Consider the following 57534-nt stretch of genomic DNA (forward strand, 5'->3'; position numbering starts at 1 on the left):
AGCTGTCCCAGCTGTACGTCGATGTGAAGGAATACACCGACCTGCCGCCACTGCTGATCCAGCAGATCGAGCACTTCTTCGCGAACTACAAGGATCTCGAAAAAGGCAAATGGGTGAAAATCGAAGGCTGGGCCGGTGCAGACGCCGCCCGCGAAGCGATCACCAAGTCAGTCGCTGCCTACAAAGGCTAAGCGCTCAGACCCGCTGTTTGCTTGATGAAACCCCGGTTAGCCGGGGTTTTTTATTGCCTGGAATTTATTTTTTAAACACAAAGTTGAAGAAGCGCGGTTTGCGAATTAGCGACCGTTTAGGTTTCACAAAGACCGTCTTACATCCCGTCTCAAATTTCCATTCCGATTTGAACACCCGGTTTATTCAAACCGCTCTGGCACGCCCGTAGACTCCGTGTTTATGAGAAAGAACACTAGCGGTCCACGGTTCAGGGCTCTCCTGGACGAAGCGAAGATCAGCACCACCGGTTTCGCCAAGTTCTGGGGCACGGAAGCCCAAAACGTTCATAACTGGTACACCCGAGGTGTGCCCGCCTATCGTATGGAGGAAGTCGCGCGCCTCCTGTCGGTCAACAGCGAGTGGCTCAAAACCGGAGAAGGCCAGAAAGAAGCCGTGCGCATGGTCGCCGTCGACGAATTCGGCAACCCCATCGACGCCCATGCCATGCGCGGCAACTACACCGTCATCGACCCGGCCGACATCGACCTGCCCTTCTTCAAGGAAACCTCTGTCGGCGCCGGCCCCAACAAAACCCACGTCGTCCTTGACCCCGACAAAACACTGCGCATGGCGCGCAAACACCTCGACGCCCTGGACATCAAACACGGCGACGCCATTTGCTTGCACATGATCGGCAACAGCATGGCCGAACGCATCGAAGACGGCTCCATCCTCGCCATCGACCGCGGCCTGACCCAAGTCATCGACGGCGAAATATACGCCATCGAACACGACGGCATGCTGCGCATCAAATACCTCCACCGCATGCCTGGCAACGCCCTGCGCCTGCGCAGCCACAACCGAAACGAATACCCGGACGAAATCTTCCGCGCCGCACAGATTGATGAGCAAAGGATTCACATATTGGGCTGGGTCTTCTTTTGTTCGACGCTGAGCAAGCGACGGCCCGTGGTGCCGTTTCTCTAAGACACGGCCGTATTCCGAGACCAACATAAATCCCTGTGGGAGCTGGCTTGCCAGCGAAGAGGCCCGAATGACCACCGCAAATCACTAACCTGAGTCACCCGGATCGCTCTAATCCGCACTCCGGGCTGTAAATCCCGACCAAAAATCAGTATCCTGCGCCCCACATTTGCGCATCGACCCGCCCCGCGGCCCAGATGACGCCTGACGCGGCAGACCACTGTCTGAACAAGTCCCACAGCCGGACGCAAGATCCGGATGTACATTTTGAAGGCTGAAGCGGTTCGTCAAAAACGAACCAAAGCAGTCCCCGAGAAGCCGGCCACAAGCCGGCTTTTTAATGCCTGCTGGAAAACTGGCCACATCTCACGCACCCAACACGACAGCTTCTGCATATCAGGCAATAGGCTTACATACATGCATCGATGGGACACGAGAGTTGTGCTAAAGACGCTTGTCCGATTACCTTGCGTCCAGAGATAAGCCTTTTGGACGTGGACTGAGCATTATCGAAATCGTTATCAGAGGCAGCTCTGAATGACATCCGACAAGATCAGCACGAATGACGAAAAGAAGTGTTTCCGATCTCGGTAACTCCGTATCCGAAGACGCAACCCCCAGCGAACCAGACGAAGCACTCATTTCAGTAGCCATCGAACGACTCACTGCTCCTCAACGAGTAAAGCTCACTCTGAACGATCTTTAGCTTGAGTCCCCTCACGGATAACTAAACCCCTTAACCAACGTCAACTCCCCCGCCGTTCGCATCGGCACCACAAACGTTTCCATCTTCTCGCTCGGCGTGCCTTCCTCGGTAATCACCGTAATCTGCGCCGTCGTCAGCGCCTGCCCCGCTTCATCCCCGCCCTCGTCATCACTGCGATACCCGCCGCCGTAGTAATTCACATAGACCAGATACTGCCCCTTCATCGGTGCCGGCATGGCGAAGATTTCCGGGCCGTAGCCGGTGGTGACATCGACATCGAGGGCGCCGCCGTTTTGAGCGATGCGGTTGCCGTACCAGATGTGGCCGCCGTCGGGGGTGACGACGTGCAGGTCGAGGTCAGTCCCGTCGCTGTCCCAGGCGAGGAGGACGCGCAGTTTGGGTGGGGTGGCGCCGCCGCTGGTGTTGAGGAATTGGGTGCGGTGGCGCTGTTGGCCGTCGGGGCTGCGGACTTCGACGCTGTTGCTGCCGTTGGGGAAGGAGAACGGGCGGTCGAAGTGGCCGGCGGGGTCGATTTTGAGGGGCATGCTGACGCCGTTGATGATCAGTCGGCCGGGTTCGTTGTTTTTGGGGGCGGCGCTGATCTGGCCGCGAATGCGGGCGGTGTTGGCCTGGCCGACCGGGGTGTTGACCGAGCTGGCCGGGTAGTTGACGGTCTGGCGAAAGCTTTCGCCTTCGCCCTGGGCCGCGCCGGTTCGCCAGCCGCCGACCGGGGTGTCGATTTTGACCGCGTCGGCGGCGAATGTCGGCGACAGGGCGGTGATGGCGCACAGCAACAGCAAGACCTGTGGATAACGGCGTGTCATGGTCTATTCCAGCAAGAGGTGGCGGGCGAGCCCTTCGATGTAGGTTTCATCCTGGCCGTTGGGATGTGCTTCGAAGGCCAGGTGCAAGTATTCGTGTGTCAGGTCGAGGCGATCCTGCAATGTCAGCACGCCGCGCACGTAGATGCGCTGGCGTTCGCGGTCGACGAATGGCCGGCCGAAGGCGAGTTTGCAGACGGCGAAGGTGCTGACTTCGTTGTAGCCGGTTTCGCTTTCAAGGCGAGGACGCCAGCCGCGACGTTGTCTTTGCAGCCATTCTTGCGCGGCGGGCAGGGCCTCGCACGAGGCAACCGGGTTGTCCCAACGGCTGAGACTCGCGCGCGGATAGGCGTGCAGCAGAATCGCGTCGTAGCGCTGGCCGGCGTTGGCCTGTTCGACCGCTTGCTGCCAGGCGAGTTTGTCCGGGCCCGGAAGATCGGAGTGATAGGTGACGTTGCTGCCGGCCAGCACCAGATCCGCCGTCCATGCCGCGATGTCCCGCGACGCCGCCGAGGCCGGGCGCGGCGCGACTCGCTGGCGGGTGCTGCTGTCCTCGATGCTCAGGCAGTCGCCGTTGCGCGTGGCGTTTTGCAGCAGATACGTGCGGATCGCCACGGCCAGGGCTTTGGCGGCTTCGGCCGGTTCGGGCCTGGCTTCGCGCTCGAGGACACGGGCGACGTATTCTTCGCGATCGACCCGGGCGACAAGTTTGTCGTCGAGCAGAAACAGTTCGCCGTCGCTGTGGATGTCGAGGCCGTTGCCATTGGTGAATTCGACGCGGTAGTCGCCGCGCAACGGGCCGGATTTCACCACCTGATCGCCGGACAACACCCGCGCCAGCGGATAGCGTGAGAACAGTCCCACCTCGACGCAACGCCCCGCCTCCGCCGGCCAGGTCACCGGCAGCACCGTCGCCAGTGCCTGCCCGTAATGGCGCAAAACCGTTTGACTGGTGCCGCGCCCACCGGCCCATAAAGGCGTGCCGTCGGTTGTCCATCCGGCGAATCCGCCCTGTCGCGATTGCGCATCCTGGTCCGCCAGCCAGCTCCAGGTTTTCACCCGCAGCCGTCCGCCCAATTCACCGACCACGTTGCCATCCGCCGCACTCAGCACGACATCGAGCAATACGCGGCGCGCCTGATCCTGCGCCGGTAACGTCGCCAATACGTTGAGCAACTCAGCGATTGAAACGCGAGTGGCTGGTTGCATCGCCGGCAAATCCAGCAGCCATGACGGTGCTTGCCGCGCCTGCCAGTACGTGCGCCAATCGGTAGCGGCAATGCCCAGTCGCACAGGCTCGAAGTACAAACCGCAGGATTTCACCAACGCCTGATCGCGCTCGATCTTGCCGCCCGTTGTGCAGCAATACACTTCTTCCTTCGACTGCCCACGACAGGCATACGCCGGTTCCCGCGCGCCGGTATCGACCAGCCAGGCGTAGACAAACAACTTCCACAAACTGCCCAGCGGCGCCTGAAAACTGTTCTGCAACGGCTCGCGGGCGATCAGTTGCGAGTGGTTCAGCGACAGCAATTCGCCCTTGTAAGCCAGGCGCAGCGGCTCGTCCTGCGCCGTCGCCAGCGCAGGGGTCAAGCACAACAGCCACGCCAGCAGCCGCTTCATGTCAGTTGACCGTGACCTGGCCGAGAGCGGCTTTCGCTTCCCGGGCCTGATGTTGTGGCGCGTAGACCTGAGTGAAACGCACCGGCGGCAAGTTGAACTGGCCTTTCTGCGAGAAACGCACCAGATGACGCAAGCGTAACTCGCCGCTCAACGCATCCACTGGCACCGCGTAGGCAAGTTGCCCCGGCTCGAATCGTGCCTTCTCAAGCGACGTCGGTTCGGTGCCGGGCTTGCCCTGCAACTTGATGCCCCACGTCGTGCGCTCGACATCGGCGCCCGGCGGCAGCGGCACTTCGAGCATGCCGTAACGCAGGGGGGTCGGCGCTTTGCTGGTGAGGATCACTTCGTCCAGATACAGGCTGTCGCTGGACAGCGGCTGAGTGCCGACCGGCTCCAGTTTGAAGGTGAACGCTTCGTCACCCGGCACCAGCCGCGACAGGCGACGGGTGATGGTCACGGCCATCGGATCGACTGCCGGTTGCTGGCTCTGGAAGCTCAACGACGCGCGCAACGGACGCTCTTGGGTGCCCGCCAACGACAACACACTTGGCACGGGCGTCGGGCCCTGCCACGTCCAATACATCTCGCCGGTTGCACCGTACTGTTTTTTCCAGCCGTCACCCGGCGCCAGCGCAATCGTCGGCGAGGCCTGTTCGATGCTGCGTTGCAGCCAGGTCAGGGCCAGTGCGCGTTCGAGGGTCGATTGCTGCGGCAACAGGCGTTGCAACAACGTTTGCGCATGAGCTTGATCGAACGGTTGCAGCGACAGGTTCAAGGCTTCGGCGAACGGCTGCGAACTGACGGCCAGACGTTGTTGCGCGGCATCCACCTGACGACTGAACGCGTCCGGCAGCGGCACCTTCACTTGCTTGGCCAGCGGGGCGGTCAGCGCCCGCGCCGCCGCCAGACCCAGTGCCGAATCCGGCGCGCTCATCACCAGACTGTCTTCGCCGTCGTCCATCAGGGTGTCGGCATTGCCCTCACCGGCCCGAGCGAGGTCGTCCATCAGACCGCTGAGCAGCGTGTTGACCGGCAGGTGCATGTGTTTGGCGAACGACAAAATCAGTGCCCGTTGGAGCAGCGGCGTGGTTTTCGCCTGTTTGGCATAGACCTCCAGCACGCGTTGCCAATGCTCCGGCGGCAGCGTCAGTTCCAGCACTTGGCTGGCGTTCCAGTCAGCGTAATAGGCGTAAGCGGTGAGGAATGCATCCGGCTCGCCGTCGTAGCCCCACCAGGTGAAGCTCGCCGATGGCCCGGCCATTTGCACAAGGCGCAGGCGACTGTTCTGCATGATCAGACGCAAGCGATCGCGGATCTGCAGGTTCGACGCCAGCGACGGATAGGCGATGCTCAGCGGCAGCAAACGACTCGCGGTTTGCTCGACGCCGCCGTACGGATAGCTGAGCAAATCGTCGAGCGCCGAGCGGAACAGCGCTTGCGGGCTGTCATCCAGACGCAGGCGAATGTCAGTGGCGTCCGCCGGCAGATTCAGCGCGGTGTCGCCGCTGGCCGCATCGAGACTTTGAGTCTGGGTGACTTGCCAGCCTTCACCGGTGCTGGTCAGGCGCACCGCAAGGGCATCAGCGGTCTTGCCGTCCTGTACCAGTTCGGCTGTCCAATCGCCAGTCGCGAGTGCAAACGCCGGCAATGCCACGTAGTTGATGCCGCTGTTCAGCGTCACCGGCAGGCGTTGTTCGGTGCCGGCGTAATGGGTCACCAATTCGGCCTTGACCGGTTTGTCGGCCTGACTGAAGGCAAACACGCCGAGTTGCGGCTGATCGCCCTTGCGGAATTTGCTCGGGCCGCTCCACTTCAGGTACAGCGGTTTCTCCGAGCGAACAAACTGCTTCTTCTGCCCGACCTGACCGTCATCGGCGATGGCGCGAGCGGTGATGCGCCAGCGGGTCAGCGAGTCGGGCATCTTGAAGGTGAAGCGGGTTTTGCCGTCGGCACCGGTCAGCAATTCCGGTTGCCACGCGGCGGTGTCGACGTCTTCGCGACGCGGCCGCTCCAGCACTTTCACCCCGCGTTCGCTGCGGTTGGCCTTGCCCGGCGCGCCGGGGCTGCCCGGCAACGCGACGTCATAACTGATGAACGACAGGCTGGCGCTGGTGCGCACGTTATTGCGGCGCGGATGGTAGAAAAACTGGTCAATGGTCGGCGCGACTTCCGCTTGCAGCGCGTAGACCATTTCGTCTACGACACTGACGGTCAGGTGCGCCGGCATCGCTTTGCCGGCGAACTGGGTGGTCAGATCGACCGTCACCGTTTCGCCCGGCTGGTACGTCTCTTTGTCGGTGCTGATTGTCACGTCGATTTGCGGCGCGACCACTTTGATCCCGGCGTTTTGAAAGCTGTACTGGCCACCCTTGGTGTACAGCACCGAGAAGGTCAGGTTGGGCGCGAAGCTGTCTTTTACCGCAATGCGCGCGCGGTATTGGGTGTCGCTGAGTTTTTCCAGCTTCAGCCAGTCGCCACCCTTCGCCAGCAGGGCCGTGGCTTCGACCTTGTCGCGCTCAAGCGACAGCAGCGCATCGCTGACCGGCTCCGGAAAGGTGATCAGCGCCAGCGCTTCATCGCCGGCCTTGTACTCGGGTTTATCGAGGACGATTTCCACGGTGCCCGGTACGGCTTTGACGCCGTCGCCCGTCACAGAATGCCCGGTAGCGCCGAGGACGCGACCGTGCTGATCCTTAAGCGTCAGGTTGTAAGTGCCCGGGCGTTCGAAGACCAGGCTGAAACCCTGGTCGGTCGCCGCGAGTCTGCCTTCGCCGATGCTCTGATCTTCCAGACGCACCCAGCTATAACTGCTCGGCGTGACCGCTTTGTTCTGCTCGCTGCCGCCTTCGTTCGCGTAGCTGAACGCGACTTTTTCACCGCTGGCACTGAAACGCTGCGGCGCGCTCAAGCGGAAACTCGCGGCGCCCCGGTCGATGAGGATTTCCTTGGTGGTCTTGACCCGGTACGCCGCGCCGTCGCTGGCAAACACGGTGAGCATGTAGCGGCTCGGTTTGTCGGCGGCGGGCAGGTCGAGCGTGGCGTTGCCCTTGCTGTCAGTGGTCAGTTGGGTGCTGGTCAGTTCTACCGGGAATTGCCCGAGGTATTGCAGTTCGTTGTCGACCATCGACAATTGCTGGGCACGCAGGCTCAACGTCAGTTTGGCGTTGGCCACCGGTTTGCCGTCCGGGTACAGCAGCACGAGACTGCCCTTGACCGGCTCGCCCGTGCGGTACTCCTGCTTGGCCAGGTTCAGCGAAATTTCGAAGTGCGGCTTGATGTACTCAGCCACCCGAAACGCGCTGCTGTAAGCCTGATTCTTGTAGCTGAAACGCAGCTCGTAACCCCCGGCCACAGCGTTGTCCGGCAACTGGAACCGGCCCTGGCTGCCGGCCTTCGAATCGAGCTTCAGGTCGAGGGTTTGCAGTTCGGTGCCGGTCGCATCGAGCACGCTGACATTCACGTCGGCGGCGCCGGGTTGCACCGAATCCCGGGCATTTTTGAACTCGCGGCCGATGATTTTCAGCGACACCCAGTCGCCCGGACGGTACAGCGGCCGGTCAGTGAAGGCATAGAGTTTGGTGTCGTAGATTTCGCTGTCGTAATAGAAGTTTTCCGAGACGAACACCCCACCCTCTTCGTCCTCGCCGATCACGAACGAACGCTCCGGGCTGACGTGTTTGAGCCGCAGCAAGCCATCGGCATCCGTGGCGCCGCTGCTCATCACGCCGAGGCCATCCGTCCACAGCACATTGACCTTCGGCACCGAACTGCCTTCGTGTTTGCGCGCGGCCCACACCAGCAATTCGTCACCGGCAATCTTGCTCACCGCCACGGTGTTCGACACGAAAACCATGGTGGTCGCGCGGTACTTGCCGATCAGCGCTTCGACCAGGTACAGACCTGGCCTCATCTGACCCAACGGAATGTAAACGTTACCCGGCGCGACGCTGATGAAGTCGCTGGAAGACCCGGCCAGATTCACCCCGGCTGGTGGCTGGATGGGTTTGGCCTGCCACAGCGGATAACGGAACTGGCTGACCACCGGCAAACCCGGGATCAACGCGAATTGTGGCTGTGCATCGTAAGGTGTCGGCGCGACCATGGCGTCGCCCATCTTCAGTTCCGGGACTTCTTCGGTGACTTGTTTGCGCGATTCATAGGAGAACGCACGCTGCATCACTCGACGGGATTTGCGGTACCAGTTGTCCCACAGGTACGCGAGGGTGTTCGACAGGCCTTCGCCCTTGAACTGGCCGTCACTGACCACGCGGTGCAGGTTTTTCTGGCGCTTGAGGAAATCCAGCGGCTTGTCGATGCGGTACACGCGGATGTCGGCGCCGCCGTAAGGCTCCATACGGAAACGGCGGTAATCGCGGCCCGGCGCTTCGAGGCGCACCATTGCCTGCTCATCGGCGGCGAAGCTGCTGTCAGCCAGCAGGAAAAAACTTTCACCGGCCACCGGCGCGTAGTTGCTCGGCTCGACCGAGTCGTCGGCGTTAACCGGCGCCAGCGGCAACAGCAAGGCCAGCAGCAATGGAATTCGGGAGCAGATACGCAACATGCGGGCACCGGTCATTGGGAGAGAAAGTTCAGTCGATAGACGCCGATGAAGTTGGGGTTGGCTGCGTCGGGTATCCATCGGGTGTCCTTCCATGTCATGAGTTGTTGCAGGCTTGCGGAGCGCATGCCGTTGTCGGTGGGGGTGGTGGTGCCGGTGTGATAGGCGATGTAGCGGCCCATCCAGATCATCAGGTGCTGGTCGTCGCCCTGATCGAAAAACATCAGATCGCCGGGGCGTGCCTGGGACACGTCGCGCCCAACCAGACGACTGTTAAACTGGATCAATTTGATTGCGTTGACGTACGGCCCGACCTTGCCGCCGCCCTGCTGCCATTGCTGGGCAAGGCGACGTTGCTCGGTGGTCAATGACGATTCCGGCGGCAGATAGCGATTGGACAAGCCATTGCTGCGCAGCCATTTATCGTCGTGGACTTTCAGCGCTTCGTTGGCGGCAAAGCGCACCAGCCCCGCGCAATCCTGCTGATACCAACGCGGACTCGGGCCTTTGCTCAGCTGCTCTTCGGCGATGCGCACAAACCAGGCGCGGAACACCTGGGATTGCTGCGGATCGAGCGCCGGTGCTTCAACTGCGCGCGCCATAGTGCTGAGCAGCAACGCGAGCACGCCAAGGCAGCGGATCAGTGCGCTCACAGCGCTTTCCACTCCAGTGGCAGCCATTGCCAGTGGCCGTCGGGCTCGCTGCCTTCGGGCAAGGTCAGGGCGTATTTGCCGTAGCCGCCGAGGGTACGCAATTTTGGGATCAGGTAGGTTTGCGCAGCGTTGTAGAACACCGGTTCCATGTCTTGCGGCAGGCTGTCGAGGGTTTCCTGCTGCATCAGCTTCGCCATCGAATCCGGGCCGAAATAGATTGGCATCAGCACGTCTTTGGGCAGTACGTCAGCCATTGGCGGGAAGCGTTTGTCGAGGGTGCCGAGGGCTTTGTCGACCAGTTTGTCGTCGAGGGAAAACAGCAGCGTCGAGCCGTGGCGCGCGAGGCTGACCTTCATGAAAGCCTTGCCGGTGACCGCATCCGGATTCTCGGCGTCCTTGGCCGCGTAGGGGCCGAAGTTCGAACTGATCTGACGCTGCCACAAGTGACTTTGACCTTCCTGCTTCTCGACCATCGGGAATACGTTGCCTTCCACGTTCCTTTCGAACGCACCGACCATCGAACCGAAGAGTTTGCCGATATCGGCGTCGAGCTTGTCGCTGTCGTCGTCATTCAGGCTGGCGACCAGCAACGGCGTGTACAGCCGCGAATCGGCGTACCAGCACAGGCCCGCCGCGCCCGCGACGTGTTCGGTCAAGGCCTGGGCGACGGCTTCGTCGGCACCGAGTTTCACCAGCAACGGTTTCTGCGGCTCGGCGGCCACGGGCAGCGTTACACACGCACTGGCGCCTGACGGCATGGCTTGCCACACCGGTTTAAAGTCGAAATCCGGCTGGTTGTCCAGCTCGTCCATGGCCAGGAAGCTGTGCCAGCCCTTGTCGTCCATGTCGAAACGCAGCCCGGCGAAGTTCGGGATGAAACGCTGATAACCCATGGCAAGTACGCTGGCGTTCACCGACAGGCGCTGTTTGATTTCAGGTTTCTTGTCAGCCAGGCCGAAGGCTTCCGGGAACAGTTTCTGTCCGCCCAACAAGGCTTCCAGCGACTGGGTGGAAACCATGCCGTGCTCATCGGTCGGGCCGTGGCCGGTGTCGTAGAGCTTCGCCGGATTGGACAGCACCACCAGTTTGTCGCCGTGGGAAGCGAATACCAGGGATTTGCTGGCGTTGAAGTTCAGTTGATACAACGGCACGGTGTCACCACCGACTTTGATCTCGCCGGTCTGGTTCAACTGGGTATCGTCCAGTGCGACTTTTGCCAACGGTTCCAGTAGTTTCGCGAGTCCGCCGCGATCCATCACCAAGAGGAAATCCTTGAGGCGACCATCCACTCCGCGCCACAGCGCCACGTCTGCCGGCTGATCGAAAAGCTGCTCGATCAGGGTGTCCTGCAGCTTCAGGTCATGCTCGTAAATGATCCGGCGCAAGCTGCCGATCAGCCCGAGACGGTCAGCATGGGTTTCGTAATAAAAGACGAAATCTTCGGTGAGGGTGGCCTTGAGGAACGGCACCGTCAGCAGGTCTTTGGGCAACTGGCTCAGGGAGCGGGTTTCCAGCAACGCGTCCGGCCGGCTCATGCCCAGTTTGTCACTGGCCAGCGCCGCCTCCGGCACCTTGGGTTTGCAGCCCACGCCCGCCGCGATGCCGACGATCAGGCACAACCCGACCAGCAGCGCCGGCCAGCGCCGGGAAGGATTGCCGGCAGGCGTTTCGCAGGCCGGAGAAACGGCAGGTGCCACAACGTTATCGCTCATCTTCACAAAACCCGATGTTCATCCGTGGAGCGGGATGCTTAATAGTTGAAAGTCTTGACCAGCAGCAGATCACCGATGGCCCGCAGGGGCACGATGAACGTCTCGCGTTTTTCGTCGACGGTGTTTTCGTTGAGCACCAGCGTGATTTGCGAAGTGATGACCTCGTTCTGGTTGCTGGTCTCCTCGAAGTTATAGCCGCCGCTGCCGTAATTGCCCCAGTAGTTGACGTAAACCAGATAGGTGCCATGCAGCGGCGCGGTCATTGTGAACATTTCGGGGCCGGGGCCATCGACGCCGTCCGGGTCGAGCCCGCCGCCATTGCTCAGCGCCGGGTGTGCCCAGAACGCATGCTGGCCGTCGGGCGTAACGATATGCAGGTCAAGTTCGGCTTTAGGATCGTCCCAACCCAAGACAAGACGAATCCGCGCCGGGGTGCGCAAATCATTGGCTTCATAAAATTGCACACGCTTGAGCGACTGACCGTCGGCGCTACGCACTTCGACACTGTTTGAGCCGGCACCGAACGCATAGGGCCGGGCGAAACGGCCCTGGTCGTCGGTGTACAGGTTCAGAGGATTGCCGTTCACCGCGAGGCTGTGCGGCGGACGCAAATGGCCGATGGCCTTGAGCTGGCCCAGGATCATCGTGCGATTGCGCTGGACGCCGCGATCGATCGGCGGCGTCGGATAGGCGACCTGCGGGTTTTCGCTGCGGTCGAGCAAGCCGTGATAACGCCAGCCACCCACCGGTTCCGACAGCTCAGCCGTCGGCGCCGCCCATAGCGCTGGCGCGCAGGCGAGTCCGATCAGCAGCAACAGAAATGAACGCATGCAATGCCTCCTGCCATGCCTGACGAAACCTTGCACCCGATCCTCGGTGCTTCACAGCGGTGAAGTGCTGCGTTCGTCTGAATGACCCGTGACTGTCGGGCCGTAGAGATGGCGCGAAGGGTAGCGATTTGGCGGTTTTTTAACAATCGGATACATCTATATTTTCGGTAGGAATCATGCGTCTGCAACGGCGTGAGCCGAATATCGACATCATTCGGCTCACCCGATGAGCCGAATAGGAGGTTTATTCGGCTCACGGCTCAGAATCGATGCCTGATGATCGATCTGGCGGCTGCTCCTACATTGGGCGCGATGTGGCTTGGATTCGGGTGCTCATTTGCCCATAACCCCCCTATCTGCTAGTGTCGCGCCGGTTTAACGTCTACCGGAATTGCCACCATGGCCCGCAAAAAAGCTGCACTGGATTTCGAACAGTCCCTCGCTGACCTGCAAACGCTGGTGGAGCGTCTGGAGAACGGTGAATTGTCGCTGGAAGATTCGCTGACCGCTTTCGAGCAGGGCATCGGCCTGACCCGTGACTGCCAGGCGGCGCTGGCTCAGGCCGAGCAGAAGGTTCAGGTGTTGCTGGAGCGCGATGGCGAGCTGGCCGAGGAACCTTTCGACGCGGAACAGCCGGAATGATTGCAGCGTATTCCGCCACCAGCCAGGCCCGTGTCAACGCGGCTCTGGAAACCCTGTTCACTGCCCCGCTCCCCGAATTGACCCGCCTCTACGACGCCATGCGCTACAGCGTAATGAATGGCGGCAAACGCGTGCGTCCGCTGCTGGCCTATGCCGCGTGCGAAGCGTTGGGCGGCAAGGTCGAGCAGGCAAACGGTGCGGCGTGCGCGGTGGAGTTGATCCACGCCTATTCGCTGGTGCATGACGATCTGCCGGCGATGGACGACGACGATTTGCGTCGCGGCCAGCCGACCACGCACAAGAAATTCGATGAAGCCTGCGCGATCCTTGCCGGTGACGGCTTGCAGAGCCTGGCGTTCAGCGCTTTGCTCGACCCGCGCTTGAGCAATCCTGAAACCGAAATTCGCTTGCAGATGGTCAGCGCTCTCGCGTTGGCGGCAGGTTCGGCGGGCATGGTCGGTGGCCAGGCCATTGACCTCGGTTCGGTCGGACTCAAGCTCGATCAACAGGCGCTCGAACTGATGCACCGGCACAAAACCGGCGCGTTGATCGAGGTCAGCGTCAAGCTTGGCGCCCTGGCCAGCGGCCGTGCCGAGAAAGATGAACTGAAGTCTCTGCAAACTTATGCACGGGCCATCGGTCTGGCGTTTCAGGTACAGGACGACATTCTCGACGTCGAAAGCGACACCGAAACCCTCGGCAAACGCCAGGGCGCCGACATCGCCCGGGACAAGCCGACCTACCCGGCGCTGCTGGGGCTTGATGCTGCCAAGGTTTACGCCCTCGAACTTCGCGATCAGGCCCTGCACGCGCTGCGACCGTTTGACGCGGCGGCCGAGCCGTTGCGTGAGCTGGCGCGGTATATCGTCGACCGTCGCAGCTGACGGCGTATCGGCCAAAAAAGACCAACGCGTGGGCAGGGGGCCAAGCATCAGGTAAACTGCCGCCTCTTCTATACCTATAACGATTCGCCTGATGCCCACGACGTTTCATGAGATTCCCCGCAAGCGCCCGACCACGCCCCTGCTCGACCGCGCGAACACGCCGGACGGCCTGCGCCGGTTAGGCGAAGCCGAGCTGGAAACCCTGGCCGATGAGTTGCGCCTGGAATTGCTCTACACGGTCGGCCAGACCGGTGGGCATTTCGGTGCCGGCCTGGGCGTGATCGAGCTGACCATCGCGCTGCATTACGTCTTCGATACGCCGGACGATCGTCTGGTGTGGGACGTCGGTCATCAGGCTTATCCACACAAGATCCTCACCGGTCGCCGCGAGCGCATGAGCACACTGCGCCAGAAGGAAGGCGTCGCCGCATTCCCGCGCCGCGCCGAGAGCGAGTACGACACCTTTGGTGTCGGCCACTCCAGCACCTCGATCAGCGCCGCACTGGGCATGGCGATTGCCGCCCGCCTGCAAAACAGTGATCGCAAGGCGATTGCCGTGATCGGCGACGGTGCCCTGACCGCCGGCATGGCTTTCGAAGCGCTGAACCACGCGCCGGAAGTCAACGCCAACATGCTCGTCATCCTTAATGACAACGACATGTCGATCTCGCGCAACGTCGGCGGGCTGTCGAATTACCTGGCGAAAATCCTTTCCAGCCGCACTTATGCGAGCATGCGCGAAGGCAGCAAGAAAGTACTGTCACGCCTGCCCGGTGCCTGGGAAATCGCCCGCCGCACCGAAGAATATGCCAAAGGCATGCTGGTCCCCGGCACGCTGTTCGAAGAACTGGGCTGGAACTACATCGGCCCGATCGATGGCCACGACCTGCCAACCCTGATCGCGACACTGCGCAACATGCGCGATCTGAAAGGCCCGCAGTTTCTGCACGTCGTCACCAAGAAAGGCAAAGGCTTCGCCCCGGCGGAAGTCGACCCGATCGGCTACCACGCCATCACCAAGCTTGAACCCGTGGACGCCCCGGCCGCTGCGCCGAAGAAAACCGGTGGGCCGAAGTACTCCGCCGTGTTCGGCGAGTGGCTGTGTGACATGGCGGCGGCGGATGAGCGCCTGGTCGGGATCACCCCGGCGATGAAGGAAGGCTCGGACCTGGTCGAGTTCAGCGAGCGCTATCCGCTGCGCTACTTCGACGTCGCGATTGCCGAGCAACACGCGGTGACCTTCGCGGCCGGCATGGCTTGCGAAGGCGCGAAACCGGTGGTGGCGATCTACTCGACATTCCTGCAACGCGGCTACGACCAGTTGGTGCACGACGTCGCGGTGCAGAACCTCGATGTGCTGTTCGCCATCGACCGCGCCGGCCTGGTGGGCGAAGACGGCCCGACCCACGCTGGCAGTTTCGATCTGTCGTACCTGCGCTGCATCCCGGGCATGGTCATCATGACCCCGAGCGACGAAAACGAACTGCGCAAAATGCTCACCACCGGCCATCTACACGAAGGCCCGGCGGCGGTGCGTTACCCGCGTGGCAACGGCCCGAACGCGACCATCGACAAAGACCTCGAACCGATTGAAATCGGCAAGGGAATCATCCGTCGCCAGGGCAGCAAAGTCGCTCTGCTGGTGTTTGGCGTGCAACTGGCTGAAGCGCTGAAAGTCGCCGAAACACTGGATGCGACCGTGGTCGACATGCGCTTCGTCAAACCGTTGGATGAGGCATTGGTGCGCGAGATCGCCGGTGGCCACGAACTGCTGGTGACGATCGAAGAGAACTCCGTGATGGGCGGCGCCGGTGGCGCGGTCAGTGAGTTCCTCGCTCGGGAAAACATCCTCAAGTCGATGCTGCACCTCGGTTTGCCGGACGTTTACGTCGAACACGCCAAACCGGCGCAGATGCTGGCGGAATGCGGATTGGATGAAGCGGGGATCGAAGCGTCCATTCGCCACCGCTTACAACTGCTGTAACCCCCCTTGTAGGAGCTGCCGAAGGCTGCGATCTTTTGATCCTGCCCTTCGGCGGTTCCGAACATTTCAACAATCAAATACAGAAATCAAAAGATCGCAGCCTCCGGCAGCTCCTGCATGGTTTTGTATATGCCATGGATTCACCATGAAACTCTCCCGCCTCGCCCTGCCCCTTCTCCTGCTGCCAACCGCCAACACCTTCGCCGACACTTTCGAACGCGATCAGGCCCTGAAGCTGCCCGACGTATTGATCAGCGCCAACCGTCAGGTTGAAGCGCGCAACGACAGCAGCGCCGCCAACACGGTGTTCACCCGCGATGACATCGAGCGCCTGCAACCGGCGAGCGTGACTGATCTGCTGCAACGGGTACCGGGCGTGCAGGTGGCGCAGACCGGCGGGCGCGGTAGTTTGCCCGGCATTTACATTCGCGGTACGCAATCGGCGCAGAGCCTGGTGCTGGTGGATGGCCAACGCATCGGTAACTCGACGTCCGGCGACAGCAACCTGCAACACATCAACATCGAACAAGTCGAGCGCGTGGAAGTGCTGCGCGGTTCGCGTTCGGTGATTTATGGCAGTGATGCGATTGGCGGGGTGATCCAGATTTTCACCCGACGCGGCAGCGACGCGGGTTTGCAGCCAAGGCTGCACATGGGTTTTGGCAGCAACCAGACCTGGGAACGCAGCCTCGGCCTGTCCGGCGGCGACGACAAAACCCGCTTCAACCTCGGCGCCAGCCTTGATGAAACCGCTGGCATCGACCGCACCAATGAGTCGTATCCCAGCGACAGCGATCACGACGCTTACCGCAACCAATCCATTAGTCTGAGCCTCAGCCATGCGCTGACCGATGACATCGAAATCGGCGCCAATCTGCTGGATAACCGTGGCAAAAGCGAGTTCGACAACCCGTTCGGCCGCTTCGACCCGGTCACCTTCGATTCAGTGCAACAACAGCCCTACAGCGACTTCAACGTCAGTAGCCTCAGCAGTTACGTGGACGCGCGGGTCAATGAGCGCTGGAAAACTCGCCTGGAGCTGGGTCACAGCGAGAACCGCGAAAAGACCTTCGACAAGCTCAGTGACGAGCGCACGGTGTTCAATACCTACCGCGACTCGGTGAACTGGCAGAACGACCTGACCCTGGATGCGAGCAACAGCCTGATACTCGGCGGCGACTGGTACGAAGACCGGGTCAACAGCAGCACCGCATTCGACGAAGACAGCCGCTGGAACCGCGCAGCATTCATTCAGCACCGCTATCAGGCGGACAGCTTCTCCACCGAACTGGGCTTGCGCCACGACGACAACCAGCAGTTCGGCAGCCAGAACACCTGGAGCGGCACCTTCACACTACCGCTGAATCCGGACAACGATCTGCTGCTCAGCTACAGCGAGGGCTTCCGCGCGCCGACCTTCAACGATCTGTATTACCCGGATTTCAGCAACCCGAACCTCAAACCCGAAACCTCGAAAAGCTACGAGCTGCAATGGCGCAGTCAGTTGAGCGACAGCGCTCGGCTGGAAGCGTCGCTGTATCGCACGGATCTTGAAGACGCGATTATCTTCGGCAGCAATTCGCGTCCGCAGAACGTCGCGTCGGCGCGGATCAATGGTTTCGAAGCGGCGCTGAAGCAGGAACTGTCCGGCTGGCAAAGCAACCTTGGCGTGGCGATCATCGACCCGCGCGACCGTGACACTGGCCATACTCTGGCCCGTCGCGCGCGTCGCACCCTGAGCTGGGATCTGGATCGGCAATTCGATCAACTGGGCTTCGGCGCGAGTTGGCAAGCCGTGAGCGGCAGCTACGACGACCTCGCCAATCAACAGACACTGGGCGGCTATGCGTTGCTCGGTTTACGCAGCAGTTGGGCGCTGAACCGCGAGATCAAGCTGGAGTTGAAGGTCGATAACCTGCTGGACAAGGGTTACAGCCGGGCGAACTACAGCTACAACGGCGACCCGTATGGCTATCGCGAAACAGGCCGGGCGTGGATGTTCGGCATCACCTGGACACCTTAAATCCAGTTCGGGACTTTCGGTGGCCGAACCGGCCTCTTCACGGGCAAGCCCGGACCCTACAGGGGTCGCGGTGAACCTGCAGGAGCCGGGCTTGCCCGCGATTGAAGCCACCTCGAATTCAACGGTCGGGCGCGATCAACTGGCACAGTTTGGCCGTCGCTTCGATCATCTGCCCGCTCGGCCGCTCCAGGCCTTTGTCGGTGACCATCAACAATTGTCCCTGCTTTACCGCCGCCACTTGCGGCCAGGTTTTCCAGGCATCCAGCTGCGCTTGGTCACTGGCCAGAATCACTTCGGGATCGCGCTGCAACACCGCTTCGACACTCACTTGCGGCGCCGGCAAAGTCAGCTCGGCAAACACATTGCGCGCACCGCACACCTCAAGCGCATCGCTGATAATTTGCCCGCCGCCGACGGTGTACAGCGGCTTGTCCCAGACCTGATAGAACACCCGTAACGGTGCCTCCCGGTGATAGCGTCGGCGTAAGTCGCCGAGCTTCTGGCGCAGATCGCTCGCCAGATTCACGCCCCGCTCGGGTCGCCCAAGCTGTGCCGCAATGGCTTCGATCTGAGCGCTGAGTTGTTCGAGGCTATGGGGCTCGGCGACGTAGGTGGGAATGTTCAGGCGCTGAAGCTGATCGCGTTGCGCCGGGCCGACGCTACCGGGCCAGAGCAGCAGCAAGTCAGGTTTGAGGCTGAGCAGGCGCTCCATGTCCAACTGGCCGTAGCGACCAACAGATGGCACGTTTTGAATGGCGGCCGGGCGCTCTCCGGCATCGAGCACGCCGACCAACAAGTCCGCTGAATCCAGCTCGACGACAATTTCAGAGAGCGATGGCGCCAGGCTGACCACGCGCAGGTCCGCCAACACCGCACCACTGGCGGCCAGCAGCAGAACCGCCAGCCAGAAGCGACGCATCAACCGAGTTGACGCGGGATGCGATAAAGGTAGAACAGCACGGCGGTGGACAGCGCCAGCAACATCAATGGCACGGCTTCAAGGCCGACGAACACCGCCAGCGCACCGATCCAGGCCGGCAACGCCGCTGCAAGAAAAGACGCGCGACGTTGTGCTGCAAGGGCAATCCAGGCAGCGGGTTCTTCAGGCGTATCGAGGGATTTCTGCGTGGCAATCAGCGCATGTTTGTAGCGGCCGAAAAACTTCAGGCTGACAAACATCGAGGCCACGCCGGCGATGAACATCGGCATCGCCAACACCGGCAGGATCGCCTCGCTCTGGCCGAACACACCGTTGATGACGAACAGCGGCACCAGCGCCAGCGCCAGGTATTGCCACCAGGCGACTGACAATCGACGGCGCACCTGACCTCGTGTCACGCCCGGTCTGCCTCGCCCTGATGTTCATTGCCCATCATGTGGTCGAGCTTGCTGGCCTTTGTCGCCAGGTAGAGTTTGTTGTGCGGATTGTGGCCGGTGTGCAGCGGTACGCGCTCGGCGACGACGATGCCCATGTCGGTCAACGCCTTGACCTTGCGCGGGTTGTTGGTCATCAAGCGCAGGGATTTGACGCCCAGATGCTCGAGCATCGGCAGGCACATCGCGTAGTCACGCTGGTCAGCGGCGAAGCCCAGACGCTCGTTGGCTTCAACAGTGTCGGCGCCACCGTCCTGCAATTCATAGGCGCGGATCTTGTTGAGCAGACCGATGCCACGACCTTCCTGACGCAAGTACAGCAACACGCCACGCCCTTCACGGGCAATGGCCTGCAGAGCGGCTTCGAGTTGCGAGCCGCAGTCGCAGCGCTGGCTGAACAAGGCATCGCCGGTCAAACATTCGGAATGCAAGCGACCGAGCACCGGGGCGCCGTCGGCAATTTCACCGAGACTCAGCACAACGTGCTCGCGGCCGGTGGCCTCATCGAGAAAGCCGTGCATGATGAATTGCGCAAAAGGCGTTGGCAGCTTGGAAGCGGCGACAAAAACGACAGGCACCGGTGTGCTCCTGATCTGAAAAGTCTGAAGATTCGCTGGGCGGCATTGTAACAGCAGGTTCGGAGAGACGCTTAGGCTGAATTGTCGGGCATAACGATCAAGAAGTTTGATGAGACACCCCACTCCTACACGTATGGCGTTTAGAACGGATAGGGTTGATTCCAGCGCTGGAAGATCGGCTTCAGCTCGCCGCTTTTGACTAGAAGCTCCATGCGCTGGTCATACACGGCCATCAACGCCCGGCCATTGGCGGTGTCGGCAAAACCGAGGAACAGCGGCAACTCCGCAAGATGCGAGTAGCGGAACTGCGACGGATCGGCTGCCGTCTTCACCACCGATTCGATTTCGGTCAAGGCATCGATGTAGAAATCCGCCCGCCCCTGCTTGAGCATCAGCAAGATACCGTTACGCCTTTCGATCTGGTTAAAACGTTTAACGTTGGGCAGGTACTTTTCATAGCGATAGCCGCGCACCCAGGCGAGGCGATAGCTGCCAAGCGTGGCTTGGGTCGCTGGCGGATTGCTTGCCAGGCCTAGCGCATAAATGTGGTCGGTATCGAAATGCCAGCGCGGATAAAGCACCTTGTCAGCCTCATCGCGGTAGGAGCCGACCATCGCGTCGGCTTCCTGCAATTGCACCAGACCGATGGAGCGGGTGTAAGGCACGGTGCGGATGTCGAGCTTCACGCCCGCCGGTTCAAAGACTTTGCGCAACACGTCCCAACCCAGGCCATGGCCATCGGCGGCGGTGTAGTCTTCCCAGTCTTCGCTGGCCAGATGAATGACCGATGGCGCGGCGTCCTGCGCCCAAGCCACCGAACCGGTCACCGCACCCATCAGGGCAAAAACCGTCATTGCCAACCAGCGTCGAGCCATCCCTGGTTCCTCGTATCCCTGCGGGCGCCTTCGGATCAAGCGAACATCCACACCAGCCCTTGCATCGCCAGCCAGGCAAAAACGCCGGCCAGCACGTCGTCGAGCATGATGCCGACGCCGCCGTGTACATGCCGGTCGATCCAGTGGATGGGCCACGGCTTGAGAATATCGAAGAAGCGAAACACCAGAAAACCCGCCAGCAGCCAATACCAGCCTTCCGGCACCAGCCACAACGTGATCCACATCCCGACCATCTCGTCCCAGACGATGCCTTCGTGGTCATGCACGCGCAAATCGTCGGCCACTTTGCCGCACAGCCAGAAGCCGAACAGCATGGTGATGCCGAGCATCAGCCAGTAGCCCCAGTCGGGCAGCATCTGCCACAGTGGGATAAAGGGTAGCGCAACCAGCGAGCCCCAGGTGCCCGGCGCTTTTGGCAACGTGCCCGAGCCGAAACCAAAGGCGAGGAAATGCCACGGATTGCGCCACACCGATGGCGGAACGAACTCGGCCGGAACCTGGTTGGGATGATCTGTCACGGTGTCTCCCGAAAATGTTGATAGCCGCGTGTTTGCGGGGTGATGTCGTGTCCGTCGCGATCCAGCAGCACCACGCCCTGCCCTCCGGCCACACGTCCGATCACGTGGATCGGCCAGCCGTCGGCGAGCAGCGCGGGCAACTTGGTGGGTGGCAGCGTGAACGCCAGCACGTAATCGTCACCGCCACTCAACGCCGCACGCTCGGCGCCAGGTTGACCGAGAAACGCCACCAATGCGTTCGACAGCGGTACGCGCTCGCGTTCAACTTCAAGTCGAACCTTCGACGCGAATGCGATGTGGCCGCAATCGGCCAGCAGGCCGTCGGAAATATCCAGCGCTGAAGTGGCTTTGCCGCGCAATGCCTGACCCAGCGCGAGTTGCGGTTGCGGCGACCAATAATGAGCGAGCAAGGGTTCGGCAACCTCGGCCGGCGCCTCGCGTTGCCGCAAAACCAGCGGCAAGGCACCGGCGGCATTGCCCAACTCACCGCCCACGCACAGCAAATCCCCCGGTTGCGCGCCGCTGCGGGTCAACGCTTGCCCGGCCGGAACGCGACCGAACACGGTCACTGTCAGGCTGAGCGGCCCGCGCGTGGTATCGCCGCCGACCAGCGCCACGCCGCAGTTCTGCGCCATGTGGTTCAAACCACGGGCATAGGCTTGCAGCCAATCGGCGGTCACCGTCGGCAAGGTCAGGGCAAGGGTAAAGGCGACGGGCGTGGCGCCCATGGCGGCCAGGTCGCTGACCGCCACGGCCAGCGAGCGCTGACCGAGCAGAAACGGATCGCAGGGATCGGCGAAATGCACGCCGGCCACCAGCGTATCGGTGGAAACGGCCAACTGCTCCCCGAAAGGAACCGCCAGCAAGGCGCAGTCATCGCCGATTCCGAGGGCAACGCCGTCGCCGCCCTGCGCACAGGGCGCGGCGGCGAAGAAATTGCGGATCAGCTCAAACTCGCCCATGGCCGGGTCAAAGTATTCAAGCGCAAATCAGCGCTTGAACGCCTTCACTTCGGCTTCACGCAGGCGCGGGGCCAGCTTGTCGAGCACGCCGTTGACGAACTTGTGGCCGTCGGTCGAACCGAACACCTTGGCCAATTCGATACCTTCGTTGATCACAACGCGGTACGGCACGTCGACGCGCTTGAGCAGTTCCCAGGTGGACAAGCGCAGAACCGCCAGCTCAACCGGATCCAGTTCTTCGATGGTCAAGTCCAGGCAAGGCGTGAGCGCGGTGTCGATTTCGGTCTTGAACTGCGGAACCCCGTGCAGGATTTCGCGGAAGTAGGCGCCGTCGACATCGGTGAAATCGTTATCGACCCGGAACTGCGCTTCGATTTCGTTCAGCGAAGCCTTGGCCATGTGCCATTGATACAGGGCCTGAGTCGCGAGCTGACGGGCTTCGCGGCGCTTGACGCTCTTCGATGGCTTGCCAGCGTCCGCAGGTTTCGGATCGCGCGGGTTGAAACGATCGCTTTCGTCGCTAATCACTTGGCCTCCAACTGCGCCAGCAGGCTGACCATTTCCAGAGCGGACAGGGCAGCTTCGGCACCTTTGTTACCGGCCTTGGTGCCGGAACGTTCGATGGCTTGCTCGATGGAATCAACGGTCAGGACGCCGAAAGCGACTGGCACGCCGAACTCCATGGACACTTGGGCCAGGCCCTTGGTGCATTCGCCCGCGACGTATTCGAAATGCGGAGTACCGCCACGAATGACCGCGCCCAGAGCGATGATGGCCGCGAATTCGCCTTTCTGGGCGACTTTCTGGGCAACCAGCGGGATTTCGAAGGCGCCAGGTGCGCGGATGATGGTGATGTCGTTTTCGCTCACGCCGTGGCGAACCAGGGCATCCACTGCACCGCCAACCAGGCTTTCAACCACGAAGCTGTTGAAACGGCCCACTACCAAAGCGTAGCGGCCTTTAGGGGCGATGAAGGTACCTTCGATGGTCTTCAGGGTCATTCGTCAGATCTCTTAAAGAGCCGGGACGCGTCTTTTACGCGTCCCTCAGTGATTTATTTGCCGCGAATTCAGTTCCGGAAATACCCGGGCATTATTCGGAGGGCACGTATTCTACAACTTCCAGATCGAAACCGGATATGGCGTTGAACTTCATCGGCGCCGACATAAGGCGCATTTTGCGCACGCCCAAGTCACGCAGGATCTGCGAACCGGCACCGACGATGCTGTAAGTGGTCGGTTTTTTCACCACGGCCTGATCGGCGGTTTCGCGGATGTGCGCCAGCAGCACGTCGCCATCGAGCGGGTGACCGAGCAACAGCACTACGCCGCTGCCCGCCTCGGCAACCGCCGCCATGGCGGCGCGCAGACTCCAGCGGCCCGGCTGCTTGACCATCAACAGGTCGCGCAGCGGATCCATGTTGTGCACGCGAACAAGGGTCGGTTCGTCGGCGCAGACATTGCCCAGCGTCAGGGCCATGTGCACGTCGCCTTCCACCGAATCACGATAGGTCACCAGGTTGAATTGGCCCAGTTCGCTGTCCAGTGGCTGCTCGGCAATCCGCTGAACGGTACGTTCGTGGATCATCCGGTAATGAATCAGGTCGGCGATGGTACCGATCTTGATGTCGTGTTCGGCGGCGAAAGTTTCCAGTTCCGCGCGACGGGACATGGTGCCGTCGTCATTCATCACTTCGCAGATCACGCCGCTCGGCTCGAAACCGGCCATGCGCGCCAGGTCGCACGCGGCTTCGGTGTGGCCGGCCCGTGCGAGGGTGCCGCCGGCCTGAGCCATCAGCGGGAAGATGTGGCCGGGGCTGACGATGTCTTCAGCCTTGGCGTCCTTGGCGGCAGCGGCCTGCACGGTGCGGGCGCGGTCGGCGGCGGAGATACCGGTGGTCACGCCTTCGGCGGCTTCGATCGACACCGTGAATTTGGTGCCGAAACCGGAACCGTTGCGCGGCGCCATCAGCGGCAGCTTCAACAGTTCGCAGCGTTCGCGGCTCATCGGCATGCAGATCAGGCCACGGGCGTGCTTGGCCATGAAGTTGATGTGCTCGGGCTGGCAGCATTCGGCGGCCATGATCAGGTCGCCTTCGTTCTCGCGGTCTTCGTCATCCATGAGGATGACCATCTTGCCTTGGCGGATGTCTTCAACCAGTTCTTCGATGCTATTGAGCGCCACAAGGCACCCCCTTCAGTCAGGATTTGAGGTAGCCGTTGGCGGCCAGAAAACTTTCGGTGATGGTGCCGCCAGCGACGGACTCTGCCGCCTTGTCACCCATCAGCAGGCGCTCCAGATAACGCGCCAGCAGATCAACTTCCAGATTGACCCGGCGACCTGGCTTGTACGACGCCATGATGGTTTCGCTCAGGGTGTGCGGAATGATCGTCAACATGAATTCGGCGCCATCCACCGCGTTCACGGTCAGGCTGGTGCCGTCGACCGTGATCGAGCCTTTATGGGCGATGTACTTGGCGAGGTCTTTCGGCGCGCGGATACGAAATTCCACGGCGCGGGCGTTATCGGAGCGGGAAACGATTTCGCCGACGCCGTCGACATGGCCGCTGACCAAGTGGCCGCCGAGGCGAGTAGTCGGTGTCAGGGCTTTTTCCAGGTTGACCGGGCTGCCACTTTTCAGGTCGTTCATGGCGGTGCAGTCGAGGGTTTCGCGGCTGACGTCGGCGGCGAAGCCGTTACCCGGCAGCTCAACGGCGGTCAGGCAGACGCCATTGACCGCGATGCTGTCGCCGAGTTTAACGTCGCTGAGGTCGAGCTTGCCGGTTTCGACATAAACCCGCACATCGCCGCCCTTTGGGGTCAGTGCGCGGATGCTGCCGATGGATTCGATGATGCCGGTAAACATGGGGTTCTCCTTGAGAACAGGGCCAAGGCTGGCGCGATGGCCGGGAATTATACGCGCGCCGATTGCACAGGGATGGCAATGACTCGCCAGTCATCGCCAACCGCGCGGATTTCGGTGATTTTCAGCTCGGGCGCGTCCTTCATATAGGCCAGCGGCCAGTCCAGCAAAGGACGCGCCGTCGAGCCGAGAAACTTGCCGGCGATGAATATCTGGAATTCGTCGACCAGGCCGAGTTGGGCAAACGCGCCTGCCAGACGGGGGCCGGCCTCGACCAGCACTTCGTTGACGCCACGGTTGGCCAGCTCGATCAGCAATTGATGCAAATCGACCTGACCGTCATCGCCCGGCACGATCAGGCATTCCGGCCCGTTGGCGTATTGCTCCTCGACTGCCACGCAGGTGGCGACCAGCGCCGGCCCGGCCTTGAAGAAAGGCGCATCCAGCGGCACCCGCAAGCGTCCGTCGATCAGCACTCGCAACGGTGGACGGCTCAAGGCCAGCGCCGTGTGTTCGGCATCCAGCCCCAACTCGTCGCCGCGCACGGTCAAACGTGCGCCATCGGCCAGCACCGTGTCGGCACCGGTCAGCACGACGCTGGCCTGGGCGCGCAACCGCTGCACCGCCGAACGCGCGGCGGGGCCGGTGATCCATTGGCTCTCACCGCTTTGCATGGCCGTGCGGCCATCGAGGCTCATGGCCAGTTTCACCCGCACGAATGGCAAGCCGTGTTCCATGCGCTTGAGGAAACCTTCGTTGAGCTTGCGCGCCTCGCCTTCGAGCACACCGCTTTCGGTAGCGATGCCAGCGTCGGCCAAACGCTGCAAACCGCGTCCAGCCACTTGTGGGTTCGGATCACGCATCGCTGCGACCACCCGCCCGACGCCAGCAGTCACCAGCGCTTCGGCGCAGGGCGGCGTGCGCCCGTGGTGGCTGCAGGGCTCAAGGGTGACGTAGGCGGTGGCGCCCCGGGCCAGTTCACCGGCGGCGCGCAGGGCGTGGACTTCGGCGTGGGGTTCGCCGGCGCGTTCATGCCAGCCTTCGCCGACAATCTGCCCGTCGCGCACGATGACACAGCCGACCCGTGGATTGGGGTGTGTCGTGTAGTGCCCCTTGCGCGCCAGCTCCAGGGCGCGAGCCATGAAGTGCGCGTCGAGGATGGCCTGCTCGGCGCCGGTCATTCTTGCACCGGTTCGCGGGCGAGGCGGTCGATTTCTTCACGGAACTCGTTGAGATCCTGGAAACGTTTGTAGACCGAAGCGAAGCGGATGTAGGCAACCTCATCAAGCTTTTGCAACTCGGCCATCACCAGTTCGCCGACCACCAGGGACTTGACCTCGCGTTCGCCGGTGGCGCGCAGCTTGTGCTTGATGTGTACCAGAGAGGATTCGAGGCGCTCGACGCTCACCGGACGTTTCTCCAGCGCGCGTTGCATGCCGGCGCGCAGTTTTTCTTCGTCGAACGGTTGGCGACTGCCATCGGTTTTGATCAGGCGCGGCAACACCAGTTCGGCCGTCTCGAATGTCGTGAAACGCTCGCCGCAGGCCAGGCATTCACGCCGGCGGCGCACCTGTTCGCCCTCGGCGACCAGACGCGAGTCGATGACCTTGGTGTCGTTGGCACCGCAGAAGGGACAGTGCATGGTGGCTGGCAACAAAAAAAGGGAGGGCCATGGTAGCGCATCCCCGTGGCAAGACAAGCCATAGGGTTTGCGGTATACAGAACGGCATGATCGATTGATCCACGGATTTCATTTTGCTGGAGCTTCCAATGCCGTTTCGTCCGCTCGTTTTGCTCAGTTTTTTCAGCCTGCTGGTGGCTTGCAGCAGCGACGCGCTCAAGCCTCAGCCGCCCACGCCGGGCCCTGCACCGCAACAGGCGGAGAAAAAAGCCCGGGAAGCCGCGCAACTTGGCCCCCTGCCCGCGTTTCAACGTGAACTGAGCGGCACGCTGCAAGGTGTGCCGGCCGGTGCCGAAGTCGAACTGGCGCTGCTGGTGATCGACGAAAAGGATCGCCCGCAACAATTGCTCGCCAGTTCCAGCCTGATCGGCAACAACCAGATTCTGCCGTTTCACGTGCGTTTCAATCCGGAAGCCTTTCCGGTCGGTGCGCGGGTTGAATTGCGCGGCCGCGCCAGCCAGTCCGGGCAACTGATTCTGCATCTGCCGCCGCAAACCATCACTCAGCCGACCACCCAGGCACTCGGCCAACTGCAATTCGTCAAAGCGCCGTGAATGCACCGCTAGACCTGCAACAGGCGTTAGGTGAGTTGCTGGGTGATGCGCGGTTGATTGCTTGTCCATTGCCAGACACGGACTTGAAGCTGTGGCTGATCGACGGCGACAACATGGATCGCGCCTTCAGCCCCGATGAAACCCGGCGAATTCTGCATGAGCCGCCCTACTGGAGTTTCTGTTGGGCCAGTGGTTTGGCGGTCGCTCGATATCTGGCGGCATTTCCCGAGTGGGTCAAAGGCAAACGCGTGCTGGATTTCGGCGCAGGTTCAGGGATTGCCGGGATTGCTGCCGTCAAGGCCGGAGCATTGGAAGTGGTGGCTTGCGATCTCGATCCGCTGGCGATTGCGGCGTGTCGAGCCAATGCCGAGCTTAATGATGTGCAGATGGGCTATTCGACGGATTTCTTTGCCGAGGCTGATCGCTTCGATCTGATCCTGGTGGCCGACGTTTTGTATGACCGGGAGAACCTGCCGCTGCTTGATGCCTTCCTCAGTCGAGGCCGCGAGGCATTGGTGGCGGATTCGCGGGTGCGGGATTTTCGCCATCCGTTGTATGAACGCATTGAGATGCTGGAGGCGATGACGTTGCCGGATCTGGCTGAGCCGGAAGAATTTCGGCATGTCAGCCTCTACCATGCGCGGCGTTAGCTAAAAGCATCGCGGGCAAGCCTGCTCCCACAGGGCCTGATGTCGTCCGCAGATTTTGCGTGACACCCAAAACACTGTGGGAGTGGGCTTGCCCGCGATAGCGTCCTTCCAGGCGACACATATCTCAAAACCCGCCCCGCTTCCGGCCAGACCCCGCCAAGCCGTATAGTTGCCCCATTCACGCTTTTACGAGATGCCCCATGAGTCAGCAAACGCCGTACATTTTCGACGCCACGACCGCCGATTTCGACCAATCGGTGATCGAAGCCTCTTTCAACAAACCGGTGCTGGTGGATTTCTGGGCCGAGTGGTGTGCGCCGTGCAAGGCGCTGATGCCGATGCTGCAAGGCATCGCCGAGAGCTACCAGGGCGAACTGCTGCTGGCCAAGGTCAATTGCGACCTCGAACAGGACATCGTTGCCCGATTCGGCATTCGCAGCCTGCCGACCGTGGTGCTGTTCAAGGACGGTCAACCGGTCGACGGTTTTGCCGGTGCGCAACCGGAATCCGCCGTGCGCGCCCTGCTTGAACCCCATGTGCAGATGCCGCCACCGGTCGCTGCCGATCCGTTTGAACAGGCTCAGACATTGTTCGACGACGGGCGATATGCGGATGCCGAAGCCACGCTGAAAACCATCCTTGATGAAGACAACAGCAACGCCAGAGCGCTGATCCTGTATGCCCGCTGCCTGACCGAGCGTGGCGAACTGGACGATGCCAAAGCCGTGCTCGATGCGGTGAAAAGCGATGAGCACAAAGCCGCGCTGGCCGGGGCTAAAGCGCAAATTCATTTCCTTGGCCTGGTGAAAGATCTACCGGACGCCGCCGACCTGAAGAGCCGTCTGGCGCAAAATCCGCAGGACGATGAGGCGGTGTATCAACTGGCGATCCAGCAACTGGCGCGCCAGCAATACGACGCGGCGCTGGAGGCGATGCTCAAGTTGTTCATTCGCAATCGTAACTATGGCGAGGGTCTGCCGCACAAGACGTTATTGCAGGTGTTTGAGTTGCTGGGCAACGATCATCCGCTGGTAACGGCGTACCGACGCAAGATGTTTGCGGCGCTTTATTAAGATCAAAAGATCGCAGCCTGCGGCAGCTCCAACACGGATCTAGCGTTACCCCTGGAGCTGCCGCAGGCTGCGATCTTTTGCGTTTTACTCGATCCAGCTGTAAAGGGGCGTATCCCCGCCACTCACCACTTTCACTTGCGCACTGTGCCGCAACCGCACCAGCAATCGCTTGCCCGACGCAGCGCTGCCGGTCAGGCCTTCCAGTTGCTCCAGCAAATCCGGCCCGCTGAGTTGTCCGGCCTTGCGCAGCAAATCTTTCGCCACTTGCCACTGGGCATCGTCCTGATTCAACGGCGTCGTTGTCGGCGTCGTTTCGGCCGGCGTTGCTGGCACCTGCGAATGCACGCTCAGGTGCGAACCCAGCCGCGCCCAGTCGCTTTCATCCAGCTCCAGCGTGAGATCCACCGGCAGGTCGCCGATGCTTCCGCGTATACGCAACATTAGGCCTGCTCCCGCACATATCCGATCCGCATGCTCCCACGGGACTTGTGCAACGCCAAGGGTACGGGCAAACTCTTCGCACTTTCGTTATAAGATTACATAACAAACTCTTCACTTTACTTCCGGAGTTCCGTCATGCGCCGTTTGCTGCTCGCTTTGCCGTTTGCCCTGTTGCCGCTGGCCGTCGCCCAGGCAGCCGATGATCACGACCATGAACACGGCAGCCTCGGCGCGCACGAACATGGCGTTGGCCGTCTCAACGCCGCACTGGACGGCCAGACCCTGGAACTGGAACTGGAAAGCCCGGCGATGAACCTGGTCGGCTTCGAACACGCGGCCACCAGCGACGCCGACAAAGCCAAAGTCGCCGCCGTCCACGCGCAGCTTGAAAAGCCGCTGACCCTGTTCAACCTGCCGACCGCTGCCGGTTGCAAAGTCACCCGTCAGGAACTGGAAAGCCCGCTGTTCGGCGATAAACCCGATACCGATCATGAGGAAGCGGACAAGGACGGCCACGAGCATCACCACGATCACAGCGAAATACACGCGCATTACCAGTTCAGTTGCACAGCCCCAGGTGCGTTGAAAACGCTGGATCTGGCAAACATCTTCAACACCTTCCCCGCCACTCAGAAGATTCAGGTACAACTGATCAGCGCCAGCGGCCAGCAAGGCACCGAAGTGACGGCCAAGGCTGCGGCCCTGAAATTCTAAATCCACTGAGATCCCCTTGTGGGAGCGGGCTTGCTCGCGAAGGCGGTACGTCAGGCGCCAATGATGTGACTGATCTAATGCATTCGCGAGCAAGCCCGCTCCCACAGAGTTTGTGTTCAACCATGAAAACGGCGCCATGACCCAAGCACTCATCGAACTGTCCGACCTGGGCTTCAGTTGGCCCGGTCATCCACCCTTGCTGGACATCCCGGCGTTTCGCCTGGAGCCCGGCGAAACCCTGTTCCTCAAAGGCCCCAGCGGCAGCGGCAAAACCACCCTGCTCGGGCTGCTCGGCGGCGTGCAGAAACCGGATCGTGGCAGCATCCGCCTGCTCGGCCAGGAACTGAGCGAACTCGGCGCCGGTGCTCGCGACCGTTTCCGCGTCGATCACACCGGCTACATTTTCCAGCAGTTCAACCTGTTGCCGTTTCTGTCGGTGCGCGAAAACGTCGAACTGCCCTGCCACTTCTCCAAGCTGCGCGCTGAACGGGCGAAGCAGCGCCACGGCAGTGTCGATCAGGCCGCCGCCACCCTGCTCGCTCATTTGGGTTTGAAGGATCAAAGCATCCTCGGCCGTCGCGCCGACGCCTTGTCGATCGGCCAACAGCAACGCGTTGCCGCCGCCCGCGCCTTGATCGGCCAACCGGAATTGGTGATCGCCGACGAGCCGACCTCGGCACTGGATTACGACGCCCGGGAAAACTTCATTCGCCTGCTTTTCGCCGAATGCCGTGAAGCCGGTTCCAGCCTGTTGTTCGTCAGCCACGACCAGAGCCTGGCGCCGCTGTTCGACCGTCATCTGTCCCTGGCCGAGCTCAATCGCGCCGCCACGTCTGCCGAGGTCTGAGATGTATTTGCTCCGTCTGGCCATGGCCAGCCTGGCCAACCGCCGCTTCACCGCCCTGCTCACCGCGTTCGCCATCGCCCTGTCCGTCTGCCTGTTGCTGGCGGTGGAACGGGTGCGCACCGAGGCCAAAGCCAGTTTCGCCAGCACCATCAGCGGCACCGATTTGATCGTCGGCGCGCGTTCCGGCTCAGTAAATCTGCTGTTGTACTCGGTGTTCCGCATCGGCAACGCCACCAACAACATCCGCTGGGACAGCTTCGAACACTTCGCCGCCAACCCGAAAGTGAAGTGGGCGATCCCGATGTCACTTGGCGACTCCCATCGCGGCTACCGGGTGATGGGCACTACGGAAGCCTATTTCGAGCATTACCAGTATGGTCGCCAGCAGCACCTGGAACTGGCCGACGGTCGCCCTTTCGCCACCGATCCGTTCGAAGTCGTGCTCGGCGCCGAAGTGGCCGAGGCGCTGCATTACAAGCTCGGCGACAAACTGGTGCTGTCCCATGGTGTGGCGGTGATCAGCCTGGTCAAGCACGACGACAAACCGTTCACCGTGGTCGGCATTCTTAAGCGCACCGGCACTCCGGTGGATCGTACGTTGCACATCAGCCTCGGCGGCATGGAGGCGATTCACATCGATTGGCACAACGGCGTGCCTGCGCAGGGCAAGGGCCGGATCAGCGCCGATCAGGCGCGCAACATGGATCTGACGCCGCAAGCGATCACCGCGTTCATGCTCGGCCTCAACAGCAAGATTTCCACCTTCGCGCTGCAACGGGAAATCAACGAATTCCGGGGCGAGCCGATGCTGGCGATTCTGCCGGGCGTCGCGCTGCAAGAACTGTGGAGCCTGATGAGCACCGCCGAAAAAGCCTTGTTCGTGGTGTCGCTGTTTGTGGTGCTGACCGGGCTGATCGGCATGCTCACGGCGATTCTCACCAGTCTCAATGAGCGCCGTCGCGAGATGGCGATTCTACGTTCGGTCGGCGCGCGACCGTGGCACATCGCGAGTCTGTTGGTGCTGGAAGCCTTTGCGTTGGCGTTGACCGGCGTGCTCGCCGGGTTGGCGTTGTTGTACATCGGCATCGCGGCCGCGCAAGGTTACGTGCAGGCCAATTACGGTTTGTTCCTGCCGCTGGCGTGGCCGAGCGAGTATGAATGGACGCTGCTCGGTGGCATTCTGGCGGCCGCCGTGCTGATGGGCAGCGTGCCGGCCTGGCGCGCTTATCGCCAATCCCTGGCCGATGGCCTGTCGATCCGTTTATGAGGAAGTTGTCCATGCCCCGCGCCGTGCTTGCGCTGTTGTTGCTGGTCGCCCTGCCCGTGTGGGCGGCGGCGCCGAAAGACCTGACCTGGTCGGAAATGATCCCGCCCGACGCCGCGCCGGAAGTGCCGAACATGACGCCGCTGCACGATCTGTCGAAGATGGGCGATGCGCTCTCCGCCGAATCGGCACCGGCGGCGAAACAGGATCTGCCCAATGCGCCAGTGGTGCAGACGCTCGACGGCCAGAACATTCGTTTACCGGGGTACATCGTGCCACTGGAAGTGAATGAAGAGGGCCGCACCACGGACTTTTTACTCGTGCCGTATTTCGGCGCCTGCATCCACGTGCCGCCACCGCCGTCGAACCAGATTGTGCATGTGAAAAGCGAGTTGGGTGTGAAGCTTGATGAGTTGTATCAACCATATTGGATCGAGGGATCGATGCAGGTGAAAGCGTCGAGCAGTGAGCTGGCGGATGCCGGGTATCAGATGGAGGCGGACAAGATTTATGCGTATGAATTGCCGGAGTGAATCCCGGTGGTTTGTGGTGTTTAGTTAATCGCCATCGCGAGCAGGCTCACTCCTACAAGAGAACGCATTCAAATGTAGGAGTGAGCCTGCTCGCGATAGGGCCGGTGAAGATCACGCAAAAATCAGGGGCATAACGGTTTCATTGAGCTGAGTCAAAAGACCGGATCAGACGGCTTCGTACCATAGGACATCAAACATTTTTAACGTCCTTTGGGAGTTCCGATGAACACGTCCTTGCTCAGCGCTTCGCTGTTTGCCCTCGCACTCGCTGCCCCGCTCGCCCACGCCCACCAGGCGGGCGACATTCTGATCCGTGCCGGTGCGATCACCGTCAACCCGAAAGCCGACAGTTCCAGCGTCAAGGTCGACCAAGGCCCATTGAGCGGTGCCGATCTGGGCGGCAAGGCGACCATGAGCAGCGACACTCAGTTGGGCCTGAACTTCGCCTACATGCTGACCAACCACGTCGGTATCGAGCTGCTCGCGGCCACGCCGTTCGAGCATGACGTGAAAATCAAAGGCACCGCCCTGCCAGCCGCCAACGGCAAACTCGGCACCCTCAAACACCTGCCGCCAACCCTGAGCGTCGTGTACTACCCGCTTGAGGCAACCTCGCCATTCCAGCCTTATGTCGGCGGCGGCATCAACTACACCTGGATCTACGACGAGCACGTCGGCAGCGAAGCCCAGTCCAATGGTTTCAGCAACTTCAAGGCGAAAAACTCCTGGGGCCTGGCCTGGCAGGTCGGCGCCGACTACATGCTCACCGACAACATCATGCTCAACGCCCAAGTGCGCTACATCGATATCGACACTCAGGCGACCGTGGAAAACAACGCCGTGGCGCCGGGCACCCGGGCCAAGGTCAACGTGGATGTCGATCCGTTCATTTACATGGTGGGCCTGGGTTACAAGTTTTAAGAACGTTCACGTGGTGGTGAACCTGGCCCGAGAACACACATCGCCCCAGAGCGATTTTCCGGCCACAAAAAAAGGCGTCCCGATGGACGCCTTCTTTGTCTTCGCCAGAAACTCAGCGACCGAGCAATCGCGCCAGGCCGACGTTCATCGGCGTAGGCTGCGCGCATTTGAAACGCGCCAGCAATCGCCGGTTATCCGCCCGGGAATGGCGAATATCCCCCGAACGCGCAGGGCCATAACTGACCGGCGGCAGCTCACCGACCACCTGTTCCAGCGCCGCCAGCATCTGTTTGAGGTTGGTCGCCTGATTCCAGCCGACGTTCACCGCCCCCTCTTCAACCTGAGGTTTTTCCAGCGCTTGCACCAACACATCGACCAGATCCTCGACGTAGAGGAAATCCCGCGTTTGCTCGCCATCGCCAAACACGGTGATTGGCAGACCTTTTTGCGCGCGCTCGCTGAAGATGCTGATGACCCCGGAGTACGGCGAGGACGGATCCTGGCGCGGGCCGTAGATATTGAAGAAGCGAAAAATCACCGGTTCCAGACCGTGCTGGCGGCGATAGAAATCGAAGTATTGCTCGCCCGCCAGTTTGTCCGACGCGTACGGCGTCAGCGGTTGTTTGGGCGTATCTTCGTTGATCGACTCGCCCTCGCCATTGTTGCCATACACCGCTGCACTGGAGGCATACAGCACGCGTTTGACCCCGGCCTGACGCATGGCTTCGCAGACATTGAGCGTGCCAATGAAATTGCTCTGATGGGTTTTCACCGGGTCGTCCACCGAGGCCTGCACCGACGCCACGGCCGCCAGGTGCGCGACGGCGCTGCAACCGTGCATGGCCCGGGCGACCAGTGCGGCGTCCGCCACGTCGCCGACGATCAATTCAACGTTGGGATTGTCCAGCGGCAGGTTGGCGCGATTGCCGGTCGACAGGTCATCAAGGATCCGCACCGAATGACCCTTGGCGAGCAACGCATCGGCCAGGTGCGAGCCAATGAAACCGGCGCCGCCGGTGATTAAAACAGGGCCTTCAGCCATGGCGATAAAACCTATCCAGTAAGCCCGGGAGCGCGGCACGCCAGGCGCGCGGCTTGATCCCGAAAGTGTGCAGAATTTTCTTGCAGGCGAGCACCGCATGTTGCGGCTCTTCGGCAGCGTCCGGTCGCGCGGCGTGCGCCTGGGCGGTCGGCGCTTCGATGGCCAGCGGATGCAGCGTGCGCGCTTCAGTCAAGATCGCCTGCCCCAGCGCCAGCGGCGTGGTCGCCTCGTGGCCGGCGTAGTGATAAGTGCCCCACAGCGGCGCGGCGCAATCGAGTTGCTTGAGCACCGAAATGATCACCCGCGCAGCATCATCGACGGGTGTCGGATTGCCGCGACGGTCGTCCGCCATCAGCAATTCTTCCGGCTGTTCGGCACGGCCGAGGAAACGCCCGAGCGTGCCGTCCGGGCTGTCATCGAGCAGCCAGCCGAAACGCAGCAACACGTGTTGCGGGCAGGTCGCGCGAACGCTTTGTTCGATGCGCCACAAGGCCTGACCGCGCAGGCCCAGCGGCACCGGCTCATCCTTTTCGCTGTACGCCGTGGCCCGGGAGCCGTCGAACACGCGATAGCTGGAGGGTTGCAACAAAACAATGTTGTGGTGCTGGCACAGCTCGGCGAGGCGCTCGACGGCGTGCTCTTGCCCGGCCAGACGACTTTCGCCGACCGTCTCGGCCTGGAACCAGTCGAAATAGTAAGCCAGGTTGATCAAGGCATCCGGGCGGGTATCGTCGAGCAGTTGTGTCAGGCTCGCGGCATCCCAGCCGTTTTCTGGCGGGCGGGGGGCGAGGAAGCCGATGTCTTCCTCCGCACCGAGGCGAATCAGCGCTTGCCCAAGGGCATTTCCGCCGCCCAGTAACATAAGGCGCATTCGCATAAAGTCAGCAGGCCCAGTCTGATAGGAACGATGGCTTTGGCGACGAACCGTGTGGATCTGTCGCCGATCATTGCCGGAATCGTTGCATTTTGCGGGTTTAGTGCGCAACCGTCATCCGTAAAGTGTTGATACAGCGGATTTGGGGGGTGGCGACCGGCGCTTTCGCAAGCAGGCTCGCTCCCACAATTGATCGCACGCCCCCGTGGGAGCGAGTCTGCTTGCGAAGACGCCCGAGCGGTACTTGCATCTTCGTGCCTGCGCCCGCATAACTTTAGCCATGAATCTGCCCGTCCCCGCCGTCAGCGCCCTGAATGGCTTTCACCCCGCCGTCAGCGCCTGGTTCCGCAACACCTTCCCTTCGGTGACGCCCGCCCAGGCCCGCGCATGGCCGTTGATACGCCAGCGCCGTTCGACGTTGATCGCCGCGCCGACCGGTTCGGGCAAGACCCTGACCGCGTTTCTCGCCGTGCTTGACGACCTCGTCCACCGAGGCCTGGAAAATCCCGAAGGCCTGCCGGACGAAACCCTGGTGGTCTACGTGTCGCCGCTCAAGGCGTTGTCCAACGACATCCGCCTCAATCTGCAAAACCCGTTGGCCGGGATCACCGAACAGTTACGCCAGATGAATCTGCCGCAACTGCAGATCACCACCGCCGTGCGCACCGGCGACACCCCGCAAAAAGAACGCGCGGCCATGCGCAAAAACGCGCCGCACATTCTGGTGACCACGCCGGAATCGCTCTACGTACTTCTCGGTTCCGAGTCCGGCCGCAAAATGCTCGGCACCACGCGCACGGTGATTGTCGATGAAATCCACGCCATGGCCGCCGGCAAACGCGGCAGTCACTTGGCCCTGAGCCTTGAGCGCTTGCAGGCGTTGTGCCCGGAACCGCTGACGCGCGTCGGCCTGTCAGCCACGCAAAAACCGATCGAGGCGGTGTCGCGGTTTCTCGTCGGTCGCGACCGGCCGTGTGAAATCGTCGATATCGGCCACGCCCGCCCACGGGATCTGGGCATCGAAGTGCCGCCGGTGCCGCTTTCGGCGGTAATGGCCAATGACGTCTGGGAACTGGTCTACGACCGCCTCGCCGAACTGGCCCGCGAACACCGCACCACGCTGATTTTCGTTAATACGCGGCGCCTTGCCGAACGGTTGAGCCGGCACTTGAGCGAACGCCTCGGCAAACAGGCCGTCGCCGCCCACCACGGCAGCCTGGCCAAGGAATTTCGCCTCGATGCCGAGCAGCGCCTCAAGCGCGGCGAGTTGCAAGTGCTGGTTGCCACGGCGTCGCTGGAGCTGGGGATCGACATTGGTGAAGTCGATCTGGTCTGCCAGATCGCCTCGCCACGTTCGATTGCCGGTTTCCTGCAAAGAGTGGGTCGTTCGGGGCACCAGGTTGGCGGCACGCCCAAGGGGCGCCTGTTCGCGACCAGCCGCGATGACCTGATCGAATGTGCCGCCCTGCTCGACTGCGTGCGCCGGGGCGAACTCGACATCCTGCACATCCCCGTCGCGCCGCTGGATGTGCTGGCCCAGCAGATCATCGCCGAGGTCAGTTGCCGGGAATGGCAGGAAGAAGCGCTGCTGGCGTTGATCCGCCAGGCCCAGCCTTACGCCACACTCGACGAAAAACACTATCGGGCGCTGCTGCACATGCTCGCCGAAGGCTATAACGGTCGACAAGGCATCCGCAGCGCCTATCTGCACCGCGACGCCGTCACCCGCAGTTTGCGCGGGCGTCGTGGCGCGCAACTGGCGGCGGTGACCAGCGGCGGCACGATTCCCGACAACGCCGATTACAGCGTGCTCCTCGAACCCCAAGGGTTGAATATCGGCAGCGTCAACGAAGACTTCGCCGTGGAGAGCATGGCCGGCGACGTGTTCCAGCTCGGCAATACGTCCTACCGCATCCTGAGGGTGGACACCGGCAAGGTGCGGGTCGAAGACGCCCAAGGCCAGCCGCCGAGCATTCCGTTCTGGCTCGGCGAAGCACCGGGGCGCAGCGCGGAACTGTCCTGCGCCGTCGCCCGCCTGCAAGCGATGCTCGACGAACTGCTCAGCACTACACCGGGCGACCTGCAAACGGCCCTCGCCTGGCTGACCGGCACCCTCGGTCTGAACCTCGCCAGCGCCGAGCAACTGGTGGATTACCTGGCCCCGGCACGCCTGACCTTCGGCGCCCTGCCGTCCCAGGACACCTTGCTGATGGAACGGTTTTTCGACGAGTCCGGCGGCACCCAACTGATCATCCACACGCCGTTCGGCAGCCGTATCAATCGCGCCTGGGGCCTGGCCCTGCGCAAGCGTTTCTGCCGCACGTTCAACTTTGAATTGCAGGCCGCCGCCAGCGAGGACGCCATTGTCCTGTCGCTGTCGACCAGCCACAGCTTCGAACTCGATGAAGTCTGGCGTTACCTGCACAGCAACAGCGCCGAACACATCCTCATTCAAGCGGTGCTCGATGCGCCGCTGTTCGGGGTGCGCTGGCGCTGGAATGCCGGGGTGGCACTGGCGTTGCCGCGCTTTACCGGTGGCCGCAAAGTCGCGCCGCAAATCCAGCGGATGAAAAGCGAAGACCTGATTGCCAGCGTGTTTCCCGATCAGATCGCCTGTCTGGAAAATCTCGCCGGCGAACGGGAGATCCCCGATCACCCGCTCGTTGAGCAAACCCTCGACGACTGCCTGCACGAAGCGATGGATAGCGACGGCTGGCTGAATCTGTTGCGGCGCATGGAGGCCGGTGAAGTACGCCTGATCGCCCGTGATTTACCGGCGCCGTCGCCACTGGCCGCAGAAATCCTCAGCGCCCGTCCCTACACGTTCCTCGATGACGCGCCGCTGGAAGAGCGCCGCACCCAAGCCGTGCTCAGCCGACGCTGGAGCGATCCGCAGTCCACCGACGACCTCGGCGCGCTCGATGCCGAAGCGATCAAAGGCGTGCGCGAGGAAGCGTGGCCGGCGCCGAGCAGTGCCGATGAAATGCATGAAGCACTGATGAGTCTGGCGTGTATCAGTGACGGCGAAGTGCAGGCCAATGCCCATTGGCGCGAATGGCTGGAATCGCTCGCGAACAGTGGCCGCGCGTGTCAGTTGCAGATTGATTCGCCGCATTCGGTCTGGCTGGCACGCGAGCGGCAGACGTGCCTGCAAGCGGTTTATCCACAGGCGTCGTTGCTGCCGCCGCTCGATCCGCTGCCCGGGTTCGACGAGCCGTGGGAAAGCGATGAAGCGATGGTCGAAGTGATTCGCTCGCGCCTGGGTGGTTTCGGGCCGCTGTCGCTAGATGCGATCGCCGGCCCGCTCGGTTTGCCGAGTTCGAGCGTCAATCAGGCCTTGGCGCAACTGGAACGCGAAGGTTATGTGCTGCGAGGTCATTTCACCCCGGGCGAAAGCGCCGAGGAATGGTGCGAGCGGCATTTGCTGGCGCGGATTCATCGCTACACCGTCAAGCGCTTGCGGCGGGAAATCGAACCGGTGGCGTTGCAGGATTTCATGCGTTTTCTATTCGACTGGCAGCATCTTTCGAAGACCAGCCAAGGTCAGGGCAGCGCAGTGTTGCCGGCGATTGTCGGCCAGTTCGAAGGCTATCCGGCCGCAGCGTCCGCCTGGGACAGCGACATTCTTCCGGCCCGGCTCAAGGATTATTCGCCCGCGTGGCTGGATGATTTGTGCCGCAACGGCAAACTGGTGTGGACGCGCCTCAGTGCCCGGCAAAAAGTCAGCGGCACGGCGTTGCGCAGTACGCCGGTCGTGTTGCTGCCGCGCCCTCAGGTCGGCTTGTGGAGCGCACTCGCCGAACAGACGCCGGTCAGCGAACTGTCACCCAAGACCCAAAAAGTCTACGAAGCACTGAGTCAGCATGGCGCGCTGTTTTTCGATGAGTTGACTCATGAAGCGCACCTGCTGCGCGCCGAACTGGAAATCGCCTTGCAGGAGCTGGTCGGCGCCGGCCTGGTGAACGCCGACAGCTTCGCTGGTTTGCGTGCGCTGATTACCCCAGCGAGCAAACGCCAGCAGCGCAGCAGCCGTCGTGGACGCGGGGCGTTCATCGGCGGCATGGACGATGCCGGACGCTGGGCATTGGTGCGGCGCGGCCCGGCGCCAATGGCCAAGGACTCTTTAGAGGCACTTGAACACATTGCGATGACCTTGCTGCGTCGCTACGGCGTGGTGTTCTGGCGTTTGCTGGAACGTGAGGCGGACTGGTTGCCGAGCTGGCGTGAATTGCTGCGCATCTTTCATCGACTGGAAGCACGCGGCGAGATTCGTGGCGGGCGGTTTGTCAGTGGGCTGGCGGGTGAGCAATTCGCGCTGCCCGAGGCCATTGCGTTGTTGCGCGAAGTGCGTCGGCGCCCACATGACGGCAGCTTGATTGCGGTGTGCGGGGTTGATCCGCTGAATCTGGCCGGGACGTTGTTGCCGGGAGTGAAAGTACCGGCACTGGCGAGTAACCGGTTGGTGTATCGGGACGGGATTGCGGTGGCGGCGGTGATCGCCGGTAAACCGCAGTTTTGTGGAGAGTTGGCACCGGAAGTAATGGTGGACGTGCGCGAAAAACTGTTCCGGCACTGATGTCGTCTTTGCTGGCCCCATCGCGGGTAAGCCCGCTCCCACAGGGATTTGTGGCGTAACCCATACTCCGGATCACGCAGAAACCTGTGGGAGCGGGCTTGCCCGCGATGAGGCCAGCCAACCCAGCACAAAATTTATTGTGTCCGGGGGGGCCCGCAGGCTGCGATCTTTTGATCCGAAAAAAACAACATCAAACGATTACAGCCTGCGGTAGTGCCTGCAAGGAAGGCGACCATCGGTAGGGTTGGCGAAACTTTACGGCCCTCACCGAAGTCATCCACAGACAGACGCATTCAACGGGAGGGCGGCATGGCGGCGATCCATATCGGTATTTCAGGCTGGCGCTACGCACCGTGGCGAGGGGATTTCTACCCGAAGGGACTGACTCAGAAACGCGAATTGCAATTCGCTTCGCGGGCGGTCAACAGCATCGAAATCAATGGCTCGTTCTATGCCCTGCAACGGCCCGAACGCTACGCCCAGTGGTATGACGAAACCCCGGATGGCTTCGTGTTCAGCGTCAAGGGCCCGCGTTTCATCACCCACACTCGTCGTCTGCGGGAAATCCACAAGCCTCTGGCAAATTTCTTCGCCTCCGGCGTGCTGGAGCTCAAGGAAAAACTCGGCCCGTTCCTCTGGCAATTCCCGCCCAATTTCAAATTCGACGCCGAACTGTTCGAGAACTTCCTCGGGCAATTGCCGCGTGATACCGCAGCGGCCGCCGCCCTCGCCCGCCAGCACGACGAACATTACAAAGGACAGGCGAGCACAACGGCGTGGCGTAAAAAGCCGCTGCGCCACGCAGTGGAAATCCGCAACGAAAGCTTCATCGATCCGGACTTCGTGCGCCTGCTCAAGCGCTATAACACCGCGCTGGTGGTTGCTGACACCGCCGGTAAATGGCCTTATCGGGAAGACCTGACCAGTGACTTCGTCTACGTGCGCCTGCATGGCGCCGAAGAACTCTACGCCAGCGGCTATTCGCCCCAAGCCCTTAACCGCTGGGGTGACCGGATTGATGCCTGGCATCACGGCCACCAACCCGGTGATGCGCACCTGATTGCGCCGCGCCTGAAACCGCGCGCACGTAAATCCCGCGAGGTGTTCTGTTACTTCGACAACGACGTCAAAGTCCACGCGCCCTATGACGCACGCCAGTTGTTGGAGCGCTTCGAACTCGACAAAGACCTGGCAGTCGCCCCCGGTGAACCGGCTGCCGAAGGAGTGCTGTCATGAACCTTCCCGATCCGGTCGGCATGACTGACGAGCAGGCCACCATCGACCCTGTCGTGCACCGTTTTACCGTGCTGACGGTCAACACCCACAAGGGCTTCACCGCGCTCAACCGGCGATTCATCCTTCCGGAATTACGTGAAGCGGTCCGCAGCGTGTCCGCCGACGTGGTGTTCTTGCAAGAAGTCCATGGCACTCACGAACATCATCCCAAGCGCTACACCGAGTGGCCGGCGATGCCGCAGTACGAATTCCTCGCCGACACTTTGTGGCCGCAGTTCGCCTATGGACGCAATGCGGTGTACCCGGCGGGCGATCACGGCAATGCGCTGCTGTCGAAATTCCAGATCATCCGCCATGACAACCTCGACGTATCGATCAGCGGCCACGAAAACCGTGGCCTGTTGCACTGCGTCTTGCGTCTGCCCGGCGATGGCAACGAAGTGCACGCGATTTGTGTGCATCTGGGGCTGAAAGAAACGCATCGCAACGCGCAGCTGAAACTGCTCGGTGAGCGTCTGGCCGAGCTGCCGCCAGACGCGCCGGTCATCGTCGCCGGAGACTTCAACGATTGGCGCCAGCGCGCCGACGCATTGCTCAAACCCTGCGGCCTGCGCGAGGTGTTCGCCGAGCACCATGGCAAACCGGCACGCAGTTTCCCGGCGCGTCTGCCGGCCCTGCGACTGGACAGGATTTACGTGCGCAACCTCAAGGCCAGCCAGCCGAAAGTGTTGGCGAATCGTCCCTGGTCACACCTTTCCGACCACGTGCCGTTATCGGTGGAGATCGAACTATGAGCAGCGCACCGCTGGAGAAAACCGCCGTAGAGCACATCAGCACTACGGCGTCGGTACGCGAACCGGGCATCGTTGATGTCGAGTACGGTTGGCAGGGCAACAATCGCGTGGAGTTGCTGGAAAACGGCGAGGAATATTTCCCTCGGGTATTCGAGGCGATGCGTGCCGCGCAGAGCGAAATCCTTTTGGAAACCTTCATCGTTTTCGAAGACAAGGTCGGCCTCGAATTGCAGCAGATTCTGATCGATGCGGCGAAACGCGGCGTGCGCACCACCGTCAGTCTGGACGGCTTCGGTTGCGGCGAATTGACCACCGGCTATCTCACGGCGTTGAGCGAGGCCGGTGTGCATCTGCAAATGTTCGACCCGGCGCCGAAACATTTGGGCATTCGCACCAACTGGTTCCGACGCCTGCATCGCAAGATTGTGGTGGTCGATGGCACGATTGCATTCATTGGCGGGATTAATTTTTCCGGTGATCACCTCGCCGATTTCGGCCCGGAAGCGAAGCAGGATTATTCCGTTGAAATCCAGGGCCCGGCAGTGGCCGACATCCATCATTTCGCCTTGCTGCAAAGCGGTCGTCAGGGCCGCGCCAAATACTGGTGGCAGCGCCGAAAGCAGCGTCACTCAGAGTTGGCGATCAACGATCACGACGGCCAGGTACGCCTGGTGTTTCGCGACAACGATCAGCATCACAACGATATCGAAGAGGTGTACCTGCAAGTGCTGCGTACCGCGCAACGGCGCGTGGTGATCGCCAACGCCTATTTTTTCCCCGGCTATCGCTTGCTGCGCGAGATCCGCAACGCCGCGCGCCGTGGCGTCGAGGTACGCCTGATTTTGCAAGGTCAGCCAGACATGATGGTGGCCAAGCTCGCCGCCCGCCTGACGTACGACTATCTGCTTCGATCCGGCGTGCAGATCCACGAGTACTGCGAACGGCCGCTGCACGGCAAAGTCGCCCTGGTGGACGAGGACTGGAGCACTGTCGGTTCCAGCAATCTCGACCCGCTGAGCTTGTCGCTGAACCTTGAAGCCAATGTGCTGATCCGCGACCGCGCCTTTAACCGCAAGCTGTTCAACCGCCTCGAAGACCTCAGCGAAAACCACTGCAAGGCGATGGATCCGGCCAAGGCACCCAAGGGGCGTCTGTGGCGCATGACCGTGGGTTTTCTGGTGTTTCACTTTCTGCGGCACTTCCCGGCAATGGCCGGTTGGTTGCCCGCGCATAAACCACGGCTCAAGCCGTTTGGCGGAGACGGCCTATGAGCCATACTGAAGTTCACGCTGCACCTGCAACCCAGTCGCGCTGGAGCCGGTGGAAACGTCCGCTGACGCTGTTGTTCTTTTTGGCCCTGATCGTGTTGCTGACGATGTTCGCCACGCGCATCGAATGGGCCGAAGTGCTGGAAACCCTTGCAGATTTCAAGGTGCGCACGCTGATCATCGCGTCGAGCCTGACATTGGTGAGTTTTCTGGTGTACGCCAGTTTCGACCTGATCGGCCGCACCTACATTCGCCAGGATCTGACCTGGAAACAGATCCTGCCGGTGGGTGTCATCAGTTACGCCTTTAACCTCAATTTGAGCGCCTGGGTCGGCGGCATCGCCATGCGTTATCGCTTGTATTCACGGCTGGGCGTGAGCAAGGCGAACATCGCCAAGATTCTCGGCTTGAGCCTGGCGACCAACTGGTTTGGCTACATGACCATCGCTGGGGCGATTTTCAGCAGCGGCCTGGTGACCATGCCGCCGGGCTGGAAAATCAACAGCGTCGCGTTGCAGGGCATCGGCGTGTTGTTGCTGTTGGTGAGTGCGGGGTATCTGGCGGCGTGCCGCTTCTCGAAAAAACGCGAATGGTCGATTCGCAATGTGGAAATCAACCTGCCATCGTTGCGCATGGCGGTGTTGCAACTGCTGCTCGGGGCGTTGAACTGGTCGCTGATGGCGGCGGTGATTTTCACCTTGTTACCGAGCAAGCTCGACTATCCGTTAGTGCTCGGCGTGCTGTTGATCAGTGCGATTGCCGGGGTGATCACGCATATTCCGGCAGGTCTTGGCGTGCTTGAAGCGGTATTTGTGGCGCTATTGCAACATGAGACTTCGCAAGGGAGTCTGGTGGCGGGGTTACTGGCGTACCGGGCGATCTATTTTCTGCTGCCGCTGTTGATTACGTTGGTGATGTATCTGACGGTCGAGGCGAAAGCCAAGGCGTTGCGGATCGAGAAGAAACCCAAATGATCGTTGTTGCCGATTAGTCAGTCTTCGCGAGCAAGCTCGCGAAGGTGTCGCAGGCTGCGATCTTTTGATCTTCAGGACTGGATAATGCTCAACCGCTCGCCCACCACCATTTCGGTGATCCAGTCCACCAGGATGCTGGTGTAGGCCTGTTGGGATTGTGGCTCGCTCAGCGCGTGGTCGGCGCCGTCGATGATGCGATGGGTCAGCGAGTGCGTCTGCTGGCAGGCCGCGCGGTAGCTCATGATCGTCGCGTGGGGCACGAATTCGTCAGTTTCCGACTCCACCAGCAACACATCCCCGGTGAAATTCGAACAGGCATGCAGTGCGCGGTTGTTGTCGGCGCGCACCAGCGAGCCGCGATAATCGCGCAGGTCGGCTTTGTCCAGTTCGCGTTTCGGCGTATTCCACTGCTCATCGCGATATAGCGCAGGCACGCGCAAAGCCAGCCAACGCACAGGGCGCAAAGAGGTGAGGATCGAAGCGAGATAACCGCCATAACTGGTGCCGACCACGGCGATGGCCGAGGTGTCGAGCGCCGGGTGCGCCAGCAAGCGGTCGTAGGCCGCGAGCAGGTCGCGCAAATTGTCTTCACGCGTGACTCGGGTAAGCGGGATGCCGGTGCCGCCGGTGTGCCCGCGCAAGTCAAAGGTCAGGCACACGCAACCGAGACCGGCGATGCCTTTGGCCCGTTCCAGATCCCGCTCCTGGCTTCCGCCCCAGCCATGGACAAACAACACCCCCGGCACTTTCGATTTGGGACTGAGAAACGTCCCGCTCATCTGTTCATCATCAATGTCGATTTGAATGCTTTCGCTTCTAGCCGTCATAGGATTTGACCGTTACGTATTTGAGAAGGAAGTCGCTGTTTTCCGCAGGGCCGCGATATACCTCGATGGCATCGGCCGGCAACGCCTGATCCGTGTAGGTTTCCACCGACGACACGCGGATCGCGCGCATGCCCGGGTCGTTGACGAAACTCTGCAACGCTGCCACTTCGGCGCTGCTGGCACCGCCCATGCGCCAGGATTGCTCAAGCACGCCGCTGCGGGTGTTGCCTTCACTGTCCAGGCCTTGGGCGATGTCGTAGTTGCGCCGCGAGGCATAAAAACGTGGATACGCCTCGTTGGCCGCCGCGTCGAAAACCTCTGCTTGCTGGATGGCCAGTCGTACGTCGTCGGGCAGATCCAGCGCCAGCAGATCCTCATAACCGCCCTGCACCACCAGCAGATTCGAGCCGCCGTAGACCTCTTCACCCTGACCGTCCTTGGTCAAGTATTGATCACCGCAGTAACTCAGCACCCTGCCACCGATGAATGACTGGCCAACGCTATGGGTGATGACCTTGCTCAAGTCCTGCTCCAGCACCACGCCTTCGCCGAAGAGCTTGTCGGCATCGGGGCGCGCGATGATCGCGTCGAATTCGTCAAGGCTGTTGACGACTTCCTGACCCCGACCGGCGCAGGCGTGAATCGGTTTGAGACGGATCGGCCCGCTGTACAACAAATGCTCGGCGGCGGGCCTTGCATCCTCCAGGGCAAACACGCTCAAGCCATCAAGCACCACGTTGCGTACTCGCTCGGAAAACAGCGGCGACCAGCCGTCAGGCGCGTGGGCCAGGTGGCTGCGCAAGCCATGGCTGATGGCTTTGGTGCAGATGAAATCGTGCTCGACGTAACCGCCCCACAAATCGTCCGGGCCTGTGACACCGAGTGTCTGCGCGGCATCGGCACCGACGATGGTTTGGGTCGGCAGCAGATAGAGGTCGCGACCGTGGTGGGTTTCGGGGTCGTAACTGCCACCGAATTTGAGTCCGAGAATCTGCGCCAGCCAGCGGGCCAGCGCCTTGTTGGTGTCTATTTCGTGTTGCGGCGCCTCGGCGCGCACGGAGTGGGCGACGACGATTTTCTTCGGTATGGGGGTCATGCGTTCCCCTTTATCAGCTCGTTGGATGTAGAACAAAGATTGCAGGGATCAGGCCAAGACGCGGGTGCCCGGAAAGCGCAGCCGGCAAGTCCTGCGACCGTTTCAATCTGCACGACCGAACCTGGATGCCCGGCAATTTGCACGATTCCCGCCTCACGAATCCCCCGTTAGCAGCTGCCGCAGGCTCCTACACCCGGGGCGGGGTCACGCCAAACTTTGCGCGGTAATCGCTTGGTGCAAGGCCGGTGATTTTCTTGAAGGTCGCACGAAACGCGCCGGGATCTTGATAGCCCACCGTCCAGGCGATGTGGTCGATGGTGCCGTTGGTAAACTCAAGCATCTCCCGTGCCTTGCCGACGCGCAGGTGCTGGCAGTACTCGGTCGGTTTGAGCCCGGTCGCGGCGCGGAACCGGCGCAGGAAAGTGCGTTCCTCGAGCCCGGCACGCTCGGCCATCATCGCCAACGAGACATCGGTCGCCCCGCTGCCTTGTAACCAATGCTGCAACTTGAGGATCGCCGCATCGCCATGGTTGAGAATCGGCGCGAAATTACTGCCGCACGCGCTGGCGCTGTCGCTGTGTTCCACCACCAGAAATTTTGCCGTGCCGCTGGCGACACTCGGCCCGAGCAACCGATCGACCAGGCGCAACCCCAACTCGGACCAGGCCATCAGCCCGGCCGTGGTGATCAGGTCGCCGTCGTCGACAATCGGCGTATCAGCCTTGAGCTGAATCGCCGGATAGCGTTCGGCGAACGCTTTGGCCGATGTCCAGTGGGTGGTGGCGCTGCGGCCATCGAGCAAACCGCTTTCGGCCAGCATCAGCGAGCCCACGCACACACCACCAAGGGTTGCGCCGCTCGCATGCTGTTCGCGTAACCAGCGCAACAATTCGCCCGACGCCTGACCGGCAGAAAAGCCGCCGATGGACGGCGGAATCAGCACGGCGAGCAAACCGTTCTCCGCACCCGGGTGGCTGTCGTAAATCCGCAACGGCGCCTGATCGCCTTCAGCCTGCCAATGGCTGACGCGCAGCAACGGCAGGCGCGCAGACGGATGTTCGGCGGCGATCCGGTTGGCCACCGCGAACAGATCGGTCAACCCGTGCACGGCCGCCAGTTGCACACCGGGATAGACCAGCACACCCAACTCAGCAACCGCCGGCCCGGTGACTGTCCTTTCTGCGCCCATTGTCAGTTTTCCCCTGTTTATTGTCGGTGCGGCCAATCCCTCAAGGCAGCGCAGGCGTCAATACTGACGCCACACCCCAACAACATTCGAGGACACACCCATGGCCAAGCAAGCGCTCATCGTAGTCGATATCCAGAACGACTACTTCCCACAAGGCAAATGGCCGCTGGCCGGTGCCGAGGCCGCCGCCGACAATGCCGCGAAGCTGATCGCGGCTTTCCGCGAGGCGGGCGATTCGGTGGTGCATATCCGTCACGAATTCACCTCGCCGGACGCGCCATTTTTCACCCCGGGCTCGGACGGCGCCAAGCTTCATCCGAAAGTACTTAACCGCGAAGACGAACCCGTGGTGCTCAAACACTTCGTCAATTCGTTCCGCGAGACCGACCTGCAAGCGATCCTTGAGCAGAAAGAAATAAAAGAACTGGTGGTGGTCGGCAGCATGAGCCACATGTGTGTCGACGGCATCACCCGTGCGGCGGCGGACATGGGTTATGACGTGACGGTGATTCACGATGCCTGCGCCAGCCGTGATCTGGAATTCAACGGTGTGACCGTGCCGGCAGCGCATGTGCATGCCGCGTTCATGGCGGCGCTGGGGTTTGCTTATGCGAATGTCGTTTCGACCCAGGCGTTCCTCATCGAAACGCGCTGAGCCGTTTATCCAAACACCCTGCAAAACCATCGGCCATTCTGCTTAATCGCCGAAAAAGTCGACATCGAATCACGGCGTATCGATATCGAAGACCTCAGCCTGATCACTGAAGACTTCAGCCGTTTTCTATCGGATCTGATTCTTGCCTGAAAATCACCACTCACAAAAAAGGCCCTGCGTTTTACAGCGCAGGGCCTTTTTGTTCAGAGCGGATTCAGCGGCGAATTAGAACGGAATGTCATCATCGAAGCTGTCGAAGTCCGGAGCCGGTTGCGGTGCGGCCTGCTGAGGGGCCGGGGCCGAACGCTGTTGAGGCGCCGACTGCTGAGGGCGCGGAGCCTGTTGGCGAGGCGCCGACTGCTGGTAGTTGTTGCCGCCCTGCTGCTGGTCACCCTGTGGACGGCCGCCCAGCAGTTGCATGGTGCCTTGCATGTCGACCACGATTTCAGTGGTGTAACGCTTGATACCGTCCTTTTCCCACTCGCGGGTCTGCAGCTTGCCTTCGATGTAGACCTGCGAACCTTTGCGCAGGTATTCACCGGCGATTTCCGCGACTTTGCCGAACATCGATACACGGTGCCATTCAGTCTTCTCGACTTTCTGACCGGTTTGCTTGTCGGTCCATTGTTCGCTTGTCGCCAGACTCAGGTTGGTCACGGCGTTACCGTTAGGCAAGTAGCGAACTTCGGGATCCTGGCCGCAAGTGCCGACCAATATGACTTTGTTAACCCCACGGGCCATAACGTTCTCCTAGGCTACGCACTCTGCCCCGGCCGGGTTGTTCACCAGGCGCTCAAGGGTGGTGCGATCCAATAGTTCTGTGTCCAATTTGATATAGATAGCGGCTTCGTCTGGAACGATGACAGCATCTGTTACCCCAGTGACCGCCAAAAGGCGCTCGACCAGACCCGCTTCGCGGATCGCCTCGGGCGACAACGGCAAGCGCAGGCTCGTCACATAGGGAGGTTCGCGCATGGTAACAGCAAAGGCCAGCCAGAGGGCAGCCAGCCCGCTGCATCCAAGGAACACAGCCGACAGACCGCCATGCTGGAACATCCAGCCGCCGAGAATCCCGCCGAGTGCAGAGCCAAGGAACTGACTGGTGGAGTACACGCCCATGGCCGTGCCCTTGCCGCCTGCCGGTGAAACCTTGCTGATCAGCGACGGCAGAGAAGCCTCCAGCAGATTGAACGCGGTGAAGAACACCACCGTACCGATCACCAGAGCCCTCAGGCTGTCGCCGAACTTCCAGAAGAATAGCTCAGTGAGCATCAGCGTCAGGACGGCGCCGAGCAAAACTCGTTTCATTTTGCGTCGCTTCTCGCCATAGATGATGAACGGAATCATGGCGAAGAAAGAAATCAACAGGGCGGTGAGGTAGACCCACCAGTGCTGTTCCTTGGGCAAACCGGCCTTTTCGACCAGCGCCAGCGGCAATGCGACGAAGCTCGACATCAACATCGCATGTAACACAAAGATGCCCAGATCCAGGCGCAACAAATCCGGATGCTTGAGCGTCGGCAGCAACGCCTGACGCGCCACGCCGGATTCACGGTGAGCCAATGGCCCGGTGGACTTGGGCACCATGAACATCACGATGACGATACCGACCAGCGCCATGCCACCCGTGGCGAGGAACAGGCCGGACAGACCGAAGGCGCGGGTCAGCAATGGCCCGACGACCATCGCCACGGCGAACGACAGACCGATGGTCATGCCGATCATGGCCATCGCCTTGGTGCGATGCTGCTCGCGTGTCAGATCCGAAAGCAGCGCCATGACCGCAGCGGAAATCGCCCCGGCGCCCTGCAGGATCCGGCCGGCAATCACGCCCCAGATCGAATCGGCTTGAGAGGCCAGCACGCTGCCGAGGGCGAAGACGATCAACCCCAGGTAAATCACCGGGCGGCGGCCGATGCGGTCGGAAATGACGCCGAACGGAATCTGGAAAATCGCCTGGGTCAGGCCGTAGGCGCCAATGGCCAAGCCGATCAGCGCAGGGGTCGCACCGGCCAGGTCCATCCCATAGGTCGCCAGCACCGGCAACACCATGAACATGCCGAGCATACGAAAGGCGAACACAAGGGCCAGACCGCTCGCTGCGCGGGTCTCGCTGCCACTCATGCGTTCGCTGTGGGGATCATGCATGGAAAAACCTCGTGTGAACCGGCGGCGATTCTACCAGTCCCAACGATTGACGGGGTACATCGCGACGCTTTGACGCGTACAGATGAAACTCTCTTCATGTAGGTCACGCAATCGCTGGTTTGATAGTGTGCATCCATCCAGTATTTGCCCGTATACTCCTACGTTTTCGACGCCCGCCGAGCGAGGCCACTTTGGACAAGATCCTGATTCGTGGGGCCCGAACCCACAACCTGAAGAACATCGACCTGACCCTGCCACGGGACAAACTGATCGTCATCACCGGCCTGTCCGGATCCGGCAAGTCATCGCTGGCATTCGACACGCTCTACGCCGAAGGCCAGCGCCGCTATGTTGAATCCCTGTCGGCCTATGCCCGGCAGTTCCTGTCGATGATGGAAAAACCCGACGTCGACACCATTGAAGGCTTGTCGCCGGCGATTTCCATCGAACAAAAATCGACCTCGCACAACCCGCGCTCGACAGTCGGCACCATTACCGAAATCTACGATTACCTGCGCTTGCTGTATGCACGTGTTGGTATGCCGCGTTGCCCGGATCACGATATTCCTTTGGAAGCGCAGACCGTCAGCCAGATGGTTGACCTGGTGCTGGCCCAGCCTGAAGGCAGCAAACTGATGCTGCTGGCGCCGGTGATCCGCGAGCGCAAAGGCGAACACCTTTCCGTCTTCGAAGAATTGCGCGCCCAGGGCTTCGTCCGCGCCCGGGTCAACGGCCGGCTCTGCGAGCTGGACGAGTTGCCGAAGCTGGATAAACAGAAGAAGCATTCGATTGAAGTGGTTGTCGACCGCTTCAAGGTGCGTGCCGATCTGCAGCAACGTCTGGCCGAATCGTTCGAGACCGCGCTGAAACTCGCGGACGGCATCGCACTGGTGGCGCCGATGGACGACGAGCCGGGCGAAGAGATGATCTTCTCCGCGCGCTTCGCTTGCCCGATTTGCGGCCACGCGATCAGCGAACTGGAACCGAAGCTGTTCTCCTTCAACAACCCGGCCGGCGCCTGCCCGACGTGTGATGGCCTGGGGGTTAAGCAGTTCTTCGATATCAAACGACTGGTCAACGGTGAGCTGACCCTCGCGGAGGGCGCGATTCGCGGTTGGGACAGGCGTAACGTCTATTACTTCCAGATGCTCGGATCACTGGCTTCGCATTACAAGTTCAGCCTGGAGGTACCGTTCAACGAATTGCCGAGCGATCAGCAAAAGTACCTTCTGCACGGCAGCGGCTCGCAGAACGTCGATTTCAAATACCTGAATGATCGCGGCGATATCGTCAAACGCTCACATCCGTTCGAGGGCATCGTGCCGAACCTGGAGCGCCGTTATCGTGAGACCGAGTCGGCTTCGGTGCGCGAAGAACTGGCTAAATTCCTCAGCACGCAGTCGTGCCCGGATTGCCGTGGCACCCGCCTGCGTCGGGAAGCGCGGCACGTCTGGGTCGGCGAGAAAACCCTGCCGGCGGTGACCAATCTGCCGATCGGGGATGCCTGCGAATATTTCGGCAAGTTGAAACTGACCGGCCGCCGCGGAGAGATTGCCGACAAGATCCTCAAGGAAATCCGCGAACGTCTGCAATTTCTGGTCAACGTTGGCCTGGATTACCTGTCGCTGGATCGCAGCGCCGACACGTTGTCCGGCGGAGAGGCGCAGCGTATTCGTCTGGCCAGCCAGATCGGTGCCGGTCTGGTAGGCGTTCTGTACATCCTCGACGAACCGTCCATTGGCTTGCATCAACGGGACAACGACCGATTGCTGGGCACGCTCAAGCATCTGCGCGATATCGGTAACACGGTGATCGTGGTCGAGCATGACGAGGATGCTATTCGCCTCGCTGACTACGTTGTGGACATCGGCCCGGGCGCTGGCGTCCACGGCGGACATATCGTGGCCGAGGGCACGCCGGACGAAGTCATGGCGCATCCGGATTCCCTGACCGGCAAATACCTGTCGGGGCGCGTGAAAATCGAAGTGCCGGCGAAACGTACACCACGCAACAAGAAACTGAACCTGTCGCTCAGAGGCGCACGCGGCAACAACCTGCGCAACGTCGACCTGGATATTCCGATTGGTTTGCTGACATGCGTGACCGGGGTTTCCGGCTCGGGCAAATCGACGCTGATCAACAACACGCTGTTCCCGCTCAGCGCGACCGCGCTCAACGGTGCAACGACACTGGAAGCCGCGGCACACGACAGCATTAAAGGCCTGGAGCATCTGGACAAGGTTGTCGACATCGACCAAAGCCCGATTGGTCGGACGCCGCGTTCCAACCCGGCGACCTACACCGGGCTGTTCACGCCGATCCGCGAGTTATTCGCTGGCGTGCCGGAATCCCGCTCCCGTGGTTATGGCCCGGGACGTTTCTCCTTCAACGTTAAAGGTGGGCGCTGCGAGGCTTGCCAGGGCGATGGCCTGATCAAGGTGGAAATGCACTTTCTACCGGACATCTATGTGCCGTGCGATGTGTGCAAGAGCAAGCGTTATAACCGCGAAACCCTTGAGATCAAATACAAGGGCAAGAGCATCCACGAAACCCTCGAGATGACGATCGAGGAAGCGCGGGAATTCTTTGACGCGGTTCCTGCATTGGCGCGCAAGCTGCAAACGTTGATGGATGTCGGTCTTTCATACATCAAGCTCGGCCAGTCGGCGACGACGTTGTCCGGTGGTGAAGCGCAACGGGTCAAGCTGTCCCGTGAGCTGTCCAAACGCGATACCGGCAAGACCCTGTACATCCTCGATGAGCCGACGACCGGTCTGCACTTCGCTGATATCCAGCAGTTGCTCGATGTGCTACATCGCTTGCGCGACCACGGCAATACCGTGGTGGTGATCGAGCACAACCTTGACGTGATCAAGACCGCCGACTGGCTGGTGGATCTCGGCCCGGAGGGTGGCTCGAAAGGTGGACAGATCATTGCCACCGGAACGCCGGAAGAAGTCGCCGAGATGAAACAGTCCCATACTGGCTACTACCTTAAACCCTTGCTAATCCGCGACCGGGCCTGACCGACGCCCATGAAAAAGCCTCTGTCACTTCATCCGTGACAGGGGCTTTTTTTCATCGTTTTGCAATCAGGCTTGGGATTGCAGGTAATTCTCGAGACCGAGCAACTTGATCAGGCCCAACTGCTTTTCAAGCCAATAGGTGTGATCTTCTTCGGTGTCGTTGAGCTGAACCCGCAGGATCTCGCGGCTGACGTAATCCTTGTGTTGCTCGCAAAGCTCGATGCCTTTGCACAACGCGGCACGAACTTTATATTCCAGACGCAGATCGGCTTCGAGCATGGTCGGAACCGTAGTGCCGACATCCAGGTCATCCGGGCGCATGCGCGGCGTCCCTTCGAGCATCAGGATCCGACGCATCAAAGCATCGGCATGACCGGCTTCTTCTTCCATTTCGTGGTTGATGCGCTCGTAGAGCTTGGTGAACCCCCAGTCCTCATACATCCGCGAATGAACGAAATATTGGTCACGCGCGGCCAGCTCGCCGGTCAGCAACGTGTTGAGGTAATCGATTACATCTGGGTGGCCTTGCATCGCCCTACATCTCCCTGCCTGAAAGCCTGTAGTTTGAACCAACATGACTGGAAGGTCACCCTTCATGCGCAATAAAAGCGAAGAAAGTCTGAGAAAAGTAGCCGAAATAACGCAAAAACCGCCCGAATGAGGGCGGTTCTGCTTCTCGTTTAGACTTCGTTAAGCTGTACGTTAAGCAGCTTTGCGATTGCTTCTCCATACGCCGCATCGGCCTTGAAGAAATGCTGCAGTTGACGATCGACCACGTCGCTCGTTACACCAGCCATCGCACCAGCAATATTGCTCACCAGCAACGCCTTCTGATCTTCATTCATCAGTCGGAACAACGCTCCGGCGTGACTGTAGTAATCGGTGTCTTCGCGGTGATCGTAGCGATCTGCAGCGCCGCTCAAAGCCAATGCCGGTTCTGCGTAATGCCGCGCCTGCTTCGGCGATTCGACATAGCTGTTCGGCTCGTAATTCGGTGCTGCGCCGCCATTGCTGCCGAACGCCATCGAACCGTCACGCTGGTAAGTATTCACCGGGCTACGCGGCGCATTCACTGGCAATTGCTGGTGATTGGTGCCGATGCGGTAGCGGTGTGCGTCGGCGTAAGCAAATACCCGACCTTGCAACATGCGGTCAGGCGACAGACCCACACCGGGAACCATGTTGCTCGGCCCGAACGCGGCTTGCTCGACTTCGGCAAAATAGTTCAGCGGATTGCGATTCAGTTCCAGCTCACCGACTTCAATCAGCGGGAATTCCTTCTGCGACCAGGTTTTAGTGACGTCGAACGGGTTCTCGTAATGAGCCGCCGCCTGCGCTTCGGTCATGACCTGCATGCAAACACTCCATTTCGGGAAGTCGCCGCGCTCGATCGCTTCAAACAGGTCGCGTTGTGCGTAGTCCGGATCGGTACCGGCCAAGCGGGCAGCGTCTGCTGGCGCGAGGTTTTTGATGCCTTGTTTGGTCTTGTAGTGCCATTTCACCCAGTGACGCTCACCTTGGGCGCTTATCAGGCTGTATGTGTGACTGCCGAAGCCGTGCATGTGACGGTAGCCGTCGGGAATGCCGCGATCGGAAAACAGAATGGTGACCTGGTGCAGCGCTTCGGGTGAGTGAGACCAGAAGTCCCACATCATCTGGGCACTTTTCAGGTTGCTCTGCGGGAGACGTTTTTGCGTGTGGATAAAATCCGGGAATTTAAGCGGGTCACGGATGAAGAACACTGGGGTGTTGTTACCAACGATGTCCCAGTTACCTTCTTCGGTGTAGAACTTCAAAGCGAAGCCACGCGGATCGCGCTCAGTATCAGCCGAACCACGCTCACCACCCACCGTGGAAAAGCGCAGGAACGTCGGTGTTTGTTTACCGACTTCAGAAAACAGCTTCGCACTGGTGTATTCGGTGATGTCGCGGCTGACAGTAAAAGTGCCGTAGGCGCCCGAGCCTTTAGCATGAACGCGGCGCTCAGGAATGTTTTCACGGTTGAAGTGAGCGAGCTTCTCAATGAGGTGGAAATCATCAAGCAGTAACGGGCCGCGAGGGCCGGCGGAGCGGGAATTCTGGTTGTCAGCGACCGGCGCGCCACTGGCGGTCGTAAGCGTTTTGTTTTGGCTCATACGATTTTCTTCCTCTGTCAGTCTTGAACTGCCGGCTAATCGGCTTGGCGGGAGTATTGACCATCAACGTTACAGCTACAAATTCATTAACTCGCAGCTATCAATAGAAAAATACTAACGATCGATTCCAGCACATAGTGGCAACAGAGTCAGGAGGAAGCTTGTATGAATGAGGCTTTTCCTACAGGCACAAAAAACCGGGCACAAGGCCCGGTTCTTCGTTTCAGACTGACGTCTTACTCAGCGGATACAGCTTCACCGCCGGTAGCACGATCAACCAACTCGACGTACGCCATAGGCGCGTTGTCGCCAGCGCGGAAACCGCACTTGAGGATGCGCAGGTAGCCACCCTCACGGGTAGCGTAACGCTTGCCCAGGTCGTTGAAGAGCTTACCAACGATAGCTTTCGAACGAGTACGGTCGAAAGCCAGACGGCGGTTAGCCAGGCTGTCTGTCTTGGCCAGAGTGATCAGCGGCTCGGCAACGCGGCGCAGTTCTTTGGCTTTTGGCAGAGTAGTTTTGATCAGCTCGTGCTCGAACAGCGACACCGCCATGTTCTGGAACATAGCCTTGCGGTGCGAGCTGGTGCGGCTCAGGTGACGACCACTTTTACGATGACGCATGGTTCATTCCTTACCAAACACTACGTTCGGTGATTACGACGATCAGGCAGTCGCCTTGTCGTCCTTCTTAAGACTTGCAGGCGGCCAGTTGTCGAGGCGCATGCCGAGGGACAGACCGCGGGAGGCCAGAACGTCCTTGATTTCAGTCAAGGATTTCTTGCCCAGGTTCGGAGTCTTCAACAGCTCTACTTCGGTACGCTGAATCAGGTCGCCGATGTAGTAGATGTTTTCCGCCTTAAGGCAGTTAGCCGAACGTACAGTCAGTTCCAGATCGTCAACCGGGCGAAGCAGGATCGGATCGATCTCGTCTTCCTGCTCGATAACCACTGGCTCACTGTCACCCTTGAGGTCGACGAACGCAGCCAACTGCTGTTGCAGAATGGTTGCAGCGCGGCGGATAGCCTCTTCAGGATCCAGGGTACCGTTGGTTTCCAGATCAATAACCAGCTTGTCCAGGTTGGTACGCTGCTCGACACGGGCGTTTTCCACCACGTATGCGATACGGCGAACCGGGCTGAACGAAGAGTCGAGCTGCAAGCGACCGATGCTGCGGCTTTCGTCTTCATCGCTCTGACGCGAGTCGGCTGGTTCATAACCACGACCACGAGCTACGGTGAGCTTCATGTTCAGGGCGCCGTTAGACGCCAGGTTAGCGATTACGTGATCGGGATTAACGATCTCGACATCATGATCCAGCTGAATATCGGCAGCGGTAACCACCCCCGAACCCTTCTTCGACAAGGTCAGCGTAACTTCGTCACGACCGTGCAGCTTGATAGCCAGACCTTTAAGGTTCAACAGGATTTCAATTACATCTTCCTGTACACCTTCGATGGCGCTGTACTCATGGAGTACACCGTCAATCTCGGCCTCGACTACTGCGCAGCCGGGCATTGAGGACAACAGGATGCGTCGCAGCGCGTTGCCCAGGGTGTGGCCAAAACCACGCTCGAGAGGCTCGAGAGTGATCTTGGCGCGGGTTGGACTGACAACCTGCACATCAATATGGCGGGGTGTCAGGAACTCATTTACCGAAATCTGCATGGATGCACCTATTTTCTAGCCCTTACTTGGAGTAGAGCTCGACAATCAGGCTTTCGTTGATGTCGGCGGACAGATCACTGCGAGCTGGAACGTTCTTGAAAACGCCCGACTTCTTCTCAGTGTCTACTTCTACCCATTCTACGCGGCCACGTTGGGCACACAGATCGAGAGCTTGGACAATGCGAAGTTGGTTTTTTGCTTTCTCGCGAACTGCGACCACGTCACCAGCACGAACCTGGTAGGACGGAACGTTTACGGTCTGACCGTTAACGCTGATCGACTTGTGCGATACCAGCTGACGGGATTCGGCACGAGTAGAACCAAAGCCCATACGGTATACAACGTTGTCCAGACGGCATTCGAGCAGTTGCAGCAGGTTTTCACCGGTTGCACCTTTCTTGCCAGCAGCTTCTTTGTAGTAGCCGCTGAATTGACGCTCGAGAACGCCGTAGATACGACGTACCTTCTGCTTTTCACGCAGTTGGGTGCCGTAGTCGGACTGGCGACCGCGGCGTTGGCCGTGGATACCAGGTGCTGCTTCAATGTTGCACTTCGATTCGATCGCGC

Annotated in this window: 52 protein-coding genes (2 of these 52 cut by a window edge); 21 read left to right on the plus strand and 31 right to left on the minus strand. The window is 60.8% G+C overall.

Annotation, left to right across the window (positions count from 1 at the left end; all coding sequences use genetic code 11):
- Both ppa and GIW69_RS11735 read left to right on the plus strand, forming a co-directional pair.
- Nucleotides 1–191 carry the 3' portion of an inorganic diphosphatase gene (gene ppa, locus GIW69_RS11730; protein ID WP_003205933.1) on the plus strand. 337 nt of this gene lie to the left of the window's left edge, so 191 of the gene's 528 nt are visible here — the last part of the coding sequence; its start codon lies beyond the left edge, outside the window; its stop codon occupies nt 189–191.
- A 220-nt stretch (nt 192–411) separates the two neighbouring features.
- On the plus strand, nt 412–1158 hold the full coding sequence (locus GIW69_RS11735; RefSeq protein ID WP_236482674.1) for a S24 family peptidase: 747 nt from the start codon (nt 412–414) through the stop codon (nt 1156–1158).
- Between the two features lie 714 nt (nt 1159–1872).
- On the opposite strand, the gene GIW69_RS11740 is transcribed toward GIW69_RS11735, so the two are convergent.
- Genes GIW69_RS11740 through GIW69_RS11765 form a run of 6 tightly spaced genes read right to left on the minus strand, consistent with a single transcriptional unit; the run spans nt 1873 to nt 12058 of the window.
- Entirely contained in the window at nt 1873–2685 is an 813-nt protein-coding gene (locus GIW69_RS11740; RefSeq protein ID WP_236482676.1) for a DUF2135 domain-containing protein, read from the minus strand.
- A gap of 3 nt (nt 2686–2688) precedes the next feature.
- Entirely contained in the window at nt 2689–4305 is a 1617-nt protein-coding gene (locus GIW69_RS11745) for a DUF2300 domain-containing protein (protein ID WP_236482677.1), read from the minus strand.
- A gap of 1 nt (nt 4306) precedes the next feature.
- Nucleotides 4307–8881: an alpha-2-macroglobulin family protein gene (locus tag GIW69_RS11750; protein ID WP_236482679.1), complete on the minus strand. Its 4575-nt coding sequence runs from the start codon at nt 8879–8881 to the stop codon at nt 4307–4309.
- Entirely contained in the window at nt 8878–9543 is a 666-nt protein-coding gene (locus tag GIW69_RS11755) for a DUF1175 domain-containing protein (RefSeq protein WP_236482681.1), read from the minus strand. The genes GIW69_RS11750 and GIW69_RS11755 overlap by 4 nt, the downstream gene beginning before the upstream one ends.
- Entirely contained in the window at nt 9513–11228 is a 1716-nt protein-coding gene (locus tag GIW69_RS11760; protein WP_236482683.1) for a DUF2138 domain-containing protein, read from the minus strand. Before GIW69_RS11760 ends, GIW69_RS11755 begins: the two co-directional genes overlap by 31 nt.
- Before the next feature lie 38 nt (nt 11229–11266).
- Nucleotides 11267–12058, minus strand: coding sequence for a DUF2135 domain-containing protein (locus tag GIW69_RS11765; protein WP_236482685.1), 792 nt, complete (start codon nt 12056–12058; stop codon nt 11267–11269).
- A gap of 399 nt (nt 12059–12457) precedes the next feature.
- Between GIW69_RS11765 and GIW69_RS11770 the strand changes: the two genes are divergently transcribed.
- The 4 genes from GIW69_RS11770 (at nt 12458) to GIW69_RS11785 (ending at nt 17591) form a co-directional block, all read left to right on the plus strand.
- Nucleotides 12458–12700: an exodeoxyribonuclease VII small subunit gene (locus tag GIW69_RS11770; RefSeq protein WP_003228627.1), complete on the plus strand. Its 243-nt coding sequence runs from the start codon at nt 12458–12460 to the stop codon at nt 12698–12700.
- Complete coding sequence (gene ispA / locus GIW69_RS11775) at nt 12697–13584, plus strand: (2E,6E)-farnesyl diphosphate synthase (protein ID WP_236482687.1); 888 nt, start codon at nt 12697–12699, stop codon at nt 13582–13584. The genes GIW69_RS11770 and ispA overlap by 4 nt, the downstream gene beginning before the upstream one ends.
- Nucleotides 13585–13675: 91 nt before the next feature.
- Nucleotides 13676–15568 (plus strand): 1-deoxy-D-xylulose-5-phosphate synthase, encoded by a 1893-nt coding sequence (gene dxs / locus GIW69_RS11780; RefSeq protein ID WP_236482688.1) that lies wholly within the window; start codon nt 13676–13678, stop codon nt 15566–15568.
- A 145-nt stretch (nt 15569–15713) separates the two neighbouring features.
- On the plus strand, nt 15714–17591 hold the full coding sequence (locus GIW69_RS11785; RefSeq protein WP_236482690.1) for a TonB-dependent receptor domain-containing protein: 1878 nt from the start codon (nt 15714–15716) through the stop codon (nt 17589–17591).
- A 118-nt stretch (nt 17592–17709) separates the two neighbouring features.
- Here GIW69_RS11785 and GIW69_RS11790 read toward each other — a convergent pair whose 3' ends face one another.
- From GIW69_RS11790 to nrdR, 12 genes are all read right to left on the minus strand, one after another.
- Entirely contained in the window at nt 17710–18510 is an 801-nt protein-coding gene (locus tag GIW69_RS11790; protein WP_236482692.1) for a cobalamin-binding protein, read from the minus strand.
- The gene (locus GIW69_RS11795; protein ID WP_236482694.1) at nt 18510–18929 is read right to left on the minus strand and encodes an MFS transporter; all 420 of its coding nucleotides are present in this window, start codon (nt 18927–18929) and stop codon (nt 18510–18512) included. The genes GIW69_RS11790 and GIW69_RS11795 overlap by 1 nt, the downstream gene beginning before the upstream one ends.
- Nucleotides 18926–19543 (minus strand): GTP cyclohydrolase II, encoded by a 618-nt coding sequence (gene ribA, locus GIW69_RS11800; RefSeq protein WP_236482696.1) that lies wholly within the window; start codon nt 19541–19543, stop codon nt 18926–18928. Before ribA ends, GIW69_RS11795 begins: the two co-directional genes overlap by 4 nt.
- A 140-nt stretch (nt 19544–19683) precedes the next feature.
- Nucleotides 19684–20418 (minus strand): type 2 periplasmic-binding domain-containing protein, encoded by a 735-nt coding sequence (locus tag GIW69_RS11805; protein WP_236482698.1) that lies wholly within the window; start codon nt 20416–20418, stop codon nt 19684–19686.
- A 35-nt stretch (nt 20419–20453) separates the two neighbouring features.
- Nucleotides 20454–20957, minus strand: coding sequence for a phosphatidylglycerophosphatase A family protein (locus GIW69_RS11810; RefSeq protein WP_236482700.1), 504 nt, complete (start codon nt 20955–20957; stop codon nt 20454–20456).
- Nucleotides 20954–21919: a thiamine-phosphate kinase gene (gene thiL / locus GIW69_RS11815; RefSeq protein ID WP_236482701.1), complete on the minus strand. Its 966-nt coding sequence runs from the start codon at nt 21917–21919 to the stop codon at nt 20954–20956. The genes GIW69_RS11810 and thiL overlap by 4 nt, the downstream gene beginning before the upstream one ends.
- Nucleotides 21920–21946: 27 nt before the next feature.
- Nucleotides 21947–22447, minus strand: a complete 501-nt coding sequence (gene nusB / locus GIW69_RS11820) for a transcription antitermination factor NusB (RefSeq protein WP_236482703.1) — start codon at nt 22445–22447, stop codon at nt 21947–21949.
- Entirely contained in the window at nt 22444–22920 is a 477-nt protein-coding gene (ribH, locus tag GIW69_RS11825; RefSeq protein ID WP_236482705.1) for a 6,7-dimethyl-8-ribityllumazine synthase, read from the minus strand. The genes nusB and ribH overlap by 4 nt, the downstream gene beginning before the upstream one ends.
- Nucleotides 22921–23011: 91 nt before the next feature.
- A complete protein-coding gene (gene ribBA / locus GIW69_RS11830; RefSeq protein WP_236482707.1) occupies nt 23012–24103 on the minus strand; it encodes a bifunctional 3,4-dihydroxy-2-butanone-4-phosphate synthase/GTP cyclohydrolase II in 1092 nt (363 codons plus the stop codon).
- Between the two features lie 16 nt (nt 24104–24119).
- Nucleotides 24120–24785 (minus strand): riboflavin synthase, encoded by a 666-nt coding sequence (locus GIW69_RS11835; protein WP_236482708.1) that lies wholly within the window; start codon nt 24783–24785, stop codon nt 24120–24122.
- A gap of 47 nt (nt 24786–24832) precedes the next feature.
- Nucleotides 24833–25963 (minus strand): bifunctional diaminohydroxyphosphoribosylaminopyrimidine deaminase/5-amino-6-(5-phosphoribosylamino)uracil reductase RibD, encoded by a 1131-nt coding sequence (gene ribD, locus GIW69_RS11840; protein ID WP_236482710.1) that lies wholly within the window; start codon nt 25961–25963, stop codon nt 24833–24835.
- Entirely contained in the window at nt 25960–26424 is a 465-nt protein-coding gene (gene nrdR / locus GIW69_RS11845) for a transcriptional regulator NrdR (protein ID WP_172833237.1), read from the minus strand. Before nrdR ends, ribD begins: the two co-directional genes overlap by 4 nt.
- A gap of 128 nt (nt 26425–26552) precedes the next feature.
- Here nrdR and GIW69_RS11850 point away from each other — a divergent pair, with 128 nt between their 5' ends.
- From GIW69_RS11850 to trxA, 3 genes are all read left to right on the plus strand, one after another.
- Nucleotides 26553–27017 (plus strand): hypothetical protein, encoded by a 465-nt coding sequence (locus tag GIW69_RS11850; protein ID WP_236482712.1) that lies wholly within the window; start codon nt 26553–26555, stop codon nt 27015–27017.
- Nucleotides 27014–27667: a 50S ribosomal protein L11 methyltransferase gene (locus GIW69_RS11855; protein WP_236482714.1), complete on the plus strand. Its 654-nt coding sequence runs from the start codon at nt 27014–27016 to the stop codon at nt 27665–27667. The genes GIW69_RS11850 and GIW69_RS11855 overlap by 4 nt, the downstream gene beginning before the upstream one ends.
- A 200-nt stretch (nt 27668–27867) precedes the next feature.
- Complete coding sequence (gene trxA, locus GIW69_RS11860) at nt 27868–28740, plus strand: thioredoxin (RefSeq protein WP_236482716.1); 873 nt, start codon at nt 27868–27870, stop codon at nt 28738–28740.
- A gap of 84 nt (nt 28741–28824) precedes the next feature.
- Here the strand turns inward: trxA and GIW69_RS11865 are convergent, their stop codons facing one another.
- Entirely contained in the window at nt 28825–29181 is a 357-nt protein-coding gene (locus GIW69_RS11865; RefSeq protein WP_236482718.1) for a hypothetical protein, read from the minus strand.
- Between the two features lie 135 nt (nt 29182–29316).
- On the opposite strand from GIW69_RS11865, the gene GIW69_RS11870 reads away from it, so the two are divergent.
- From GIW69_RS11870 to GIW69_RS11890, 5 genes are all read left to right on the plus strand, one after another.
- Nucleotides 29317–29895 (plus strand): DUF2796 domain-containing protein, encoded by a 579-nt coding sequence (locus GIW69_RS11870; RefSeq protein WP_236482720.1) that lies wholly within the window; start codon nt 29317–29319, stop codon nt 29893–29895.
- Nucleotides 29896–30031: 136 nt separating this feature from the next.
- Entirely contained in the window at nt 30032–30742 is a 711-nt protein-coding gene (locus tag GIW69_RS11875; protein ID WP_236482722.1) for an ABC transporter ATP-binding protein, read from the plus strand.
- A 1-nt stretch (nt 30743) separates the two neighbouring features.
- The gene (locus GIW69_RS11880; RefSeq protein ID WP_236482724.1) at nt 30744–32009 is read left to right on the plus strand and encodes an ABC transporter permease; all 1266 of its coding nucleotides are present in this window, start codon (nt 30744–30746) and stop codon (nt 32007–32009) included.
- A gap of 11 nt (nt 32010–32020) precedes the next feature.
- A complete protein-coding gene (locus tag GIW69_RS11885; RefSeq protein ID WP_236482726.1) occupies nt 32021–32539 on the plus strand; it encodes a DUF3299 domain-containing protein in 519 nt (172 codons plus the stop codon).
- A 222-nt stretch (nt 32540–32761) separates the two neighbouring features.
- On the plus strand, nt 32762–33460 hold the full coding sequence (locus GIW69_RS11890) for an OmpW family outer membrane protein (protein ID WP_236482728.1): 699 nt from the start codon (nt 32762–32764) through the stop codon (nt 33458–33460).
- Between the two features lie 112 nt (nt 33461–33572).
- On the opposite strand, the gene GIW69_RS11895 is transcribed toward GIW69_RS11890, so the two are convergent.
- Together GIW69_RS11895 and GIW69_RS11900 are read right to left on the minus strand one after the other, a co-directional pair.
- Complete coding sequence (locus GIW69_RS11895; protein WP_236482729.1) at nt 33573–34502, minus strand: UDP-N-acetylglucosamine epimerase PgnE; 930 nt, start codon at nt 34500–34502, stop codon at nt 33573–33575.
- Nucleotides 34495–35379, minus strand: coding sequence for a sugar nucleotide-binding protein (locus GIW69_RS11900; protein WP_236482731.1), 885 nt, complete (start codon nt 35377–35379; stop codon nt 34495–34497). Before GIW69_RS11900 ends, GIW69_RS11895 begins: the two co-directional genes overlap by 8 nt.
- A gap of 277 nt (nt 35380–35656) precedes the next feature.
- Here GIW69_RS11900 and GIW69_RS11905 point away from each other — a divergent pair, with 277 nt between their 5' ends.
- From GIW69_RS11905 to GIW69_RS11925, 5 genes are all read left to right on the plus strand, one after another.
- Nucleotides 35657–39952 (plus strand): DEAD/DEAH box helicase, encoded by a 4296-nt coding sequence (locus GIW69_RS11905; protein ID WP_236482733.1) that lies wholly within the window; start codon nt 35657–35659, stop codon nt 39950–39952.
- 309 nt (nt 39953–40261) lie between these two features.
- On the plus strand, nt 40262–41188 hold the full coding sequence (locus GIW69_RS11910) for a DUF72 domain-containing protein (RefSeq protein ID WP_236482735.1): 927 nt from the start codon (nt 40262–40264) through the stop codon (nt 41186–41188).
- Complete coding sequence (locus GIW69_RS11915) at nt 41185–41982, plus strand: endonuclease/exonuclease/phosphatase family protein (RefSeq protein WP_236482737.1); 798 nt, start codon at nt 41185–41187, stop codon at nt 41980–41982. Before GIW69_RS11910 ends, GIW69_RS11915 begins: the two co-directional genes overlap by 4 nt.
- A complete protein-coding gene (clsB, locus tag GIW69_RS11920) occupies nt 41979–43253 on the plus strand; it encodes a cardiolipin synthase ClsB (RefSeq protein WP_236482739.1) in 1275 nt (424 codons plus the stop codon). The genes GIW69_RS11915 and clsB overlap by 4 nt, the downstream gene beginning before the upstream one ends.
- Nucleotides 43250–44224 (plus strand): lysylphosphatidylglycerol synthase domain-containing protein, encoded by a 975-nt coding sequence (locus GIW69_RS11925; RefSeq protein ID WP_236482741.1) that lies wholly within the window; start codon nt 43250–43252, stop codon nt 44222–44224. The genes clsB and GIW69_RS11925 overlap by 4 nt, the downstream gene beginning before the upstream one ends.
- 71 nt (nt 44225–44295) lie before the next feature.
- Here the strand turns inward: GIW69_RS11925 and GIW69_RS11930 are convergent, their stop codons facing one another.
- The 3 genes from GIW69_RS11930 to GIW69_RS11940 form a co-directional block, all read right to left on the minus strand.
- A complete protein-coding gene (locus tag GIW69_RS11930; protein WP_236482743.1) occupies nt 44296–45051 on the minus strand; it encodes an alpha/beta fold hydrolase in 756 nt (251 codons plus the stop codon).
- Nucleotides 45041–46147: a DUF3182 family protein gene (locus GIW69_RS11935; RefSeq protein ID WP_236482745.1), complete on the minus strand. Its 1107-nt coding sequence runs from the start codon at nt 46145–46147 to the stop codon at nt 45041–45043. Before GIW69_RS11935 ends, GIW69_RS11930 begins: the two co-directional genes overlap by 11 nt.
- Nucleotides 46148–46334: 187 nt before the next feature.
- The gene (locus GIW69_RS11940) at nt 46335–47336 is read right to left on the minus strand and encodes a GlxA family transcriptional regulator (RefSeq protein ID WP_236482747.1); all 1002 of its coding nucleotides are present in this window, start codon (nt 47334–47336) and stop codon (nt 46335–46337) included.
- Nucleotides 47337–47436: 100 nt separating this feature from the next.
- Here GIW69_RS11940 and GIW69_RS11945 point away from each other — a divergent pair, with 100 nt between their 5' ends.
- Nucleotides 47437–47991, plus strand: a complete 555-nt coding sequence (locus GIW69_RS11945; protein ID WP_236482749.1) for a cysteine hydrolase family protein — start codon at nt 47437–47439, stop codon at nt 47989–47991.
- Nucleotides 47992–48216: 225 nt separating this feature from the next.
- Here GIW69_RS11945 and GIW69_RS11950 read toward each other — a convergent pair whose 3' ends face one another.
- Nucleotides 48217–48732, minus strand: a complete 516-nt coding sequence (locus GIW69_RS11950; protein WP_236482751.1) for a single-stranded DNA-binding protein — start codon at nt 48730–48732, stop codon at nt 48217–48219.
- Between the two features lie 9 nt (nt 48733–48741).
- Nucleotides 48742–50139: an MFS transporter gene (locus GIW69_RS11955; RefSeq protein WP_236482753.1), complete on the minus strand. Its 1398-nt coding sequence runs from the start codon at nt 50137–50139 to the stop codon at nt 48742–48744.
- A gap of 191 nt (nt 50140–50330) precedes the next feature.
- Here GIW69_RS11955 and uvrA point away from each other — a divergent pair, with 191 nt between their 5' ends.
- Nucleotides 50331–53165, plus strand: coding sequence for an excinuclease ABC subunit UvrA (uvrA, locus tag GIW69_RS11960; RefSeq protein WP_236482755.1), 2835 nt, complete (start codon nt 50331–50333; stop codon nt 53163–53165).
- A gap of 66 nt (nt 53166–53231) precedes the next feature.
- Here uvrA and bfr read toward each other — a convergent pair whose 3' ends face one another.
- The 5 genes from bfr to rpsD form a co-directional block, all read right to left on the minus strand.
- Nucleotides 53232–53696, minus strand: a complete 465-nt coding sequence (gene bfr, locus GIW69_RS11965) for a bacterioferritin (protein WP_236482757.1) — start codon at nt 53694–53696, stop codon at nt 53232–53234.
- 149 nt (nt 53697–53845) lie between these two features.
- Nucleotides 53846–55300 (minus strand): catalase, encoded by a 1455-nt coding sequence (locus GIW69_RS11970; RefSeq protein WP_236482759.1) that lies wholly within the window; start codon nt 55298–55300, stop codon nt 53846–53848.
- A gap of 236 nt (nt 55301–55536) precedes the next feature.
- Nucleotides 55537–55923, minus strand: coding sequence for a 50S ribosomal protein L17 (gene rplQ, locus GIW69_RS11975; RefSeq protein ID WP_024778333.1), 387 nt, complete (start codon nt 55921–55923; stop codon nt 55537–55539).
- A gap of 42 nt (nt 55924–55965) precedes the next feature.
- Nucleotides 55966–56967, minus strand: a complete 1002-nt coding sequence (locus GIW69_RS11980; protein ID WP_003176403.1) for a DNA-directed RNA polymerase subunit alpha — start codon at nt 56965–56967, stop codon at nt 55966–55968.
- A gap of 22 nt (nt 56968–56989) precedes the next feature.
- On the minus strand, nt 56990–57534 hold the 3' portion of the coding sequence (rpsD, locus tag GIW69_RS11985) for a 30S ribosomal protein S4 (RefSeq protein ID WP_003176404.1). The gene runs 76 nt beyond the window's last position; 545 of the gene's 621 nt are visible here — the last part of the coding sequence; its start codon lies beyond the right edge, outside the window — the gene reads right to left on this strand; it ends in the stop codon at nt 56990–56992.

This window comes from Pseudomonas syringae (genome assembly GCF_021605415.1).
In the GTDB taxonomy this organism is placed as follows: domain Bacteria; phylum Pseudomonadota; class Gammaproteobacteria; order Pseudomonadales; family Pseudomonadaceae; genus Aquipseudomonas; species Aquipseudomonas syringae_S.

Coding starts and splice junctions, on each gene's coding strand:
- GIW69_RS11930 (WP_236482743.1), bottom strand. CDS start 45,051: ATGACGGCTAGAAGCGAAAGCATTCAAATCGACATTGATGATGAACAG.
- GIW69_RS11785 (WP_236482690.1), top strand. CDS start 15,714: ATGAAACTCTCCCGCCTCGCCCTGCCCCTTCTCCTGCTGCCAACCGCC.
- GIW69_RS11910 (WP_236482735.1), top strand. CDS start 40,262: ATGGCGGCGATCCATATCGGTATTTCAGGCTGGCGCTACGCACCGTGG.
- GIW69_RS11735 (WP_236482674.1), top strand. CDS start 412: ATGAGAAAGAACACTAGCGGTCCACGGTTCAGGGCTCTCCTGGACGAA.
- nrdR (WP_172833237.1), bottom strand. CDS start 26,424: ATGCACTGTCCCTTCTGCGGTGCCAACGACACCAAGGTCATCGACTCG.
- GIW69_RS11955 (WP_236482753.1), bottom strand. CDS start 50,139: ATGCATGATCCCCACAGCGAACGCATGAGTGGCAGCGAGACCCGCGCA.
- ribH (WP_236482705.1), bottom strand. CDS start 22,920: ATGACCCTGAAGACCATCGAAGGTACCTTCATCGCCCCTAAAGGCCGC.
- GIW69_RS11880 (WP_236482724.1), top strand. CDS start 30,744: ATGTATTTGCTCCGTCTGGCCATGGCCAGCCTGGCCAACCGCCGCTTC.
- GIW69_RS11900 (WP_236482731.1), bottom strand. CDS start 35,379: ATGCGAATGCGCCTTATGTTACTGGGCGGCGGAAATGCCCTTGGGCAA.
- thiL (WP_236482701.1), bottom strand. CDS start 21,919: ATGGGCGAGTTTGAGCTGATCCGCAATTTCTTCGCCGCCGCGCCCTGT.
- trxA (WP_236482716.1), top strand. CDS start 27,868: ATGAGTCAGCAAACGCCGTACATTTTCGACGCCACGACCGCCGATTTC.
- GIW69_RS11755 (WP_236482681.1), bottom strand. CDS start 9,543: ATGGCTGCCACTGGAGTGGAAAGCGCTGTGAGCGCACTGATCCGCTGC.
- GIW69_RS11885 (WP_236482726.1), top strand. CDS start 32,021: ATGCCCCGCGCCGTGCTTGCGCTGTTGTTGCTGGTCGCCCTGCCCGTG.
- GIW69_RS11945 (WP_236482749.1), top strand. CDS start 47,437: ATGGCCAAGCAAGCGCTCATCGTAGTCGATATCCAGAACGACTACTTC.
- GIW69_RS11925 (WP_236482741.1), top strand. CDS start 43,250: ATGAGCCATACTGAAGTTCACGCTGCACCTGCAACCCAGTCGCGCTGG.
- GIW69_RS11765 (WP_236482685.1), bottom strand. CDS start 12,058: ATGCGTTCATTTCTGTTGCTGCTGATCGGACTCGCCTGCGCGCCAGCG.
- dxs (WP_236482688.1), top strand. CDS start 13,676: ATGCCCACGACGTTTCATGAGATTCCCCGCAAGCGCCCGACCACGCCC.
- GIW69_RS11870 (WP_236482720.1), top strand. CDS start 29,317: ATGCGCCGTTTGCTGCTCGCTTTGCCGTTTGCCCTGTTGCCGCTGGCC.
- GIW69_RS11760 (WP_236482683.1), bottom strand. CDS start 11,228: ATGAGCGATAACGTTGTGGCACCTGCCGTTTCTCCGGCCTGCGAAACG.
- GIW69_RS11745 (WP_236482677.1), bottom strand. CDS start 4,305: ATGAAGCGGCTGCTGGCGTGGCTGTTGTGCTTGACCCCTGCGCTGGCG.
- GIW69_RS11950 (WP_236482751.1), bottom strand. CDS start 48,732: ATGGCCCGTGGGGTTAACAAAGTCATATTGGTCGGCACTTGCGGCCAG.
- GIW69_RS11790 (WP_236482692.1), bottom strand. CDS start 18,510: ATGCGTCGCTTCTGGCTGGCGGTTCTGCTGCTGGCCGCCAGTGGTGCG.
- GIW69_RS11875 (WP_236482722.1), top strand. CDS start 30,032: ATGACCCAAGCACTCATCGAACTGTCCGACCTGGGCTTCAGTTGGCCC.
- bfr (WP_236482757.1), bottom strand. CDS start 53,696: ATGCAAGGCCACCCAGATGTAATCGATTACCTCAACACGTTGCTGACC.
- GIW69_RS11940 (WP_236482747.1), bottom strand. CDS start 47,336: ATGGGCGCAGAAAGGACAGTCACCGGGCCGGCGGTTGCTGAGTTGGGT.
- GIW69_RS11835 (WP_236482708.1), bottom strand. CDS start 24,785: ATGTTTACCGGCATCATCGAATCCATCGGCAGCATCCGCGCACTGACC.
- GIW69_RS11980 (WP_003176403.1), bottom strand. CDS start 56,967: ATGCAGATTTCGGTAAATGAGTTCCTGACACCCCGCCATATTGATGTG.
- ispA (WP_236482687.1), top strand. CDS start 12,697: ATGATTGCAGCGTATTCCGCCACCAGCCAGGCCCGTGTCAACGCGGCT.
- GIW69_RS11890 (WP_236482728.1), top strand. CDS start 32,762: ATGAACACGTCCTTGCTCAGCGCTTCGCTGTTTGCCCTCGCACTCGCT.
- GIW69_RS11865 (WP_236482718.1), bottom strand. CDS start 29,181: ATGTTGCGTATACGCGGAAGCATCGGCGACCTGCCGGTGGATCTCACG.
- GIW69_RS11805 (WP_236482698.1), bottom strand. CDS start 20,418: ATGGCTCGACGCTGGTTGGCAATGACGGTTTTTGCCCTGATGGGTGCG.
- rplQ (WP_024778333.1), bottom strand. CDS start 55,923: ATGCGTCATCGTAAAAGTGGTCGTCACCTGAGCCGCACCAGCTCGCAC.
- clsB (WP_236482739.1), top strand. CDS start 41,979: ATGAGCAGCGCACCGCTGGAGAAAACCGCCGTAGAGCACATCAGCACT.
- ribD (WP_236482710.1), bottom strand. CDS start 25,963: ATGACCGGCGCCGAGCAGGCCATCCTCGACGCGCACTTCATGGCTCGC.
- GIW69_RS11915 (WP_236482737.1), top strand. CDS start 41,185: ATGAACCTTCCCGATCCGGTCGGCATGACTGACGAGCAGGCCACCATC.
- GIW69_RS11935 (WP_236482745.1), bottom strand. CDS start 46,147: ATGACCCCCATACCGAAGAAAATCGTCGTCGCCCACTCCGTGCGCGCC.
- GIW69_RS11895 (WP_236482729.1), bottom strand. CDS start 34,502: ATGGCTGAAGGCCCTGTTTTAATCACCGGCGGCGCCGGTTTCATTGGC.
- GIW69_RS11770 (WP_003228627.1), top strand. CDS start 12,458: ATGGCCCGCAAAAAAGCTGCACTGGATTTCGAACAGTCCCTCGCTGAC.
- GIW69_RS11905 (WP_236482733.1), top strand. CDS start 35,657: ATGAATCTGCCCGTCCCCGCCGTCAGCGCCCTGAATGGCTTTCACCCC.
- GIW69_RS11740 (WP_236482676.1), bottom strand. CDS start 2,685: ATGACACGCCGTTATCCACAGGTCTTGCTGTTGCTGTGCGCCATCACC.
- GIW69_RS11850 (WP_236482712.1), top strand. CDS start 26,553: ATGCCGTTTCGTCCGCTCGTTTTGCTCAGTTTTTTCAGCCTGCTGGTG.
- GIW69_RS11750 (WP_236482679.1), bottom strand. CDS start 8,881: ATGACCGGTGCCCGCATGTTGCGTATCTGCTCCCGAATTCCATTGCTG.
- GIW69_RS11970 (WP_236482759.1), bottom strand. CDS start 55,300: ATGAGCCAAAACAAAACGCTTACGACCGCCAGTGGCGCGCCGGTCGCT.